This is a genomic window from Burkholderia sp. ABCPW 11, from assembly GCF_001523445.1.
Classification (GTDB): domain Bacteria; phylum Pseudomonadota; class Gammaproteobacteria; order Burkholderiales; family Burkholderiaceae; genus Burkholderia.
In genome coordinates this window covers 1-56,178 of sequence record NZ_LOVM01000059.1, presented here as the reverse complement: position 1 = coordinate 56,178, position 56,178 = coordinate 1, and the positions used below count along the sequence as shown (strand labels likewise).

Annotated in this window: 58 protein-coding genes (1 of these 58 only partly in view); 34 read left to right on the top strand and 24 right to left on the bottom strand. The window is 64.8% G+C overall.

The features are described 5' to 3' along the window. The 3 genes in view from WS61_RS22520 to WS61_RS22510 are tightly spaced (at most 24 nt apart) and all read left to right on the top strand, a layout consistent with a single transcriptional unit that may run on beyond the window. Window positions 1–111: the 3' portion of a glycosyltransferase gene (locus tag WS61_RS22520; protein ID WP_059503587.1), read on the top strand. It extends 1,044 nt beyond the left edge of the window; 111 of the gene's 1,155 nt are visible here — the last part of the coding sequence; the start codon falls outside the window, past its left edge; its stop codon occupies window positions 109–111. Next, window positions 108–668, top strand: a complete 561-nt coding sequence (locus WS61_RS22515; RefSeq protein WP_059503585.1) for a hypothetical protein — start codon at window positions 108–110, stop codon at window positions 666–668. The genes WS61_RS22520 and WS61_RS22515 overlap by 4 nt, the downstream gene beginning before the upstream one ends. A gap of 24 nt (window positions 669–692) precedes the next feature. Then, the gene (locus tag WS61_RS22510) at window positions 693–1,433 is read left to right on the top strand and encodes a polysaccharide deacetylase family protein (protein WP_059503583.1); all 741 of its coding nucleotides are present in this window, start codon (window positions 693–695) and stop codon (window positions 1,431–1,433) included. Window positions 1,434–1,553: 120 nt separating this feature from the next. Here the strand turns inward: WS61_RS22510 and WS61_RS22505 are convergent, their stop codons facing one another. From WS61_RS22505 to WS61_RS22475, 7 genes are all read right to left on the bottom strand, one after another. Further along, on the bottom strand, window positions 1,554–2,801 hold the full coding sequence (locus WS61_RS22505) for a DUF3443 domain-containing protein (protein WP_095211808.1): 1,248 nt from the start codon (window positions 2,799–2,801) through the stop codon (window positions 1,554–1,556). Between the two features lie 5 nt (window positions 2,802–2,806). Next, entirely contained in the window at window positions 2,807–3,298 is a 492-nt protein-coding gene (locus WS61_RS22500; protein WP_059503581.1) for a DUF2844 domain-containing protein, read from the bottom strand. A 403-nt stretch (window positions 3,299–3,701) separates the two neighbouring features. After that, window positions 3,702–4,427: an OmpW family protein gene (locus tag WS61_RS22495; RefSeq protein WP_059503579.1), complete on the bottom strand. Its 726-nt coding sequence runs from the start codon at window positions 4,425–4,427 to the stop codon at window positions 3,702–3,704. A gap of 215 nt (window positions 4,428–4,642) precedes the next feature. Continuing rightward, window positions 4,643–6,604 carry an acyl-CoA synthetase gene (locus WS61_RS22490; RefSeq protein ID WP_059503577.1) on the bottom strand — a complete coding sequence of 654 codons (1,962 nt, stop codon included), beginning with the start codon at window positions 6,602–6,604 and terminating at the stop codon, window positions 4,643–4,645. After that, window positions 6,601–7,557, bottom strand: a complete 957-nt coding sequence (locus WS61_RS22485; RefSeq protein WP_059503575.1) for a fumarylacetoacetate hydrolase family protein — start codon at window positions 7,555–7,557, stop codon at window positions 6,601–6,603. The genes WS61_RS22490 and WS61_RS22485 overlap by 4 nt, the downstream gene beginning before the upstream one ends. A 36-nt stretch (window positions 7,558–7,593) precedes the next feature. Then, entirely contained in the window at window positions 7,594–8,664 is a 1,071-nt protein-coding gene (locus WS61_RS22480; RefSeq protein WP_059503573.1) for a VOC family protein, read from the bottom strand. A gap of 7 nt (window positions 8,665–8,671) precedes the next feature. Continuing rightward, entirely contained in the window at window positions 8,672–10,366 is a 1,695-nt protein-coding gene (locus WS61_RS22475; RefSeq protein WP_059503571.1) for a bifunctional 3-(3-hydroxy-phenyl)propionate/3-hydroxycinnamic acid hydroxylase, read from the bottom strand. Between the two features lie 118 nt (window positions 10,367–10,484). On the opposite strand from WS61_RS22475, the gene WS61_RS22470 reads away from it, so the two are divergent. From WS61_RS22470 to WS61_RS22460, 3 genes are all read left to right on the top strand, one after another. Beyond that, window positions 10,485–11,267, top strand: a complete 783-nt coding sequence (locus tag WS61_RS22470; RefSeq protein ID WP_095211807.1) for a TetR/AcrR family transcriptional regulator — start codon at window positions 10,485–10,487, stop codon at window positions 11,265–11,267. A 173-nt stretch (window positions 11,268–11,440) separates the two neighbouring features. Continuing rightward, a complete protein-coding gene (locus WS61_RS22465) occupies window positions 11,441–12,058 on the top strand; it encodes a LysE family translocator (protein WP_059503569.1) in 618 nt (205 codons plus the stop codon). Between the two features lie 110 nt (window positions 12,059–12,168). Then, entirely contained in the window at window positions 12,169–12,417 is a 249-nt protein-coding gene (locus WS61_RS22460; RefSeq protein ID WP_059503567.1) for a hypothetical protein, read from the top strand. 131 nt (window positions 12,418–12,548) lie between these two features. Here WS61_RS22460 and WS61_RS22455 read toward each other — a convergent pair whose 3' ends face one another. The 7 genes from WS61_RS22455 to pobA all read right to left on the bottom strand — a co-directional run bounded on the left by WS61_RS22455 (window position 12,549) and on the right by pobA (window position 19,514). Beyond that, window positions 12,549–13,907, bottom strand: coding sequence for an MFS transporter (locus tag WS61_RS22455; RefSeq protein ID WP_059503565.1), 1,359 nt, complete (start codon window positions 13,905–13,907; stop codon window positions 12,549–12,551). A gap of 194 nt (window positions 13,908–14,101) precedes the next feature. Next, window positions 14,102–14,488 carry a 4-carboxymuconolactone decarboxylase gene (pcaC, locus tag WS61_RS22450; protein ID WP_006480129.1) on the bottom strand — a complete coding sequence of 129 codons (387 nt, stop codon included), beginning with the start codon at window positions 14,486–14,488 and terminating at the stop codon, window positions 14,102–14,104. A 10-nt stretch (window positions 14,489–14,498) separates the two neighbouring features. After that, entirely contained in the window at window positions 14,499–15,284 is a 786-nt protein-coding gene (pcaD, locus tag WS61_RS22445; protein WP_059503563.1) for a 3-oxoadipate enol-lactonase, read from the bottom strand. Continuing rightward, window positions 15,284–16,657 (bottom strand): 3-carboxy-cis,cis-muconate cycloisomerase, encoded by a 1,374-nt coding sequence (locus tag WS61_RS22440; RefSeq protein WP_059503561.1) that lies wholly within the window; start codon window positions 16,655–16,657, stop codon window positions 15,284–15,286. The genes pcaD and WS61_RS22440 overlap by 1 nt, the downstream gene beginning before the upstream one ends. A gap of 88 nt (window positions 16,658–16,745) precedes the next feature. Further along, the gene (locus WS61_RS22435) at window positions 16,746–17,402 is read right to left on the bottom strand and encodes a CoA transferase subunit B (RefSeq protein WP_059503560.1); all 657 of its coding nucleotides are present in this window, start codon (window positions 17,400–17,402) and stop codon (window positions 16,746–16,748) included. 20 nt (window positions 17,403–17,422) lie between these two features. Beyond that, entirely contained in the window at window positions 17,423–18,139 is a 717-nt protein-coding gene (locus WS61_RS22430) for a 3-oxoacid CoA-transferase subunit A (RefSeq protein WP_034205770.1), read from the bottom strand. Between the two features lie 142 nt (window positions 18,140–18,281). Next, a complete protein-coding gene (gene pobA / locus WS61_RS22425) occupies window positions 18,282–19,514 on the bottom strand; it encodes a 4-hydroxybenzoate 3-monooxygenase (RefSeq protein ID WP_059503558.1) in 1,233 nt (410 codons plus the stop codon). Between the two features lie 163 nt (window positions 19,515–19,677). On the opposite strand from pobA, the gene WS61_RS22420 reads away from it, so the two are divergent. The 3 genes from WS61_RS22420 (at window position 19,678) to WS61_RS22410 (ending at window position 22,138) form a co-directional block, all read left to right on the top strand. Beyond that, entirely contained in the window at window positions 19,678–20,604 is a 927-nt protein-coding gene (locus tag WS61_RS22420; RefSeq protein WP_034205772.1) for a LysR family transcriptional regulator, read from the top strand. Window positions 20,605–20,699: 95 nt separating this feature from the next. Then, window positions 20,700–21,335: a GTP cyclohydrolase I FolE gene (folE, locus tag WS61_RS22415; RefSeq protein ID WP_059503556.1), complete on the top strand. Its 636-nt coding sequence runs from the start codon at window positions 20,700–20,702 to the stop codon at window positions 21,333–21,335. Continuing rightward, on the top strand, window positions 21,335–22,138 hold the full coding sequence (locus WS61_RS22410) for an SDR family oxidoreductase (RefSeq protein WP_034205774.1): 804 nt from the start codon (window positions 21,335–21,337) through the stop codon (window positions 22,136–22,138). The genes folE and WS61_RS22410 overlap by 1 nt, the downstream gene beginning before the upstream one ends. A 46-nt stretch (window positions 22,139–22,184) precedes the next feature. Here the strand turns inward: WS61_RS22410 and epsC are convergent, their stop codons facing one another. After that, on the bottom strand, window positions 22,185–23,105 hold the full coding sequence (gene epsC / locus WS61_RS22405; RefSeq protein WP_006482285.1) for a serine O-acetyltransferase EpsC: 921 nt from the start codon (window positions 23,103–23,105) through the stop codon (window positions 22,185–22,187). Window positions 23,106–23,241: 136 nt separating this feature from the next. Beyond that, window positions 23,242–23,475 carry a hypothetical protein gene (locus WS61_RS22400; RefSeq protein WP_006480138.1) on the bottom strand — a complete coding sequence of 78 codons (234 nt, stop codon included), beginning with the start codon at window positions 23,473–23,475 and terminating at the stop codon, window positions 23,242–23,244. Between the two features lie 278 nt (window positions 23,476–23,753). On the opposite strand from WS61_RS22400, the gene WS61_RS22395 reads away from it, so the two are divergent. From WS61_RS22395 to fnr, 3 genes are all read left to right on the top strand, one after another. After that, window positions 23,754–24,161 (top strand): DUF3005 domain-containing protein, encoded by a 408-nt coding sequence (locus WS61_RS22395; RefSeq protein ID WP_059503554.1) that lies wholly within the window; start codon window positions 23,754–23,756, stop codon window positions 24,159–24,161. Window positions 24,162–24,671: 510 nt separating this feature from the next. Then, entirely contained in the window at window positions 24,672–25,139 is a 468-nt protein-coding gene (locus tag WS61_RS22390) for a universal stress protein (protein WP_059503552.1), read from the top strand. A 103-nt stretch (window positions 25,140–25,242) separates the two neighbouring features. After that, window positions 25,243–25,989, top strand: coding sequence for a fumarate/nitrate reduction transcriptional regulator Fnr (fnr, locus tag WS61_RS22385; RefSeq protein WP_059503550.1), 747 nt, complete (start codon window positions 25,243–25,245; stop codon window positions 25,987–25,989). A gap of 46 nt (window positions 25,990–26,035) precedes the next feature. Here the strand turns inward: fnr and WS61_RS22380 are convergent, their stop codons facing one another. Next, on the bottom strand, window positions 26,036–26,929 hold the full coding sequence (locus tag WS61_RS22380) for a LysR family transcriptional regulator ArgP (RefSeq protein WP_059503548.1): 894 nt from the start codon (window positions 26,927–26,929) through the stop codon (window positions 26,036–26,038). Between the two features lie 111 nt (window positions 26,930–27,040). On the opposite strand from WS61_RS22380, the gene WS61_RS22375 reads away from it, so the two are divergent. Continuing rightward, window positions 27,041–27,661 carry a LysE/ArgO family amino acid transporter gene (locus WS61_RS22375; RefSeq protein WP_059503546.1) on the top strand — a complete coding sequence of 207 codons (621 nt, stop codon included), beginning with the start codon at window positions 27,041–27,043 and terminating at the stop codon, window positions 27,659–27,661. 106 nt (window positions 27,662–27,767) lie between these two features. On the opposite strand, the gene WS61_RS22370 is transcribed toward WS61_RS22375, so the two are convergent. Further along, window positions 27,768–28,751 carry a DUF3304 domain-containing protein gene (locus tag WS61_RS22370; RefSeq protein WP_257127329.1) on the bottom strand — a complete coding sequence of 328 codons (984 nt, stop codon included), beginning with the start codon at window positions 28,749–28,751 and terminating at the stop codon, window positions 27,768–27,770. Between the two features lie 325 nt (window positions 28,752–29,076). Between WS61_RS22370 and WS61_RS22360 the strand changes: the two genes are divergently transcribed. Further along, complete coding sequence (locus tag WS61_RS22360) at window positions 29,077–30,024, top strand: aldo/keto reductase (RefSeq protein ID WP_059503544.1); 948 nt, start codon at window positions 29,077–29,079, stop codon at window positions 30,022–30,024. 138 nt (window positions 30,025–30,162) lie between these two features. Here the strand turns inward: WS61_RS22360 and WS61_RS22355 are convergent, their stop codons facing one another. Beyond that, window positions 30,163–31,143 carry a helix-turn-helix domain-containing protein gene (locus tag WS61_RS22355; protein ID WP_059503543.1) on the bottom strand — a complete coding sequence of 327 codons (981 nt, stop codon included), beginning with the start codon at window positions 31,141–31,143 and terminating at the stop codon, window positions 30,163–30,165. Window positions 31,144–31,320: 177 nt separating this feature from the next. On the opposite strand from WS61_RS22355, the gene WS61_RS22350 reads away from it, so the two are divergent. From WS61_RS22350 to WS61_RS22330, 5 genes are all read left to right on the top strand, one after another. Next, window positions 31,321–31,854 (top strand): 2,4'-dihydroxyacetophenone dioxygenase family protein, encoded by a 534-nt coding sequence (locus WS61_RS22350; protein WP_059503541.1) that lies wholly within the window; start codon window positions 31,321–31,323, stop codon window positions 31,852–31,854. Window positions 31,855–31,872: 18 nt separating this feature from the next. Further along, complete coding sequence (locus WS61_RS22345; protein ID WP_059503538.1) at window positions 31,873–33,177, top strand: MFS transporter; 1,305 nt, start codon at window positions 31,873–31,875, stop codon at window positions 33,175–33,177. Between the two features lies 1 nt (window position 33,178). Further along, window positions 33,179–34,300, top strand: coding sequence for a 2,3-butanediol dehydrogenase (locus WS61_RS22340; protein ID WP_059503536.1), 1,122 nt, complete (start codon window positions 33,179–33,181; stop codon window positions 34,298–34,300). Next, a complete protein-coding gene (locus WS61_RS22335) occupies window positions 34,278–35,000 on the top strand; it encodes an SDR family NAD(P)-dependent oxidoreductase (protein ID WP_059503534.1) in 723 nt (240 codons plus the stop codon). The genes WS61_RS22340 and WS61_RS22335 overlap by 23 nt, the downstream gene beginning before the upstream one ends. A gap of 169 nt (window positions 35,001–35,169) precedes the next feature. Further along, on the top strand, window positions 35,170–36,261 hold the full coding sequence (locus WS61_RS22330; RefSeq protein ID WP_059503532.1) for a porin: 1,092 nt from the start codon (window positions 35,170–35,172) through the stop codon (window positions 36,259–36,261). A gap of 158 nt (window positions 36,262–36,419) precedes the next feature. On the opposite strand, the gene WS61_RS22325 is transcribed toward WS61_RS22330, so the two are convergent. Then, a complete protein-coding gene (locus WS61_RS22325; RefSeq protein WP_059503530.1) occupies window positions 36,420–37,550 on the bottom strand; it encodes an alpha/beta fold hydrolase in 1,131 nt (376 codons plus the stop codon). Window positions 37,551–37,805: 255 nt separating this feature from the next. Between WS61_RS22325 and WS61_RS22320 the strand changes: the two genes are divergently transcribed. The 3 genes from WS61_RS22320 (at window position 37,806) to WS61_RS22310 (ending at window position 40,044) form a co-directional block, all read left to right on the top strand. Further along, entirely contained in the window at window positions 37,806–38,387 is a 582-nt protein-coding gene (locus tag WS61_RS22320; protein WP_059503528.1) for a TetR/AcrR family transcriptional regulator, read from the top strand. Between the two features lie 137 nt (window positions 38,388–38,524). Further along, complete coding sequence (locus WS61_RS22315) at window positions 38,525–39,046, top strand: DUF2867 domain-containing protein (protein ID WP_059503837.1); 522 nt, start codon at window positions 38,525–38,527, stop codon at window positions 39,044–39,046. Between the two features lie 173 nt (window positions 39,047–39,219). Then, entirely contained in the window at window positions 39,220–40,044 is an 825-nt protein-coding gene (locus WS61_RS22310; protein WP_157692769.1) for a hypothetical protein, read from the top strand. Between the two features lie 67 nt (window positions 40,045–40,111). On the opposite strand, the gene WS61_RS22305 is transcribed toward WS61_RS22310, so the two are convergent. The 3 genes from WS61_RS22305 to WS61_RS22295 all read right to left on the bottom strand — a co-directional run bounded on the left by WS61_RS22305 (window position 40,112) and on the right by WS61_RS22295 (window position 42,574). Continuing rightward, window positions 40,112–40,486 (bottom strand): hypothetical protein, encoded by a 375-nt coding sequence (locus WS61_RS22305; protein ID WP_059793197.1) that lies wholly within the window; start codon window positions 40,484–40,486, stop codon window positions 40,112–40,114. 88 nt (window positions 40,487–40,574) lie between these two features. After that, the gene (locus WS61_RS22300) at window positions 40,575–41,600 is read right to left on the bottom strand and encodes an alpha/beta fold hydrolase (protein ID WP_059503522.1); all 1,026 of its coding nucleotides are present in this window, start codon (window positions 41,598–41,600) and stop codon (window positions 40,575–40,577) included. A gap of 62 nt (window positions 41,601–41,662) precedes the next feature. Next, complete coding sequence (locus WS61_RS22295) at window positions 41,663–42,574, bottom strand: DMT family transporter (RefSeq protein WP_059503520.1); 912 nt, start codon at window positions 42,572–42,574, stop codon at window positions 41,663–41,665. A gap of 258 nt (window positions 42,575–42,832) precedes the next feature. Between WS61_RS22295 and WS61_RS22290 the strand changes: the two genes are divergently transcribed. Further along, complete coding sequence (locus WS61_RS22290) at window positions 42,833–43,789, top strand: LysR substrate-binding domain-containing protein (protein ID WP_059503835.1); 957 nt, start codon at window positions 42,833–42,835, stop codon at window positions 43,787–43,789. Window positions 43,790–44,177: 388 nt separating this feature from the next. Beyond that, window positions 44,178–44,573, top strand: coding sequence for a hypothetical protein (locus WS61_RS22285; RefSeq protein WP_059503833.1), 396 nt, complete (start codon window positions 44,178–44,180; stop codon window positions 44,571–44,573). A gap of 162 nt (window positions 44,574–44,735) precedes the next feature. Here WS61_RS22285 and WS61_RS22280 read toward each other — a convergent pair whose 3' ends face one another. After that, on the bottom strand, window positions 44,736–45,698 hold the full coding sequence (locus tag WS61_RS22280) for a GlxA family transcriptional regulator (RefSeq protein ID WP_059503518.1): 963 nt from the start codon (window positions 45,696–45,698) through the stop codon (window positions 44,736–44,738). Window positions 45,699–45,801: 103 nt separating this feature from the next. Between WS61_RS22280 and WS61_RS22275 the strand changes: the two genes are divergently transcribed. The 10 genes from WS61_RS22275 (at window position 45,802) to WS61_RS22230 (ending at window position 55,642) form a co-directional block, all read left to right on the top strand. Next, window positions 45,802–46,275 carry a hypothetical protein gene (locus tag WS61_RS22275; protein ID WP_059503516.1) on the top strand — a complete coding sequence of 158 codons (474 nt, stop codon included), beginning with the start codon at window positions 45,802–45,804 and terminating at the stop codon, window positions 46,273–46,275. 48 nt (window positions 46,276–46,323) lie between these two features. Beyond that, window positions 46,324–47,175, top strand: a complete 852-nt coding sequence (locus WS61_RS22270) for an alpha/beta fold hydrolase (RefSeq protein ID WP_059503514.1) — start codon at window positions 46,324–46,326, stop codon at window positions 47,173–47,175. Window positions 47,176–47,292: 117 nt separating this feature from the next. Then, window positions 47,293–48,012 (top strand): hypothetical protein, encoded by a 720-nt coding sequence (locus WS61_RS22265; protein ID WP_059503512.1) that lies wholly within the window; start codon window positions 47,293–47,295, stop codon window positions 48,010–48,012. A gap of 10 nt (window positions 48,013–48,022) precedes the next feature. Next, window positions 48,023–49,069 (top strand): alcohol dehydrogenase, encoded by a 1,047-nt coding sequence (locus WS61_RS22260; RefSeq protein WP_059503510.1) that lies wholly within the window; start codon window positions 48,023–48,025, stop codon window positions 49,067–49,069. Further along, complete coding sequence (locus WS61_RS22255) at window positions 49,066–49,785, top strand: hypothetical protein (RefSeq protein ID WP_059503508.1); 720 nt, start codon at window positions 49,066–49,068, stop codon at window positions 49,783–49,785. Before WS61_RS22260 ends, WS61_RS22255 begins: the two co-directional genes overlap by 4 nt. Window positions 49,786–49,826: 41 nt before the next feature. Beyond that, complete coding sequence (locus WS61_RS22250; RefSeq protein ID WP_059503506.1) at window positions 49,827–50,681, top strand: alpha/beta fold hydrolase; 855 nt, start codon at window positions 49,827–49,829, stop codon at window positions 50,679–50,681. 36 nt (window positions 50,682–50,717) lie between these two features. Beyond that, complete coding sequence (locus WS61_RS22245; RefSeq protein ID WP_059503504.1) at window positions 50,718–51,725, top strand: zinc-binding alcohol dehydrogenase family protein; 1,008 nt, start codon at window positions 50,718–50,720, stop codon at window positions 51,723–51,725. A gap of 38 nt (window positions 51,726–51,763) precedes the next feature. Then, the gene (locus WS61_RS22240; RefSeq protein WP_059503502.1) at window positions 51,764–52,585 is read left to right on the top strand and encodes an alpha/beta fold hydrolase; all 822 of its coding nucleotides are present in this window, start codon (window positions 51,764–51,766) and stop codon (window positions 52,583–52,585) included. A 118-nt stretch (window positions 52,586–52,703) separates the two neighbouring features. Further along, window positions 52,704–54,146, top strand: coding sequence for a catalase (locus tag WS61_RS22235; RefSeq protein ID WP_059503500.1), 1,443 nt, complete (start codon window positions 52,704–52,706; stop codon window positions 54,144–54,146). A gap of 131 nt (window positions 54,147–54,277) precedes the next feature. Next, on the top strand, window positions 54,278–55,642 hold the full coding sequence (locus WS61_RS22230) for an FAD-dependent oxidoreductase (protein WP_059503498.1): 1,365 nt from the start codon (window positions 54,278–54,280) through the stop codon (window positions 55,640–55,642). The last annotated feature ends 536 nt before the right edge of the window (window positions 55,643–56,178 follow it).

Sequence of the window (56,178 nt, the reverse complement as noted above, 5' to 3'; positions counted from 1 at the left end):
GAATTCTCGTTCGACGCGTTCGTCGACGCGACCTTGTCCGTCTATCACAAATCGATTCGACACAACCCGTCCCGCTGGCTGACCGCCTTGAGATCGACGAAATGGCAATGAATATCTGGAAGAAGTACTGGGACCTGCGCACGCAGGAATGTCCGTGCGACGTGCACTTCGTCGAATGGCTGGAATCCGTGCGCCTCAAGGGCATCCGCATCTATCACTTCGGTACCGGCGGACACCACCATGTCGGCGTCGAATGCGCGCGGCCGCATCTGAACAACACCGTCTTCGGCGTGACGGCGTCGCCGAAGGAATACAAGTCGTATGTCGATCTCGTCACGCGGCAACCCGAGGTGAGCAAGACCTACCTCGCGTATTTCGGCGACATCTATACGAGCAATTCGAGCCTGCTGCCGACGTTCGACGCCGTCACGCTGTTTCATCTGTGCGAGTTCCGCGACGAAACGAACAGCCGCTACGGCGCGAAGACCGACGAAGCGGTGCTCGACCTGTTCGCACGTCATACCGCGCCCAATGGCCACTTGCTGTTCTACAAGGGCTCGTCGGCCTACCGGAAGGCCGAGCCGATCATCGCGCAGTGGGCCGCTCGTGCCGATTTCACCGAGGTCGGCGACTTCAAGACCCTGCGGATTTTCCGCAAGGCCGCGTAACCCCGCTTTCCTGCGATCCGCCTGATGCTTGCGCGCACCCCACGCTATCCGATCCTGATGTATCACCAGATCCGCCCGCTGCCGCCGCCGACCGACCGGCTGCGCAGCCTGAGCGTCGCGCCCGACGCATTCCGCCGCCAGATGACGCTGTTCAAGCGGCTCGGCTACCGCGGCCTGAGCGTGCGCGAACTGCAGCCGTACCTGCGCGGGGAGCGACGGGGCAAGGTCTTCGGCATTTCGTTCGACGACGGCTTTCTCAACGTGCTGACGCATGCGATGCCCGTGCTGGACGCGCTCGGGTTCACCGCGACCTGCTATTTCGTCGCCGGCCGGTTCGGCGGCGCGAACGACTGGGACGCGGGTGCGCCGACCGCGCGCTCGCCGCTGATGACGTGCGCGGACATGCTCGCGTGGCGCGATCACGGCCACGAAATCGGCTCGCATACGCTCGATCACGTCGCGCTGTCGCATGTGTCTGCACCTGTCTCGGCGTTTCAGTTGACCGAATCGAAGCGGCAACTCGAAATGCTGAGCGGCCAATGCGTCGAATCGTTCTGTTATCCGTACGGCGATCTCGACGCACGCGTGCGCGATCAGGTCATCGCTGCCGGTTACGACAATGCGACGACGACCCGGCGCGGATGCGCAGGCGCGGCCGACGATCCGTTTCTGTTGCCGCGGATTCCGGTGGCGGGCGGAGTCGGGGCGGTGAGGCTGTGGTTCAAGTGCATGAAGGGGCGAATAACGGGGTGCGCGCTTGAGTAGATCGACTGGACGAGCCGGTGTCACCCCGATCCAATACCCATCTCCTTCGGTGACTCAATTTCCAACCGATTGCAGATCAATGACAAGTATCTTGATGGGTTGCCGGCCCGCCTCAAGGCATCAGTATGCGACGTAAGGCGCAGAGCCGCCTTCCGCCGAACGATCCAGGCCAAAATAGATCGTTCGACCGTAAAAATATGGCAGCCCGAGATCTAGCCAAGAGGACGAGCCGAAGTGACCTGCGACGTCATTGAATGCATATGTTGAACTCCTCGAGAACAACGTATCTGCGTTAGCAACGGACAGGGAAATCATGCTCACTGTGCCGTCGAGCCCAACCAGAGTCGCGGCATAAGTGGTCGTCGTTGACGGGCAGTAGAATTGCGTGTTCCTGGCACACGTAATCTGCGCCGAGTCATCGAAGAAATTCGCATTTGATCCAGTATCGAAGAACGCGGTGACCTTTCTGGAAAGGAACGCTCCCGGCACATCACCCGTCGTCGTTGACATCAGCTTCGTGGTGGCGCCGAATGCATTGTTGCCTTGAGTGCCGATGCCAAAAATCAACGAGCCCGTCACGCTTTCCCGACCGTCTTCCGAAATCTGCGGCATTTGTACAATCACGCCGTTGTTGTCTGCGGCGAACTGACCGACAGGATTGCTGATCTGTTGCGATAGCGGCACGGTGACTTGTACGCAGCTCGAGTTTCCGTCCGCGCACGAGTAGTAGTTGCTCAACGACGCGACCTTCACACAGGGTGCACCACAATCGTAGGGCGCCGGACCAATTCCAAGAATGCCGTTTGCACCAAGAGCCGTGGCCGAGTTCGCAGCTTCATTCCCGTTTGTACACGAACTTGGCACGTTGTCCGTGGCAAGATCGCCGATGATCTGCACCGGCAAGGAACTCGCACGTTCATCGCCAATGGAAAGGTCAATCGTTCGAACCGTGCCCCACGTATAACTCGAAACGAACTTGCCGCATTCGGAAAGCGTCGATCCGTCGTTTGTAGTCGTTTTAGGCAGGCTGTCGATAACGCTTGGAATTGCATCACGTACGATCCGCAAGCCATACGATGCGGTGTCAACGAGCACATTGGACACCACCTGGCAGCGTGACGTTCCGGGCGCACAAATCTTGATGTTGACGGTCGGAATGTTGACGACGCGTGCAACGCCTCGCGCAACCGTAACGATTGCGGTATTTCCGGTGTTGCCGTCCGATGCGCCAGAACTACTGGCGCCCGTTTCGCCGGAACCTGAATCGCCGCCGCCGCACGCAACGAGGAAAGCTGCCGAGACGGTCATCAAGCTGAATATGCTGAACCACCGGACGACCGTACGAAAAATGCTCATGATCATTTTCATGGGAGTTACAGGATATCGTTGCCGGTCAGGCCGGGCGGAAGCGCGGGCGGCAACCAGGCTTGCCCGGAAAATGCCCCCATGTGCCCTCCTGTCTTGATCACGAGATTGCGCGCCGAAACAGATACCGGCGTACGCCAGCCACGAAGTGCATGCGCGGCTTCCACGCCCGCGCTGTAATCGCGAAGATAACCGCCGAGCAACGACGCGAGATCGGGAATCGTCGGCCCTTGCCACGCTATGCCGAAGACGATTCCGTCGCCCGATGTGTATTCGCGAATCACGGTTCCCGATCCGAGCGTAGTTTCACGGACGATGTAAACGGCTGGATTCGCCGTCAGGCCATCGGCCGCTCGATTCGCAGGCCGCATCACACGCACTTTCGCGGCCTGATCGGCGGCGGGCAGCGATATCGGTGCGCCGCCCAGTTCGGCATGCGCATGTGGCGTTGCCAATCCCGCGATGAGCGCAGCGGCGTAAGCATAGCTAATCGACTTCACATTTCCCTCCCGAGCAACACCCGCGTATGACGGTTCGGGACGCCTCCGCTGCGAGTGCGCTCCCTTGGAATCAAGTAACCCTCGACGCCTTGGTCGCCGCGATCGGTAACCAGGCGCCCCACAGGGGCCGGCCACAACATTTATTGACATTAAACTCAATATTGATACTTTTGTCATTTATGTCGATAGAGCGCGTGCTCGAACGTTTCCTAACGTCGGTGTCATATTCATCTTTCGGGTTAGCAATCCTCAACATTCCGATCGCACTCGACGCATGTCGCGAGCAAGGATCACGAAACGTCCGCGGTCGGGCCATGCGCCACTGAAACTCGACTGCGATCGTCACGTCGCCGTGCTGGGCGGCGACTGCAACATGCGTGCGACGTGTCCTGGCTAATGCGGTTCAGAAGCGGTATCCGACCGACAGGAACGTCACGATCGGATTGACCCGGAATTTGCTGGTGCTCGTGACCGTGCCGACGGATGACCGGGTAGTGAGCGTGGCGCGTGTCGATACCCACGAATACGCCACCGACGCATTGATCGACCAGTGAGAATCGATGTTGTAGGTCAGGCCGCCGTTGACGACGGGCGCAAAGGAATGACTGAGCGACACGGATGTCGGTCCCTCGAGCGCGGTCCCGACGGTCGGCGAGAAATAGATCTGGCCGGTGGAAACGGGATTGCTGAGCTTGATGTTGCTGAACCACGTGTAGGTGACGCCGGCGCCCAGATACGGCCTGAACCGTGAATCCGGTTGGCCGAAGTAGTAGTTGAAGATGATCGCCGGACTCCAGGCCCGCGCGGTCCCCAGCTCGCCGAAACCGCTGAGCGTACCTGCGCCGTTCAAGTGCCATGTCGGCGGAAAACCCATGACCGTCGTCGCCGCGATATGGTCGGTCAGGAAGTACGTTGCGGTCACTCCGAACGTATCGCCACTTGCGATCTCCCCACCGCTGCCGGTCATCACTTGTGACTGGCCGAGCGCATTGACGGTCAGCGGATCCGCCTCCCCCTGCGGCGCAAAATGGGACCAGCCGGCATTGACCACCCACTGACCGGCTGATTGGGCATGCGCGCCAGAGATGGCCGCGACCAGTACGACGGTTCCTGCGCTGATCCGTTTCATGTTTGTCTCCAGATTTTGGTGTTGGTGTTCAAGAATCGTGAAACCTGTCTTCATCCTCGTGCGCCAGGCATGACTTTCGGGCTGGTCCTGCGCTTATGACACACGAGGCCAAAAGCATCGGGGGCTGCTTCGTCAAGAAAAATCCCTTTCTTCCTTAACTTCGAATTCCTAATTTATTTGCTTACTTCAACCCCAAACGTTCCGAGAATCGACAATCAGTGATGTTCGGGTTCGACAGAAGTCGAAAAGGCAAACGGGAAGCGGCCCATCACCGTATTGGCCTTCGCAATCTGCGCGTGATCGCTCAGCGCCACATGCAGGGTGAGCCCGCGCGACGGGTCGTCCACCATGCTCACCCGCGCACCCTCGACGCCGGCATCCTTCAGCGCGGAGACCAGCGCGTCGAACGTCTCCCATCGTTTGAGTTCGGGCTTGAAGATCTTGCCGACCGCCGTAAGCGGCATCGCATCGACGATATGAATCCGCTTCGGTATCGCGGCGCGCTCGCCGATCAGGCTGCGTATGAAGGTGTCGAGCTCCGTCTCGGTTGCCGTTGCGCCGGCTTTCAACTGCACGTATGCGACTGGCAGCTCGCCAGCATGCACGTCGGGACGTCCGATTGCCGCAGCGATTTGCACTGCCGGGTGGCGGTGCAGCGGTTCTTCGATCGTCGCCGGATCGATATTGTGACCTCCCCGGATGATGAGCTCCTTGCGGCGGCCCGTGAGCCAGAAGTAGCCTTGGGCATCGCGTCGCGCGAGATCCCCGGTGTTGAGCCACTGCCGGCCGTCGCCGAGATCGAGCCACAGGCTCTTGTTCTGATCTTCCTGAAGATAGCCCGCGAACACGTTCGGCCCGGAAATCGTCAGCACACCGACTTCGTTCTCGACGCAATCGCGCACGTAGCGGCCGGCGTCGTCGAGTATCACCGCCTTCATCATTTGGCCGGGGATGCGCAAGCCGATCGAACCGAGACGCCGTTCGCCGCCTGGCGGATTGACGCTGCTTACGCATGCGCCCTCGGTGAGCCCGTAGCCTTCGAGGATCCGGACCCCGGTGCGATCCTGGAACAGGCGAAATACTTCCACGGGCATCGGCGCGGCACCGCAAAGTCCATATTCCAGCGAGTCGATGTTCCGGCCGTCGACGGGCACGTCGAGCAACGCCGAATACAAGGTCGGCACCGCGCTGAAGAAATTGATCCTGTGGTGCTCGACGATTTCCCAGAATCGTTTGACGACGCCGTCGCCGCGATAGCCCTGTGGCGTACCCAACACCACATGTGCGCCGCGCGAGAACGGCACCAGGCCGGTTGCCAGCACGGCATTGACATGGAACAGCGGCAGTCCGCAGAACACGGTCTTCCCCGGGCCCATCCCGGCGCCGACGACCTGCCCGACGCTCCAGGCATTGGCCACCTCGTTGCCGTGCCGGCGAATCGCGATTTTCGGCAATCCCGTCGTGCCGCCCGTACAGAAGTAAGACGATATGTCGTCGGCTTCAAAACGCCGTGGGCTCAGCAGCGAATCGCCGGATTCACGCGACATCGCACTGTCGAAGTCATGGATCTCGACGTGGCGCGGAACGGCGCCGCGCACGCCCGCGCGCCCGTGCAACCGTTTGCATTCGCGACGCTGCATCGCGCGGGCGGCAATTCGGCGCCACCCCCGCACACGCTCGGCCAGATCGATCAGGACGAGGCTTTGCAGCGATGGCACCTCGCTCAGGATGGGCTGGATCTTCGACCAGATATCCGTTCCCGGAAAAGGCGCCAGCGTCACCAGCACCTTTGCGTTTGCGGCCTTGAGCAGCGATGCGATCGCCGGCCCCTCCAGCAACGGATTGATCGCGCACACGATCCCGGCCGCTTCGCCTCCCCAGATGACGAAATGCGTTTCCGGCAAATTCGGCAACACGTAGGCGACCACCGAGTGGCGACCGATACCGAGGCGTGAAAACATGTTCGCGGCGCGGGTGATATCCCGCAGAAGCGCCGCATAGTTCCAGCGCAATGGCTTGCGATGATCGTCGGCGCGCAGGAAAAATGACAAGGCCGGCGCGGTCGGGTCGATCGCCGCACCACGGCCGATCATCTCGTAAGTGCTGGCCGGGAGGTCGGCGGGCGGCCCCTGGTTTTCGATCCGAAGCACGTCCGCTTCGGTTGCAATGGCGTTCATGCGAGCTCGTCCACGATTCGGTTGCGTTGCACACCGAGGTCGATTGCCCCGTCCCTGCTCCGGATCCGCGACTCGACCAGATCCCCGGCCTTCAGGTACTGCGGGCGCGCGGCCTGAACCTTCGCGAAGATCCGCCACTTCATGTGCTCCGGCAGCAACGCGGCAACCCGTTGCTTCGCCGGCGACGGAATGCTGAGCGCGCATCCGGACGGCGTGCCCGTTGCAAGCAAGTCACCGGCGTTCAGATCCTGAACACCCGAAAGCTCCGTGAGCGTTTCGGCCGGACCATACACGAGGTTCGCGGTCGAATCGCTCTGCCGCACTTCCCCGTTCACGGTCAGCGTCAGTGTCAGCGCGCGCAGCCGCGCGATATCGCTTGAATCCAGCAGGCACAGATACGGCCCCACGGGCCCGAACGTCCGATAGCTTTTTCCCTTGTAAAACTGCATTTGAGGAATCTGGATATCGCGTGCGGAATAGTCGTTGACGATCACGAGGCCCGCCACGTACTCGTGCAGGTTCGTGTCCGTGATGGCTTGCCGGGACGTGATATCGCGGCGAAGCACGAGCCCCAGTTCGATCTCGTAGTCCAGAAACCGCACATGTTGCGGCCGGATGACGTCGGAATCGGCGGCGACGATGCAGCTCGTCGCCTTCGTGAAGATCATGTTGAATGACTTCGCATCCGGATTCATGCCGGACTCGATCATGTGCTGGCGATAGTTGGCGCCCTGGCAAACGAACCGTTGATTGCGCGTGACCGGCGACAGCCACTCGACGTCCGATTCGCGAATCGTTTCTCCGTCGAGCGCGGCGAGGTCATCGATCCGATGTGCTCGCACGAATTCGCCGGTCGTCGGGTAGTCGCCCGGTATCGGCGTGATCCGGTGGTGCCTCACCACGCCCCATTGGGCGCGCCCCTGATGCCGGTAGTGCAAGACGTGCAATGCCATGAAGATGCCTCGAACAGGTCTGAGTGAAGATGAAGGTCACGCAAACAGCTTCGCGAGCGTGCGCAGCTTCGCAAACGTGACGTCCGGACTGGCCCGGAGGTTTCTGATCAGCGATGCGATGCTTGCGGCGGTGATCTTCGGTTTGGTGAAGCTGCGCGGCATCCGGGGGCCCCACTGCGACATCGCTTCACGGCTGACTTCGTGGATGCCCGTCGCCACGTCCGCCGTGAACATGTCCCCATCGCAATAGTGTTCGTGCTTGTCGCCCCAAGGGTCCTGCCAATAGTCGAAGACCTGGCTGCCGAGAATGTGACGACCCATCCCCCATGCGTGCGTCCATCCTTTTTCGCTCAACACACGCTGCCCGATCCCGACGGCGTCCGCGTCCACCAGCTCGAATGCCGAGTGGCTGTAAAGCGCTGCGAATCCCTGTGCCAATGCCAGCGTATGGTGATCCGTGGGGGTCGCCCCGCGATCGAGCCGCAAGAACGCGACGGCGGGCGATCCATCCGGCAACACCTGAACGTCGCTCGGGATGAAACCGAAGTGAGACGTGTACCACGCGCAAGTCGCCTGGAAATCGGCGAGTTCGAGCACGACATGACCGAGGCGAATCACTTCCGGCGCCGCCAGCGGCGCACGCTGGGTATCGTTCACGCGAACGATGGAATCGGGCGAGTTGAACGCTAACGCCGACCGGTGCGGCAGGGCGCCGGCCCGCGCTTGTCCCGCGACCGCGTCGACACGAAAACCCGACGGATCGACGAGCGTGACGCGATGGCCGCCTCCGGGCCACGGCGACGGCTCCACGTCCGACGCGCCCGGCACGTCGGCAAGCTTTCGCAGTGCGTCGATACCGTCAACTTCAAGCCCGAAGCCGACGAAACGATTTTTTTCAGCCTGCCGGACGACATAGCAGAACGGTGTGGCGGCCGTCCCTCGGAGAAACAGATATTCGCCGTCACGGGATACCGTTCGCAGGCCGAAATCGTTGAGAAATCGTTCGGCCCGTTCGAGATCGGGACGCTCGAACATCAAATAGGAAAGCGCCCGAGCCTTCGTCGTCGGCTGGGGACTCCGTGCGGGTTGTGCAGTCGTGAGCTTCATGGGGGCCTCAGGAAATCGGCTGGGCAATGTGATCGGACAGCGACGACAACGAGGTGCGTGCACCAAGCAATCGCAGGGATTCGAGAACCAGACGGGTCGAGTCGGCCACCGGGCCTTCGTGCAGGACCGTTTTGTCCGGCCGAATCACGGCCGCCCAGCCAAACCGCACGACACCCGGCATGAACGTACCGTCCAGGTCCTCCCATCCGTCGTCCTCGATGCGATGAAGGCGCTGCCCGCGGTGCACGACCTGCACCACGACACCGCCCGCCGCGATCAACGCGGCTCGCGCGCCGGCGTCGAGTTCGACGCCTGGATCCCGTCCGAATCCGATCAGCGCGAGACCACTACCGAACACGTCGTCGCTCAGGCGGATCGTCCCATCGTGCCTGCGCAGCCATCCCTGCGGCAGGGCTGCGCCGCGCACGAGCCGCGTGGACGAATGGCCGGGGACGAACAGACCGCTCCGGAACGCATTCTTCGGCTTGATCCCGAGTTCGTCGAAGTGATTCCGTAGCGGCGGAACGAGCCGCGTCAATCGCATCAGACCATGCGTGAACAACGCGATCCCGGCGTTTCGCGGCATCACGAGCTTGCCCATGAATTTCGCGACGCCAATCATCGCCTTGGCGTGCGGTCGTCGTTCCTGATCGTAGGAATCCAGGATTTTCGGGATTGCGTGGCCTTTGACGACCCACGCCAGTTTCCAGCCGAGATTCGCGGCATCGCGCAGGCCGGCGACGAGCCCCTGGCCAACGAACGGCGGAGTGATATGGGCGGCGTCACCCGCGAGAAAAACGCGCCCTTTGCTGAACGTCGTGACGGTTCGGGCATGAAAACGGTACACGGCCTTGCGTTCGATCACCATGTCCTCGATGCCGCCCCACGGCGCGAGCAGTTCGCGGATGCGTTCGTCGGATTCCATTTCTTCTCGCGTCTCGTCGGGATGGAGCATGAACTCCCAACGCTCACGCCCCCCGGGTGCGGTCATATGAGGCGTTGGCCGCCGATGGTCACAGATGAACTCGACATGGTCGATGGGTCGGCGCACGTTTCGCGCGTCGACGATCAACCAGTCCTCCGCGAACGTCTTGCCCTTGAAATCCTGTCCGATCAGCTGGCGCACGATCGAGCTGGCGCCGTCGGCACCGACGACGTAGCGGGCGCGCACGACGTGCCGTGCGCCCGGCCCGCTGTCGAGCGTGGCGGCGACGTAATCGGCGTGCTCGTCGAGCGAGACCAGCGTCACACCGAGCGCCATTCGGGCCGTGCGGTGCGCGGCTAGTCGCGAGCGCAAGCATCGCTCCAGGTCCGGTTGATAGAACGTCACGAGCTTCGGATGGCCATCGATGCTCCCCAGCGTATTGATGCGCCCGAACTCTCCGAACCAGGGAGAGCGCATCCGGACGTACGGGATCGCCACCGTATCGAGGTCGGCTTCGTTCACCCCGATGTACTGCAGGATGCGAAGCGCGTCGTTGTCGAGCGCGATCGCACGTGGCCCCATGAAGATCTCCGCCGCCCTGTCGACGACAAGCACGCGCACGCCGTCCCGGCCAAGAAGCGCACCGATCGCCGCGCCGACGGGACCGCAGCCCACCACGAGCACGTCTACATCCGACGGCAAGTCGCGGCCGCCCGAAGAGCTCACGCCGTCGTTGCCTTCATGGACGCCCGGCTCGCACGTCAGGTTTGTCTCCACCACCGTTCCATCTCCAGTTCTTGAGACTGGCCACTGCCGGCCGCCTTTATGACATTGAAATCATAATTGATGATTTTGTCAATTTTGACGTTCGAACGTATACTCAAACACCGAATCCATGCGCACGCCGATGCCCAACACTTCTTCCCGTCGCACCAGAACACCGTCGCCGGCCGTCTTCTCGAACGGGCAAGCGCCGTCGAGCCCTGAGGTTCGCGAGCCTCGAGGCGCGCGCCGAAAGCGCGAGACGCGGGCGCGCCTGCTGGATGCCGCCTTTGTACTCATGGCGCAAAAGGGGATGGAAGGCGTCGCGATCAATGAAATTACGGAAGCCGCGGACGTGGGGTTCGGGTCGTTCTACAACCACTTCGAATCGAAAGAAGCGATTCATGCCGCGGTTTTGGAAATCGTGTTCGAGGAGTTCGCGGATACCCTGGACCGCATCGCAGGCAACCTCACCGACCCCGCCGAGATCATTTCTGTATCGCTGCGCCATACGTTGCTGCGAGCCAGAAGTGAGCCGGTTTGGGGACAATTTCTCCTCCGCGAAGGGTTGTCCATGCGAGCGCTCAGCCGCGGCCTCGGACCCAGGTTGTTGAGGGATATTCAGAAAGGCATCCTCGCGGGGAGATTCTCGGCAAGTGACCCGCTGATGAGCGTGATCACGGTCGGGGGCGCGGTACTGACCGCCATTGCGATCGAGCTCCGATTCGATGCGGACGAGAAGCCGGTTACCGACATGTTGAACATGATCGGGTACAGTCAGAACGGCTTTGCCGAGCGCGCAGCTTCATCCCTGTTGCAGACCTTGGGTGTGCCGCAAACTGAAGCGATAGAGATTGCGAATCGCCCATTGCCGCCCGCTGGGACATCTGGGCCCAACGAATCGCAAGAACGTTAGCGGCCTATCGTTCGCCTGTGATAGGCCGGGTACCCGCGTAGCACTGACGGTCGCCGTCACGCATTCGCACGTCCCCGTACCGGCATTCGTCAAGCCAACTGTACCGGTACTGTACAGAAAACCGTCGCTAAACTGATCTCCATCCCAGCCTCGAACCGAATGGAGAATCCGCGATGGAATTCCTCACCCTCAGCGCGTTGCCCGCCGGCATGCTGTTCGCGCTCGTCACGACGATCACGCCCGGCCCCAACAACACAATGCTGCTCGCGTCCGGCGTCAACTTCGGTTTCCGCCGCACGATGCCGCACCTGTTCGGCATCAGCATCGGCGTCGCGATCCTGATGCTCTGCGTCGGCTTCGGCCTCGGCGAAGTGTTCAAGCGCCTGCCGCTGCTGTATACGATCCTCGAAGCCGCGAGCGTCGCGTACCTGTTGTACCTCGCCTGGCGGATCGGCACGTCCGGCGAAGTGAAGGCGCACGGCGCCAAGCCGCGGCCGATGACGTTCATCGAAGCCGCCGCGTTCCAGTGGGTCAACCCGAAGGCGTGGATGATGGTGCTGACCGCCGCGACGACGATCCGCCTGTCCGCCGACTACGGAATGAACGCCGCGTGGATGTCCGTCGTGTTCATCCTGATCGGCTTCCCGTGCATCTGCCTGTGGGCCGCGTTCGGCCTCGGCCTGCGGCGCTTCCTGTCGAATCCCCGCGCGCTGCGCATCTTCAACGTGACGATGGCCGTGCTGCTGATCCTGTCGCTCTACCCGCTTGTCGCGCACCTGCTGCCGCACTGAGCGCTCGCAAGCCCGCCCGTTGAGCTTCGCGTGATGCAGGCGTACCCTTTCGGTACGGGCGCGTGCAACCGCTTCGGCGGTTGCACCGCCGCTCTGCATGGAGATTGCCGATGAAGCCAATGCTGAAAGCGGGCGAGCACATCGAAGGAATGCACTGGGTCGCCGAGTATCACCCGCTCACGCACGATATCCGCGTGCTGCGCGAGAACATCGAAGTCGGCACGTACTGCGCGCCGCCGACACTGTTCGGCGACGAGGAAGGGATGGGCGCCGCGAACCACGACGATCATCGCGGCCGGGAAGCCGCGTTGCGCGCGTACCTGCGCAACTTCGTCAAGGAGCATGACGCGGAGGAGTAACGGTGCGACGGCCGAAATGTCGACGGGCCGCGAACGCGGCCCGGTCTGTCGTCGCGCGCCGGTCGGTCTGCGTGCGACCGGCCTGAATCGATCATGCTCGGGGCCGGTGCATCGCCCGGCCCGAACGCCGCTCAATGCCCGAGCGACTCGATCTTGTCTGCCGGCTGCGCAACGCCATGCGGCCGCGCCATCTGCTTGATCAGCAGCGCGACGCACGCGAGCACGCCCGCGACGGCGATCGTCGCGAACACCCCTGCGAACGAGAAGTGCCGGCGCGTCAGTTCGGCGACGAGGAACGACCCGGCGATCCCGCCGAACCGGCCGACGCCGAGCATCCACGCGACACCCGTGCCGCGCCCTTCGGTCGGATAGAACGCGGCGGCGAGCGCCGGCATCGACGACTGCGCGGTGTTCATCAGCACGCCGGCCACGAACACGACCAGCACCAGCAGCCCGACGTTGCCGGCCGCCTGCCCGATCGCATATACGCTCACCGCCGTCAGCGCGTAGCACACGGCGATCACGCGATTCGCGTTGAAGCGGTCCATCAGCACGCCGCACAGCACGGCGCCCACCCCGCCGAGCGGGAACAGCGCCGAGATCAGCGTCGCGCTCTTCGGCGCCAGGCCCGCATCCTTCAGCAAGATCGGCATCCAGTTGATCGACGCGTAGAAGATCACGAGCCCCATGAAGTAGGCGAGCCACAGCATCACCGAGCCGACGATGTACGAGCGCGACAGCACGACGCCGAGGCCCTTGCCGCCGGTCTGCGGCGCGGCTTCGGTCAACGCGAACGAAGCGGCGTTCAGCGCGTCCCGCGAGATGCGCGCGAGCGTCGCGCGGATCTTGTCGATGCCGTGGCCGTTCGCGACCATGAAGCGCACCGATTCCGGCATCTTCAGCAGCAACAGCACGCCGAGCAGCAGCGGCGTCACGCCGCCGAGCACCAGCACGCTGCGCCAGCCGAAATGCGGAATCATCCATGCGGCGAGGAAACCGCCGAACGCGGCGCCGAGCGGGAAGCCGCAGAACATCAGGTTGATCACGGTCGCGCGGCGCTTGTCCGGGCAGAATTCGCCCATCATCGTGACCGCGTTCGGCATCGCGGCGCCGAGCCCGACGCCGGTGACGAAACGCAGGATCGTCAGGTGTCCGATCGTGTTCGAGAACGCGGACATCAGGCACGCGGCGCCGAACAGGAACACCGAGCCGAGCAGCAGCGAACGGCGGCCGAGCCGGTCGGACAGCGGGCCGGACACGAGCGCGCCGCACGCGAGGCCGAACAGCGCGGCGCTGAGCACGGGCGCGAGGTCGGGCTTGGTGAGGTTCCATTCGCCGAGCAGCGACGGCGCGATGAAGCCAATCGCGGCCGTATCGAAGCCGTCGAGCAGCACGATCACGAAACACATGAGGAACACGAGCCATTGAAAGCCGCCGAACGGCTGCTCGTTGATGAAGGTCTGGACATCGACCGCGGGTGCGCGATTCATCGCTAGTCTCCTTTTGTCGGCCGAAACGCGCGCGTCAGCGCCTTCCGGTCCCATGCAACGTTGATATATGCAAGAAGCGCGGCCTCATGGCCGCGCCTTTCCTTCGTTCACGCACCGATTCGCTGCCGGTGCGTTCTTCATCGACGACGGCCCGCCAACCTCGGCGGGCCGCCCCATCGGATCACCGCCGGCCTTTAACCGGCTGCATCTTGCTCCTTGAAGATCTTGTCCGCGAGATGGAACGCGGAATTCGCGGCCGGCACGCCGCAATAGATCGCGGTCTGCAGCAGCACTTCCTTGATCTCGTCGCGCGTCACGCCGTTGTTGCGCGCGGCGCGCAGGTGCAGCGCCAGCTCCTCGCCGCGGTTCAGCGCCACCATCATCGCGATGGTCAGCAGGCTGCGCGTATGGCGCGGCAGCCCGTCGCGGGTCCAGATCTCGCCCCATGCATAGCGTGTGATCAGGTTCTGGAATTCGTCGGTCACCTCGGTGCGGTTCTCGATCGAACGGTCGACGTGCGCGTCGCCGAGCACCGCGCGACGCACCTTCATCCCTGCTTCATAACGTTCCTGGTCATCCATCGCCGGCACCTCACGCAATCAGGAAATCGAGCAGCGCGCGGTTGAAGCCGCCGGTGCATTCGATGTTCGAAATGTGCGCGGCGTCGAATTCGACGTGCAGCGCACCGGGAATCGCGGCGGCAAGCGCGCGGCCCTGGTCGGGCGGCGTCGACATGTCCTTCGCGCCGGTCACGACGAGCACGGGCAACGCGATGCCCTTCACTTCCTCGCGCAGATCGGCCGCGTTCAGCGCGTCGCAGTTGGCCGCGTAGCCGTCCTTGTCGGTATGCACGAAGGTGTCGCGGATCGCATCGAACAGGCGCGGCTCGCGTTCGACGAATGCGTCGGTGAACCAGCGCGGCAGCACGGCGTCGGCGAGCGCGGCCATGCCTTCGGCGCGTGCCTTCTGCGCACGCGGCGCCCACACTTCCGGCGAGCCGATCTTCGCGGCGGTATTCGACAGCACCGCGCGCACGATGCGCGACGGGTAGCGTGCGGCGAGCGCGGCGCCGGTCAGGCCGCCCATCGAAATGCCGCAGAAATGCGCGCACTCGATGCCGACGTGGTCGAGCAGGCCGATCACGTCGCCCGCCAGTTGCTCGATCGTGTACGAGCCGGCCGGCGCGTCGGAGTGGCCGTGGCCGCGGGTGTCGTAGCGCAGGATGTTGAAGTGCTGGGCAAGCGGGCGGATCTGCGGCGCCCACATCTGCAGGTCGGCGCCGAGCGAATTCGAGAAGACGAGCCACGGCGCGTCGTCGCGTGCGGCACGGTCGATCCGGTAATGCAGTTTCACGCCGTTGACAGTGGCGAAAGGCATCAATGTTCTCCTGGTTGTTTCGCACCCGCATGCAGCGCGAGCACGGCATCGACATAGGCCTGCGCCTCGCCGACGTAATGTGCGGGATCGAGCAGCCGCGCGAGCGCGTCGCGCGACAGGTGGGCCGACACGGTCGCATCGGCGGCGAGCACGTCGAACAGCGTCGCCCCGGTGCGCACGGCTTCCTTCGACGCGTGCTCGACGACGTGGTGCGCATCGAGCCGGCCGATGCGGTCGCCGAGCGCGAGCATCACGGCTTCGCCGAGGATCAGCCCGTGCGTGAGATCGAGGTTCGCGGCGAGGCGCTCCGTATTCACGTCGAGGCCCGCGACGATCTGCGCGATCTGCGCAAGCGCGCCGCCCGTCAGGCGCGCGAGATCGGGCAGCGCATCCCATTCGGCCTGCCAGCCGCCGAGCGCGCGCTCGTGCTCCTGCACCATCCCCGCGAACACGGTCGCGACGAGGTTCGGCGCGCGCACCGCGGCCGTCAGCACGGCTGCGCAGCCGACCGGGTTGCGCTTGTGCGGCATCGTCGACGAACCGCCCTTGCCGGCGGCGGCCGGTTCGCCGAGCTCGCCGACTTCGGTCTGCATCTGCAGCGACACGTCGCGCGCGATCTTGCCGAGCGTACCGATCAGCATCCCGAAGCACGACGCGGCTTCCGCGATGCGGTCGCGCTGCGTATGCCACGGCACGGCCGGCAACGCGAGCTTCAGGTCGGCCGCGAGCGCGGCGCTCACGCCGGCCGCGTGTTCGCGCAGGCTCGCGAGCGTGCCGGCGGCGCCGCCGAACTGCAGCACGAGCGCACGTTCGCGCAACTCGGCAAAACGCGCGCGATGGCGCAGCAGCGCATCGAGCCATTGGGCGAACTTCAGCCCGAGCGTAATGGGCAGCGCCTGCTGCAGCCACGTGCGGCCGATCATCGGCGTCGCACGATGGGCGCGCGCGAGCGCCGCGAGCGACGCACAGGCTTCGTCGAGCATCGGTTCGAGCGCGTCGAGCGTGTCGCGCAACTGCAGCACGGTCGCGGTATCGATGATGTCCTGGCTCGTCGCGCCCCAGTGGACGAACTTCGCGGCCTCGGGGTCGTCGGCCTTCACTTGCGCGGTGAGTTGCTTGACGAGCGGAATCGCGAGATTGCCGCCGAGCGCCGCACCGTGCGCGAGCGCCTCGGCGTCGAGCCGGCCGGCGTCGCACGCGCGTTCGATCGGCGCGACCGCGGCGGCGGGAATCACCTGCTGCGCGGCGAGCGCGCGGGCGAGCGCGGCCTCGACGTCGAGCATTCGCTGGATCGTCGCGCGGGGCGACCAGATCCGGTTGAGCGGCTCGTTGCCGCAGATCAGGGAGGTCAGGCGGGCGCTGTCTTCGAGCATGGCGTCGGAATGGGGAAACGGCGTGCGCCTATTGTCTACCCAAGCGCGCCGGCGTGCGCTCGAATGCGCGCACCGGCATGCTTGCCGTTCAGGCGGCGGCCTTCTGAGTCGCGTCGATCAGCGGCACGCCGGTCAGCTTCTGCAACTCGTCGAACGACAGGTCGGTGAAGATCTCGCTCACCGCGAGGCCGTCGGCCGTCACGTCGAGCACCGCGAGATCCGTATAGATGCGGCTCACGCATTGCACGCCGGTGACCGGGTACGAGCACTGCGCGACGATCTTGCTTTCGCCCTGCTTCGTCAGGTGCTCCATCATCACGAACACCTGCTTCGCGCCGATCGCGAGGTCCATCGCGCCGCCGACGGCCGGAATCGCATCGGGCGCGCCCGTATGCCAGTTCGCGAGATCGCCGCCAGCCGACACCTGGAACGCGCCGAGCACGCAGTAGTCGAGGTGGCCGCCGCGCATCATCGCGAACGAATCCGAGTGGTGGAAATAGGCGCCGCCGGTGAGCAGCGTCACGTGCTGCTTGCCGGCGTTGATCAGCTCGTCGTCTTCCTCGCCGGGCGCGGGCGCCGGGCCCATGCCGAGCAGGCCGTTCTCGCTGTGCAGGAAGATTTCCTTGGCCGGATCGAGGTGGTTCGCCACCAGCGTCGGCACGCCGATGCCGAGATTCACGTACGCGCCTTCGGGGATGTCCTGGGCGACGCGCTTGGCCATTTCATCGCGGGTCAGTCGTTTCATGTCGGTTTTCCTCAAGGCGATCAGGCGGCTTGCGATGCAGCGTGTTCGGCGGCCAGTTCGGCCGCGTGCGCGGCCTGCGGCACCTCGACGACACGCTGGACGAAAATGCCCGGCGTCACGATGTGTTCCGGGTTCAGCGCGCCGAGCGGCACGACTTCCGACACCTGGACGATCGCGACCTTCGCGGCGCTGGCCATGATCGGCCCGAAGTTGCGCGCGGTCTTGCGGTACACGAGATTGCCCCAGCGATCGCCCTTGTACGCCTTCACGAGCGCGAAATCGGCGTGGATCGGCGTCTCGAACACATACGGCTTGCCGTCGATCACGCGCGTTTCCTTGCCTTCCGCGAGCTTGGTGCCGTAGCCCGTCGGCGTGAAGAAACCGCCGATGCCGGCGCCCGCCGCACGGATGCGCTCCGCGAGGTTGCCCTGCGGCACGAGTTCCAGCTCGATCTCGCCCGCGCGGTACAGCGCGTCGAACACCTGCGAATCGCTCTGGCGCGGGAACGAACAGATGATCTTGCGCACCTTTTTCGCCTTCAGGAGCGCCGCGAGACCCGTCTCGCCATTGCCCGCGTTGTTGTTGACGATCGTCAGGTCGCGCGCGCCCTGTTCGATCAGCGCGTCGATCAGCTCGGACGGCATGCCGGCCGTGCCGAAGCCGCCGATCATGATCGTCGCGCCATCGTGGACGTCGGCAACCGCCGACTGAAGCGATTCGAAAATCTTGTTGACCATGTCTCTTCCTGATGCGAACCCGCGGCTCGTGCGCGGCCTGTCGAGGGGACACGCGCGTGCCGCGTGCCGCGCCGGAGGCCTGTGTCGACCCCGGCTTTTGTTCGCTATTCGAACCTAGATTCGATTAGCGAACGATGGCCGATCATAGAGGCGCGCACAGCGCGTTGTCAAGGCGGGTTGCCTCGGGGGCCGTCGCGTCGTCGAACGGCAGGCCGACGTAGTTTTCGGCGAGCGATTGCGCGGCCGCCCGCGAACGCGTCACGTATTTCAGCTCGGCAAACTTCAGGCGATTGACGAACGGCGAATCGTCCGGCGACGTATGCAGCATGTTCGTCATGAAGTACGAAAAGTGCTCGGCGCGCCATACGCGTTCGAGACAGGTCGCCGAATACGCGTCGAGCGGCGTCGTGTCGCCCGTCCGGTAGCGTGCGCCGAGCGCGCGAGACAGCGCGCGAACGTCGGCCACCGCGAGGTTCATGCCCTTCGCGCCGGTCGGCGGCACGATGTGCGCGGCGTCGCCGGCGAGGAACAGGCGCCCGTGCTGCATCGTCTCCGACACGAAGCTGCGCATCGGCGTCACGCTCTTCTGCGTGATCCGGCCCTCGGTCGGCGTCCAGCCGGTGTCGTTCGAGAAGCGCGTGTGCAGTTCGTCCCAAATCCGCGCGTCGGACCACTGGGCGAGGTCTTCATCCGGCTTGCACTGCAGGTACAGACGTGTGACCGTGGGCGAGCGCATCGAGAACAGCGCGAAGCCGTTGTCGTGGTGCGCGTACACGAGCTCGTCGAGCGACGGCGCCGCGTCGGCGAGGATGCCGAGCCACGCGAACGGGTAGACGCGCTCGAACGTCTTCAGCCGCTCGGCCGGAATCGTCTGGCGCGCGATGCCGTGGAAGCCGTCGCAGCCGGCGATGTAATCGCAGTCGATGCGGTCGGCCCGGCCGTCCGCGTGCTTGAACGTGACGAACGGACGCTCGCTTTCGACGTCGTGCAGCGCGACGTCACTGACTTCGAAGTGCATTTGATGACCGTGCTCGACGCCGGCCGCGATCAGGTCGCGTACGACTTCGTGCTGGCTGTAGACGGTGATCGCGCGCCCGCCGGTCAGCCCGGACAGGTCGATGCGATGGCGCTGGCCGTCGAACAGCAGCTCGATGCCGTGATGTTCGAGCCCTTCGCGGCGCATCCGCTCGCCGAGGCCGGCTTCGTTCAGCGTGTCCACCGTGCCCTGCTCCAGCACGCCGGCGCGGATGCGGTTCTCGCAGTATTCGCGCGAACGCGCTTCGACGAGGATGGAATCGACGCCTTGCAGGCGCAGCAGATGGGAAAGCAGAAGGCCGGACGGGCCGGCGCCGATGATGGCGACCTGGGTGCGCATGTTTGTCTCCTGACGGCCGCGATCGGCGCTTGCGCGCACGCTTCGGGCCTATGCGAAATTGAACATCGGTTCGAGTAGTGAACACATTTCAGCGCTTTCCCGACTATGCGGCAACGCGATTGCCGAGATAAGTTGTATACGTTTCTGCGATACTGGTCCGACGATGGATGCGCTCGATCTGAACCTGATTCCCTATCTCGTCGCCCTCGACGACACGCGCAACGTGAGCCGCGCGGGCGACCTGCTCGGCGTGAGCCAGCCGCGCGTGAGCACGGCGCTCGGCCGGCTGCGCGAGTACTTCGGCGATCCGCTGTTCGTGCGCACGTCGCGCGGGATGGAGCCGACGCCGCGCGCGCTCGCGCTGCTGCCGGCCGCCCGCGACGCGCTCGCGCAGATCGAGCGCGGCCTCGTCGCGCCGCACGATTTCGATCCGGCCGCGAGCACGCATACGTTTTCGATCGCGCTGTCGGACGTCGGCGAGATCGTGTTCCTGCCGAAGCTGCTGCAGGCGTTCGCGACGCTTGCGCCGCGCGCGAACCTGCGTTCGGTCTCGCTCGCGCACGACGAAGTCGGCCGCGGCCTCGAAGCCGGGTCGATCGATCTCGCGGTCGGCTACTTCCCCGATCTCGACGGCAATAATTTCTTCCAGCAGCGGTTGTTCACGCACCGGTTCGTCTGCCTGATGCGGCGCGGCCATCCGTTCGAGCAGGCGCCGCCGTTCACGGTCGAGCAGTTCCTCGCGTGCGGGCATGCGGTGGTGCGCGCCGAAGGGCGCAGCCAGGAAGTGCTCGAGAAATATCTGGCGAAGCAGCGCATGCAGCGCCGCGCGGTGCTCGAAACGCCGCACTTCATGAGCCTGCCGTTCATCCTGAGCCGCACCGACCTGATCGCGACGGTGCCGCACGCGATCGGCTATGCGTATGCGGCCGAGCACGCGTTCATCGTGCCCGTCGAGCCGCCGCTCGCGCTGCCGCGCTTCGACCTGAAGCAGCACTGGCATCGCAAGTATCACAACGACCCGCGCACCGCGTGGCTGCGCGGCGTCGTCGCGTCGCTGTTCAACGACGAGCAGGACGAATGGCCGAAGTGAAGAAGCGGGCGCGGCGGCCGCACGCACGACCGGCGAAAGCATGAAACAATGGCCGGATATCGGCCGCCGCAGGCGGCCTTCGATGGAGCCACTACATGGGTAAGGGAAAGAAATCCGCGCCGCCCGAGGCGGTCGCCTCCCGGCCGAGCCGCGAAGAAGCGGAAAACGCCGTCCGCGTGCTGTTGCGCTGGGCCGGCGACGATCCCGCGCGCGAAGGCCTGCTCGACACGCCCGCACGCGTCGTGCGCGCATACGAGGAGTTCTTCGCCGGCTATGCGCTGGACCCGCGCGACATCCTCGCGCGCACGTTCAGCGAAGTCGACGGCTACGACGAAATGATCGTGCTGAAGGACATCCGCTTCGAGAGCTATTGCGAGCACCACATGGTGCCGATCATCGGCCGCGCGCACGTCGCGTATCTGCCGAACCATCGCGTCGTCGGCATCTCGAAGCTCGCGCGCCTCGTCGACGCATTCGCGAAGCGCCTGCAGATCCAGGAAAAGATGACCGTGCAGATCGCCGACACGCTGTTCGACGTGCTGCAGCCGAAGGGCGTCGGCGTGATCCTCGAAGCCGCGCATCAGTGCATCTCGACGCGCGGCGTGCACAAGCCGGGCGTCGAGATGGTCACGTCGCGCATGCTCGGCACGTTCCGCACCGATCCGTCGACGCGTCGCGAATTCCTGTCGATCGTCGCGAATCCTTCCTCGGTCAACCTCACGAATACCTGATGGAGCAGACGAAGCAAACGGCGCACGCGCCCGTCGTGCTCGTGACCGGCGCCGCGCGCCGGGCCGGGCGCGCGTTCGCCGAGTATTTCGCCGCGCACGGCTATCGCACCGCGGTGCACTACGACCGTTCGGCCGATGCCGCACAGGCCGCCGCCCGCGCGCTTGCCGAACGCGGGCACGATTCCGCGGCGCTGCAGGCCGACCTGTCCGATGCCGCGCAGATCGCCGCGCTGATCGATCGGGTCTATGCGCGCTTCGGGCGCCTCGACGTGCTGGTCAACAACGCGTCGGTGTTCTGGCAGGACCATTTCCCGAGCTTCGATCTCGCCGCGTTCGACCAGGCATGGGCCGTCAACTGCCGCGCGCCGATCCTGCTCACGCGTGCGTTCTACGAGCGGGCCCGCGCGGCCGGCACGCAGGGTGTCGTCGTGAACGTGGTCGACCAGAAGATCAAGGAAAACTTCCATCGCGACCATTTCAGTTACACGGTCGCGAAGGCCGCGCTCGGCAACCTGACGCAGATGCTCGCGCTGTCGTCCGCGCCAGTGCTGCGCGTGAATGCGGTGTTCCCGGGGCTGATGCTGCCGAGCGACGACCAGACGCAGGCCGACTTCGAACACGCGAGCCGCGCATCGACGCCGCTCGCGCGCATCGCGGGCCCCGACGACGTCGCGAGCGCGATCCTGCTGCTGACGGGCAATGCGTACAACGGCGTGGATTTCGTCGTCGACGCGGGCCAGAACCTGATCCGCGTGGACCAGGACGTGCTGTACAAGCACCGCTCGCCGGACGGCAAGCACTGACGCACGCGCGGCGCCCGCTCGAACGAGCGCGCCGCCGCCCGCCGCGTTACGGCTTCTCGGCGCTGCCGCCTTCGCGGACCTTGCCCTGCGCGACGCTCGTGCCGGGCGGCACGCTGTGCGTGAGCCACACGTTGCCGCCGATCACGGAGCCGCGCCCGATCGTCACGCGGCCGAGAATCGTCGCGCCCGCATAGATCACCACGTCGTCCTCGACGATCGGGTGCCGCGCATTGCCCTTCACCAGCGCGCCATCGCCATCGGCGGGGAAACTCTTCGCGCCGAGCGTGACGGCCTGATACACGCGCACGCGCTCGCCGATGATCGCCGTTTCGCCGATCACGACACCGGTGCCGTGGTCGATGAAGAAGCTCGGGCCGATCTGCGCGCCGGGGTGAATGTCGATGCCGGTCGCCGAGTGGGCGATTTCATTGATGAATCGCGCGAGCAACGGCACACCGAGCTGGTGCAGCGCGTGCGCGAGCCGATGGTGCATCATCGCGAGCACGCCGGGGTAGCACAGCAGAATCTCGGTGATGTGCTGCGCGGCCGGGTCGCCTGCGTACGCGGCCTGGATGTCGCTGACGAGCAGCGCGCGGATCGCCGGCAACTGCCGGCCGAACTCGCGCGCGATCTCGAACGCGCGTTCGTCGAGCTCGGCGAACGGCGTATCGACATGCTCCGGCAGGAACGGCAGCGCGCGGCGGATCTGCTCGGACAGGATCCGCAGCGTGCTTTCGAGCGTGTGGCCGACGTAGTAGTCGACGCTTTCGTCGGTCAGGTCGGGCGCGCCGTAGTGCGTCGGAAACATCGACGCGCGCAGGCCGGTCACGATCTTGCAGATCGCATCGCGCGACGGCAGCTCGCGGATGCCGCGCGGATGGCGCGTGCGATGGAGTTCCTCGCGCGACTCGCGCAAGCCGGCGACGATTTCTTCGAGGCCCCACTGACGGGCGGGTGATGTCGACATAGGCCAATGCGGGCAGCCGCGCTCGGGTGCACGGCCGCTAATAAAGTGACGGGTTCCGCAAGATTACCGCGTTTTTTGTCCGGGAGCGGCACCCCGGGGATCGGCCGGATGGCCGACGCGCATCGGCGCGACGGCGTCACATCGAGATGCTGCTCGCGTCGATCCACCGTACGGCCCAGTCGCGTGCGTGCGCGATCGCGTCGCCTTCGTCGTTGAACTGGAGCTCGATCGGAAAAAACCGGTTCGCGACGAGCTCCCCGTCGCTCGATCGGGAGATCACGACGTAGGGCTTGAACGAACCGTCACTGGCGCGTGCGGGCGCGCAATTCAACAGATAACCGCGGTGCGTGAAGGCAGTAGTCGCTTGCATGAGTCCGCCACCTCTAGTCCCTTGCTTTGTTGTTCGCTACCCGTCTTTAAGGGTGCTGCGGCGCCCCGGCGCGGGCAGAGGCGGCGAGACTTCATCCCCTGTCGCCGCTTCGCAGGAAAAGAATCATACTCTGTAGAAAACGCGTCTTCTAGCTGAAATAAATCATGACAAATCAGTGCGCGTCGCGCGACCGCGGCGATCGCCCGCGCGCCTTTTCCCGTCGTGCCCGGAACGGGATTTGCTTTGATCCGGAGCGTGTCGCCGCCAGGAGAGCCGCGATGGAATCATCCGCTCGAACAGCGCGTGCGCATCCGCGCAGCATCGAACTCGACAACGACGACACGCACGACAGCACGGTCGACACCGACGGCAAGAACCGCGAAGCATCGCGCCTCGCCGGAGCCGGGCCGATCTCGCCCGACCAGGTCACGCGCAGCAACGCGTCGCTCGTCAATGCGATGCCGGAAGCCGGCGACGGCTTCGCCGGTTTCGACAGTCGCCCCGACGGCAATCATCCGGCGTTCGCCTTGCGCGCCGGCTACAGGGTGATCGAGAAAGGCTTCGACGCGCCGCCCGCGGGCGACGCGCCGTTCGGTCCCGTTCACCGGATGCACGGCAGCGCGTACTGGCCCGGCCACGGCCGCCGGCCGGAGCGCGTCATCGAGTTGACGGCCGTACCGGAATAGCCGGCGCGGCGTTTGAAGCGACCGTTCGTTTCGGAACCGCCATCGATCGATGACGGTGAATCGGCGCGTGCGATTCGACCGCGCGCCGATACGCGCTCGTACGGCGCCGGCGCGAACGATGCCGCGCATGGACATCGGCATTCGGCGTCATGCATGTCGCGCATCGCATCGACGCACACGCATTGACCGAAGTCATGGCTCGCCCCGGCGCGATTGCGATTGAATGGCGATGCGTGCGACGCATCGGCACGGTTGCCGTGCCGGGTCGATGCGTGCGCATGCGTTTTCGCCGGCGATGCGGCTAGACATACGACACGCGTCGCGCGGTGCAGCATGCATCGCACGCATGGCCATGCGCGACAGCAACAGGAACGGCGAGGCCGCACGGCACGGCGGGCATCTCGCTGCACGTTCGTGCGCGTTGGTTTACTCTGCCTCGCAGCATTGCGCATTGCCCGGCCCGATCGGCCATCCGGCCGACTTCGTTTCAACCCGCCACTCGGAGACACTATGTACAAGCGTATTCTGGTTGCCGTCGACGGCAGCGACACGTCCCGCCATGCGTTCGATGCCGCGCTGGCGCTCGCGAAAGCGCACGGCGCGGATCTGCAGCCGTTCTACGTCGTCGAGAACGCCGCGATCTACTACAACGTGCCTGGCTACGATCCGTCGGTGCTGCGCGATCAGCTCGTCGCGCAAGGCAACGCGCTCGCGCAGGATTTCGCGAAGCTGATGCAGGCCGCCGGCGTGAAAGGCGAAACGCGGCTGAACGAAGCGACGTCGCTCAACGACGTATCGTCGCTGATCCTCGACGGCGCGAAAGCGTTCGGTGCCGATCTGCTCGTGCTCGGCACGCACGGCCGCCGCGGCTTCCGCCGCCTCGTGCTCGGCAGCATCGCCGAACAATGCGTGCGCCACGCGACGCTGCCCGTATTGCTGATTCCGGCGGCCGCCAACGCGGACGAGCCGGCCGCCTGAGCGGCGTTCGGCGGGCGTGGCCGGTCGCGACGTTTTGTCACCCGACAGCGGCAACTTGCGGTGGGACAATGATTTCGTCGATTCAACGCCGGAGTAAACGATCATGCTGACGCCCGTCGCCACCCGCCCCGCCGCCACGCCCCATGCCGGTAGCTGGGCTCCCCGCCAGGCCCCGCACTGCTCGTCGTGCGCGATGCGGCACCTGTGCATGCCGCAGGGCCTGGCGCCCGAAGCGCTCAGCCGCCTCGAGTCGGTCATCTGCGCGGCACGCCCGGTCAAGCGCGGCGAAGCGCTGTTTCGCGAAGGCGACGCATTCGACAACCTGTACGCGGTGCGCTCGGGGTCGCTGAAAACCGTCGCGACGCGTCACGACGGCCGCGAACAGGTCACGGGCCTGCACCTCGCCGGCGAAGCGCTCGGCCTCGACGGCATCTGCGACGACACGCATCCGCGCACCGCGGTCGCGCTGGAGGACAGCTCGGTCTGCGTGATTCCGTACAGCGCGCTCAAGGCGCTGTGCTCGGAAGCCGGCTCGATGCAGTTGCGCATGCACAAGCTGATGAGCGAACAGATCGTGCGCGAAACGTCGCAGACGATGCTGCTCGGTTCGCTGAACGCCGAAGAGCGCGTCGCCGCTTTCCTGCTCGACGTTTCGTCGCGCTACCTGAAGCGCGGCTACTCGCCGTCGGAATTCAACCTGCGGATGACGCGTGAAGACATCGGCAGCTATCTCGGCATGACGCTCGAAACGGTCAGCCGCACGCTGTCGAAATTCCAGAAGCGCGGCCTGATCGAAATGCAGGGCCGCCACGTGCAGATCGTCGACTTCGACGGCCTGAAGCACCTCTGACACCGCACGGCGCGCGCCTCGCGCGCCGCCCGCATCGCGTCGTCGGTCAATCGAGAAACAGCGCGGCACGCGCCTTCAGCGCCGCGCTGAAATCGTCGAGCCAGCCGATCGACAGACGCCAGCTCTGCCAGTACAGATCGATGTCGATGGTTCGCCCGCGCGACATGTCGATCAACTCACCCGCCGCCAGCTGGCGATCGACCATCCGGTCCGGGCACATCCCCCATCCCAATCCCGTTTCGCATGCGCGCAAATAACCCGCGACGTGCGGTATCCAGTGCTGCGGCGGATCGAGATCCGCACGCGTCACGCGCCGGATGAAGCGCGCCTGCAACCCGTCCTTCGGATTGAACATCACGCACGGCGCGCGGCGCAGCGCATCGCGCGTGATCCCCGCGTCGAAATAACGCGCGTAAAACGCCGGCGCGCACACCGCGCGATAGCGGATTCGCCCGAGCCGCTCCGACCGGCATCCCTGGATCGGCTCCGCCTGCGCGGTCACGGCCCCCTGCACGCTGCCGTCGCGGATGCGCGAGGCCGTGTAATCCTGATCGTCGATCACGAGGTCGAGCAGCGTCTCGCGTTCCGTGCAGAACGGCCCGACCGCGTCGATGAACCACGTCGCGACGCTGTCGTCGTTGACGGCCACGCGCAACGTCGGCCACGCGCTCGCGATCTGGCCCGGTAGCGCCGGCATCCGGCCGCTCAGTTCGGCTTCCAGCAACTGCACGCGCTCGGTATGCCGGCACAGCAGCGCACCCGACGTGGTCGCGACGCACGGCTGCCCGCGCTTGACCAGCACGCTGCCGACCCGCTCCTCCAGCAGCTTCACGCGCTGCGACACCGCCGACGGCGTGACATTCAGCTCCTTGGCCGCCCGCTCGAACGAGCCGTGGCGGATCACGGCCGCGAGCGCGTCGAGCAACGCGTAGTCGAGCATTAGATTTCCTTAATCTGCATTAGGTGAATTAGCTTCTCTTATTTCCGTGCTGCTCGCAGACTAGCGCTACCCGATTCATTCGTCTACTGCTTCCACGGCTGTCCACTCATCATGAACTGGCTCGCTTTTTCCCACGGCGCCGCACTGTGCGCGTCGCTCATCGTCACCATCGGCGCGCAGAATGCGTTCGTGCTGCGCCAGGGCATCATGCGCTCGCACGTCGGCAAGATCGTGCTGCTGTGCGCGCTGTCCGACATGATCCTGATCGGCGCGGGCGTCGGCGGCGCATCGGTGCTCGTCGAACGCTATCCGACCTTCATCCATGCGGTGCTGTACGTCGGCCTCGCGTATCTCGCATGGTTCGGCATCAACGCGCTGCGCCGGGCGTTCAAGCCGGGCCACGACACGCTCGACGTGCGCGGCGACGCGGTCGCACCGCCGCCGCAGAGCGCGCTCGCGATCGTGCTGATGACGCTCGCGTTCACGTGGCTCAACCCGCACGTATATCTCGACACGTTCCTGCTGATCGGCACGGCCGGCGCGCGCGAGCCGGAAGGCGGGCGGCTCGCGTTCGCGATCGGCGCGATGACGGCCAGCGTCGTGTGGTTCGTCGGGCTCGGCTATGGCGCGCGATTGCTGGCGCCGTGGTTCCGCAAGGCGGTCGCGTGGCGCGTGCTGGATGGCGCGATCGGCAGCATGGTGCTGTTTCTCGCGGCCGTGCAGTTGCGGTAGGGAGGGGGCGTCGCGGTATCCTGCGGATCGAATCCTCGACCGGCGTGATATCGGTGATGCGTCGAATGAGGGCGGTTACGCTCCTGTTCCTGTCGGGCGTCCAGCGTCAATTCCACTGGGCCGGCTTCTTGCGCCCATAGAACGGATTGGGAATTTCCTTCAGGCAGGCGCGATCGGTCAGCTTGCGCTGCGTGTCGCGCTTCGAAAGGGTCACCTTCGGGTCCGGGCCGTCGACTCCGAAATCCATGTCGCCTTCCACCCGGCCGTCGGGGAAGAAGTGCAGCACAATGCCGCCGCTCTTGCCCTTGACGGGCGCGCGCATGATCGTGATCTCGCCTTCACACCATGCCATCCCGGGTCGGGTTTCGCGATGCGTGTATTCGTCGTAATCGGGGGACGAGGCTTCCAATGCGCGCTTGTCGACCACACGCTCCCACCACACCTTGAACTTGCGAGGCGTGGTCCATCGAAAATCCCATGCGACGCTCGGCCTTTGCCCACCGCCGCCTGTCCAGTGTGTCGCGCTCCGCGGCGTGGCACTTGCCCCATCGGCGCTTGCCGCATCGTCGAGACTGTTCTTGTCCGGCGGCAGCAGATAGACGCCGTAGATGTCGTAATCCGTATAGTTGAAAGATCCGGCGGTGATGATGTCGTAGTTCGGGTCGTTCCATTTATTCACTTCGCCGGGCGCAAGACTGTCCTTTTCGGCATCGTTCACGCTCTTGCTACACGCAGCCACGGAAAAAACCATCACGAACAGCAAGGTAATCCGGCAGCGGTTCATATTGAATTTCTTTTTCTTCCAGTCGATTTCATTCGAGTCGCGTTGCGAAGGCGCCATCACGCGGCCGCTTCCCGCATCCGCCGCCAATCCTCCGCCGGCACCCGCGCCAGCGTCTCCGGAAATGCCTCCCCCTGCGCAGCCGCGTCGAACACGGCCGCCATCGCCGGATCCTCGTCGAAGCGCACGCCGTACCGTGGTTCGCAATAGATCAGCAGCGACGCCGCTTTCGGTGCCGTGCGCCCGGCAGTGTGCCAGTTGATCGCGCACGAAGCCGTCATGCTGCGTGGCCGGCAACGACGCGAGCATCGCGGGCTTGTCGGCACGCAGCCGCTCGAGCAACGTGTACGGATAGCAGGCGGCGAGCAGATCGTCCTCTTGCGCGCTGCGTCATTTCCCGAATCCTTCACGAAAATCGGCAATAAATACAATAACTTGAGTGAGCCCGGACCGGCGCTCGAACGGCTCTCGCCGCCATGATCACGTCGCGTCGTCCGTCATACCGGCACGCGAGCGCAAAACCTGCAGGTTGGAGCGACGCCGGCGGAACCTCGCCACGCACTTCGCCGTCTCAACGCGACCGGCTTCACGTCGCGCAGTCCCACCCCGTCACCCGCAGATATCGGAGCAGAACATGGCACATCGCACCCTAGGCACCTCCAGCATCCAGGTTTCGCCGCTCGCGTTCGGCGGCAACGTCTTCGGCTGGACCGTCGACGAAAACGCATCGTTCGCGTTGCTCGACGCGCTCGCCGACACCGGCATCAATTTCATCGACACGGCCGACGTCTATTCGGCCTGGGTTCCCGGCAACCACGGCGGCGAATCGGAAACGATCATCGGCAAGTGGCTGAAGCGCTCGGGCAAGCGCGAGCAGGTCGTGATCGCGACCAAGGTCGGCCTGCTCGACGCGCGCGCGGGGCTGTCGAAAGACAACATCCTGAAGGCCGTCGACGATTCGCTGCGCCGGCTGCAGACCGACTACATCGACCTGTATTTCTCGCACCGCGATCTCGCCGACACGGCTCCGCTCGAAGAAACGCTCGGCGCATATCAGACGCTGATCGACGCGGGCAAGGTGCGCATCATCGGCGCGTCGAACTACAGCGGCGCACGCCTGCGCGAGGCCGCCGCGATCAGCGTGCGCGACGGGCTGCCCGCCTACCAGGTCATCCAGCCCGAATACAACCTGCTCGATCGCGCCGACTACGAACGCGATCTCGAGCCGGTCGTGCGCGACCTGAAGCTCGGCGTCGTCAACTACTACGCGCTCGCGAGCGGGTTCCTGTCGGGCAAGTACCGCAGCGAGGCCGACCTGAAGAAGAGCGTGCGCGGCGATCGCGTCGCCGGCTATCTGAACGAACGCGGCCTGCGCATCCTCGCCGCGCTCGACGCCGTGTCTGAGAAGCACGGCACGCAGCCGGCCGCGATCGCGCTCGCGTGGCAGATCGCACGGCCGACGATCACCGCGCCGATCGCGAGCGCGACGTCGCTCGCGCAGCTCGCCCTGCTCGGCGAAGCGATCCGCGTCACGCTCGATCAGGACGACATCCGCCGGATCGACGAAGCCAGCGCGCCCTGAAGTCCGTGGCGACGGCAGGCAGGCTGCCGTCGTCTTCGTCGAAGTCAACCGACAGCGCTTACCCCGCGGCCGCGCGGACGTCTTGACTCGCACGGCCGCTTGCGTCGACCGCGCCGCCGAACCCTCGGAAAACCGGCATCACTCCGCGGCCGCACGCACCGCATCGCGCAGCGCCATCGGCGACGCGCCGTAGCGCTCGCGGATCGCGCGGCTGAAGTGCGCCTGGCTCGAAAACCCCCAGCGAAACGCGATCTCGCCGATGCGCGTCTTGCGCAGCCGCGCATCCGTCAGCTCACGATGCGCGTGCGACAGCCGTTCCGACCAGATGTGCTGCGTGATCGACTCGCCTTCGGCCGCGAAGAGGCGGCCCAGATGCCGCAGCGACAGCCCGACCGCATCGGCGACGGCCTGCGGCGCAAGTTCCGGCTCGCCGAGATGCGTCGCGATGTACTGCTTCGCGGTCAGCAGATACGACAGCGACGCGCGCGACGCGCCCGCACCGTTCACTTCGGCGTCGATGAGCTCCGCGATCAGCGTGCGCGTGTGCTCGGCGAACCGCGCGGCGTCGCGCTCGACCGGCGTCTTCATGAATCGCTCGACGCTCGCGCGCAACGTCGCGCCGAGCATCGCGCCCGCGCCCGGCTTCGGCGCGATCCGCAGCGGCAGCGCGGCGAGTTCCGCATCGAGCCGATCGTCGAATGTCGCGATCGGGATATCGATCAGCAGTTGCCGCATCGGCGTCAGGAATCCGAACAGATACGGCACGCGCGTGTCGTAGACGACGACATCGCCGGCTTCCGCCAGCAGGCATCGATCGCGCTGGATGAAATACGCGCGCCCGCTCACGATCTGGCACGCGAACAGCGACTCCTTCGGCAACTGGCGCACCAGCGCGGGGCTGCGCTCGATCACGTGATCCTGCCCGCTGATGTCGGCAATGCCGAGGCCCGGCAGCGCGATGTCGGTCTTCTCGACGTCGAGCCCGGCCGGCGACAGCGACGAGCAGCGCAGGCCGACCAGCGTCGCCGCGTTGAACGCATCCCAGTACGCCATCCTGTCGCGCGCCGGCACGTCGGCCGTCGAGCCTCGCGTGCGGGAAAAAACGGTCGAATTCGTCACGTCGCCTCCTGCTGGCGCCTGTCGTGCGCAGCGGCACGGATTGGGGGATGGTCCGTCTGGTTTTTGGTGCGATGCAATGTCCGGCGCGGTCAAGCAATTCGTCCAGCCCAGTCAAGAGCGGCGCGCACCGGCTGGCTAAAGTCGAGCCCACGACACCCATACACCAGGAGACACACCGTGGTCGACAAAGCCGTATCCGAATTCTGGCAAAACATCCCGGCGATTGCCAATCCGTTCAAGCCCGATGCGCTGCCCGAAGCCTACATCCCGAACGCGGCCACCGATGACGAACGCTATTACGTTCCGTTCACCGAAACGGTTTCGTCGCGGCCGCTGTGGATCTCGCCGTCGCAGAACAAATGGTGCGACATCCTGATGGCGAAGGAAGCCGGGCTCGTGAACCGGCACTATCACCCGCACGAGGTGTTCGCGTACACGCTGTCGGGGAAATGGGGCTACCTCGAACACGAATGGACCGCGACGCGCGGCGATTTCGTGTACGAGACGCCGGGCGAAGGCCACACGCTCGTCGCGTTCGATCACCCCGAGCCGATGCGCGCGTTCTTCATCGTCAAGGGTCCGCTGATCTGGCTCGACGACGCCGGCAATCCCGACGGCTACTTCGACGTGCATTCGTACATCGCGATGTGCAAGACGCATTACGAGAAGGTCGGCCTCGGCGCGCAAGCGATCGAGAAGCTGTTCCGCTGACGCACGGCGAGGCTCGCGATGATTTCCCCGTCCTCCTCCCGCCCCGCATGGACGTACGAGAACAGGCTGCTGCTGATCCTGTTCATGACGTTCGGCTTCGTGTTCTTCGACCGCCTCGCGCTGTCGTTCCTGTTTCCGTTCATGTCGGCCGAGCTGCACCTGACGAACACGCAGCTCGGCATGGTGTCGTCCGCGCTGGCGCTCACGTGGGCGCTGTCGGGCGCCGCCACCGGCGCATGGTCCGACGCGCGCGGCACGCGCAAGCCACTGCTGATCGCGGCCGTGCTCGGCTTTTCCGTGTGCTCGGCGCTGTCGGGCCTCGTCGGCGGCTTCGCGAGCCTGATCGCGTTTCGCGCGCTGATGGGCATCGCCGAAGGCCCCGTGCTGCCGTTGTCGCAATCGCTGATGGTCGAGAGTTCGACGCCGACTCGCCGCGGGCTGAACATGGGCCTGCTGCAAGGCTCGGCCGCCGGCCTGCTCGGCGCGATGATTGGCCCGCCAGTCGTGATCGGCATCGCCACCGCATACGGCTGGCGCGAGGCGTTCTACGTGTCGTGCATTCCGGGCTTCCTGATCGCGTTCTGCATCTGGCGCTGGGTGCGCGAAGTACCGCCGGGCGGCGTGCGCAACGCGCAGGCGGATATCGCCGCGGCACCGGCCGCCGGCGGCGCGGCGGTCAGCCGCTGGGCGCTGCTGAAGGAACGCAACATCCTGCTGTGCGTGCTGATCAGTTGCTTCTTCCTCACGTGGTTCGTCGTGATCATCTCGTTCGCGCCGGTGTTCCTCGTGGAAAGCCGCCGTCTGTCGCCGTCCGACATGGGCGTCGTGATGACCTGCCTCGGCGCCGCGTGGGTGTTCTGGGGCTTCGCGGTGCCGGCAATCTCCGACCGGATCGGCCGCAAGCCGACGATGATCGTGTTCGCGCTGATCGCGGCCGTGTGCCCGGTCGCGCTGATCCACGTCGGCTCGGTCTGGGTGCTCGGCGCGCTCGTGTTCGTCACGTACACGGGCCTCGGCTGCTTCACGCTGTTCATGGCGACGATCCCGGCCGAAACGGTGCCGCCGCACGCAATTGCGAGCGCGCTCGGGTTGATCATGGGCGCCGGCGAGCTGATCGGCGGCTTCGTCGCGCCCACCGTCGCCGGCTTCGCGGCGGACAGGTACGGCCTGCAGTTCGCGATGTGGACGTCGTCCGCCGGCGCGATCCTCGCGTGCGTGCTGTCGTTCGGCCTCGTCGAAACCGCGCCGGCCGTGCTGCGCAAGCGCGCGCTCGCAGGCGCCGCCGCCGGCCGCCTCGATGCGCAGAACCTCGGAGGACGCTGACATGCGCGCACTTCAATGGCATGGCCCGCGCGACGTCCGTCTCGTGGAAATCGACACGCCGCGCGTCGGCCCCGGCGACGTGCGCATCGCGGTCGCGTATTGCGGCATCTGCGGCAGCGACCTGCACGAATATGCGGACGGCCCGCACGCGATTCCGGTCGACACGCCGCATCCGCTGTCGCGCCGCACCGCGCCGCTGACGCTCGGCCACGAGTTCTGCGGCACCGTCGTCGAAATCGGCGAAGGCGTGACGACGCTGCGCACGGGCGACCGCGTCGCGGTCGAGCCCGAGTATCGCTGCAGCCAGTGCGCGTATTGCCGCTCGGGTTCGTACAACCTGTGCGTGTCGATGGGCTTTGCCGGACTGATGGGCGACGGCGGGATGGCCGACTTCGCGGTCGTGCCGGCCTACATGCTGCACCGTCTGCCCGACGGCGTGAGCCTCGAACAGGCCGCGGTGATGGAGCCGGCCGCCGTGGCGCTGCACGCGCTGCGGCGCGGCGAGCTGCGCCTCGGCGAGACCTGCGCGGTGTTCGGGCTCGGGCCGATCGGCCTGCTGCTGATCATGCTCGCGAAGCTGCAGGGCGCGACGACAATCGTCGCCGTCGACGTGTCGCCCGAACGGCTCGCGGCCGCCACCCGCTTCGGTGCAACGCATGCGTTCGATGCGCGCGGACTCGATGCGTCCGCCTTGCAGGACGCGATTCGCGCGGCCACGGGCGGGCTCGGCGTCGATACGAGTTTCGAAGCGGCCGGATTGCAGGCCACGTTCGAATCGGCGATGCGGGCACTGCGCAAGGGCGGTCGCGTCGTGATGGTCGGCCTGATGCCGCACGCGGGTTTCGACGCGTTTCGCGCAGTCAACGACGAGCTGACCTTCACCGCGAGCGTCGGCTATCGGCATGCGTACGAAGACCTCCTGCGCATCGTCGCGTCGGGCGCGCTCGACCTCACGTCGATCGTCACGCGCACCGTCTCGCTCGAGAATGCCGTCGCCGACGGCTTCGACGCACTGCTCGCCGACCGCACACAGATCAAGATCCTCGTTTCACCCGCGCAGCGGCCGGCCCGTCGCGCCTCCACCACCGGGAGTGTCGAGCATGAATCGTCAGTGGGCGTTTGACGGGCAGTCGGTCGTCGTGACGGGCGGCACATCGGGCATCGGCGCACGCACCGCGCTGCGCTTCGCCCAGGCCGGCGCATCGGTCGTCGCGCTGGGGCTCGACGCGGCCGGCCCGCATGCACCCGTGCATGCCGGCATCCGCTGCGTCGAACTCGACGTGGCCGACGGCGCCGCCCTGACGCGCACGATCGCCGCGCTGCCGCTGCTCGACGTGCTCGTCAATGGCGTCGGCATCAGCCGCCACGCGGACGAGTACCGGTTGGACCAGTTCGAGCACGTGCTGAACGTGAACCTGACGTCGGTCATGCGCGCATCCGACGCCGCGCGGCCCGCGCTGGCGGCGAACGGCGGCAGCATCGTCAATATCGCGTCGATGTACACGTACTTCGGCAGCAAGGACCGGCCCGCATACAGCGCGAGCAAGGGCGGCATCGCGCAACTCACGCGCTCGCTCGCGCAAGCGTGGGCCGATCGCGGCATCCGCGTGAACGCGGTCGCACCCGGCTGGATCGACACGCCGCTCAGCAGCGCTCTGATGGCCGACACGCAGGCGTCGCGCCGCATCCTCGAGCGCACGCCGCTCGGGCGCTGGGGCACGGCCGACGAAGTCGCGGAAGTCATCCTGTTCCTGTGCTCGCCCGCCGCGTCGTTCGTCACCGGCGCGATCGTACCGGTGGACGGCGGGTATTCGACGGTCTAGCGCGCCCGCGCGCGGCGCATCGGCGGATCGAAGCAACCTGCCGATGCACGTTGCGCGGCGCTCTTCGACTGTCGCCGAACCGGGGCGCCCGGCTCTGGTTCCTTCATATCAATCAGTAGTCCGACAAAAAATGTCCGACTCGATCGGACCATGTGAGGAGCATCTGGAGATGACGAAAAAGACCTTTCTGGCACTCGCGGCCTGCACGCTTCCGGCCGCCGCGCTCGCCCAGAGCGGCGTGACGATGTTCGGGCTGATGGATGCCGGCATCAGCTACGTCGGCAATCAAGGCGGCCACGGCGCCGCGAAATTCGACGACAACATCTTCTTTCCGAACCTGCTCGGCTTCGAAGGCAAGGAGGATCTCGGCGCGGGCACGCGTGCGATCTTCCGGCTCGTCAACCAGTATTCGCTCGGCAACGGCTCGATCATCGGCGGCGGGCTGTTCGCGCGCACGGCCTATGTCGGGTTGCAGAACGACCGATACGGCACGCTGACACTCGGCAACCAGTACGAGTTCATGGTCGATTCGCTGGCTGCCGGCGGCAACGAGATCGCGCAGGACCTCGTCGGCCTGTACGGCTTTCGCAACGGGCCGTTCGACCGGCTCGCGCTGCCGAACAACCCGACCGGCGCGTTCGATTGGGACCGCGTCGCCGGCAGCAATCGCGTCGCGAATTCGGTCAAGTACACGAGCCCGTCGCTGTCGGGCCTGACCGTCGGCGCGCTGTACGGCTTCGGCAACATCGCGGGATCGATCGGCGCGAACAACACGGTCAGCGCGGGTGCCAGCTACGACAACGGCCCGTTCGGCGCGGGCGCCGCCTATACGAACCAGAAATACGGCGCGGCCGGCGGACTGCCGCCCACCAGCGTGCGCAACTGGGGCGTGGGCGTGCACTACACGGTCGGCACGGTCACCGGGAAGGCGCTCTTCACGAGCGTGCACAACGCGCAGAATGGCGCGGGCGCGTGGTCGGCGGAAGCCGGTGCCGCGTGGCGGCCATCCCCGATATGGGTGATCGGCGCGAGCTACACGTACATGAAAGGCAACGACACGCTCGACAACGCGCACGCGCACCAGTTGCTCGCTGCCGTGCAGTACTGGCTGTCCAAGCGCACGATGGTGTACGTCGCGGGCGTGCATCAACGCGCAAGCCGCGGCAGCCACGCGCAGATCAACGGCGTGATGGACGCGAACGGTGCATCGAGCGGCGCATTGCAGTCGATCGCGCGGATCGGATTCAGTACGCGGTTCTGATCCGGCGCGGGCCGCCGGCGTTCCGGCATCCGCGCGGCAGACGACGAATGCGCGCCGCCGGTTCGGCCGCTGCATTCGTCCGTCGTCCTTCACGTTTCACTCGGCGATCGAAGGCCGCGGGGCCGGAAGCCGATGCCATGACGGCGGCCGCTCCCGAACTAATCGCCGGCACGCTCCGCCGCATCGACCTCCTTGGCGAAGGCGAACAGCAGCTCGCCGAGCCGACCCGGTTGCTCCTGCTGAATCCAGTGCCCGGCGCCGTCGATCAGCTCGATGCGACTCATTCTCGTCGTCGCCTTCGTCCTCATCAATTCGAGCGCGCCCGGTGCCGAATAAGTACCCCAATCGCTCTTTCCGCCAATAAAGAGCGATGGGACATCGATCGTCTTGCCCGAAAACAGGCGCAACTCGGCGTTCAGATCAGGATCGGAAAAGACGCGATAAGCCTGCAGGGCGCCTTGAAATCCCGTGCGGCCATACTCCGCCGTGTACACCGCGAGTTCCGGTTCGGTGAGCCATTTGCAGGCCCGGACCTCGGCGGCGGACGGCTGGAATGGCGCGACGGTCTGGGGCATCGTCTTGCCGAGATCCATGACGTAATAGGTGGGCATTCGTGCAAACTCCGTGGCGGTCCGCGCCTTCAACGGATACGGCTGGTTTCCCGGCCAGTCCGCGCTCTTGACATGGAAGAACGCACGAAGAAAGGCGTGCAGGCCTTGAGGCGGGTGCCACATGTCGTCGTTCGCCTGCCGTGTGCTCAGGTATTGCTGGTAATACTCCCGCGGCGGGTCGAGCGATGCCAGCGCGGCCGCCAACTTCTGGTTCTCGGTGTTCGGATGAGCCGACGGTGCGTCGCTTTGCGCGGTGTTGAACGGAAGGGCCGGCGGACCGGGGAACGGTGCGCTCATCAGCACGACCGACGGAAAGACGTCCGGTCGCGCCAGCGCGCAATAGGCCGCGACCGGCGAGCCGAGGTCGTGCCCGACGAGCATCGTCGTGCGCCGATATCCCAACGCCGAAACCAGTCCGAGGGCATCGCGCGTCATATTCAGGAGACCGAATGGCTCCAGCGGGGCGTCATAGTCGTTCACCCAACCGGTGGTGCGCCCGAAACCCCGCTGATCGGGCGCAACGACGTGATATCCGGCGTCAGCCAGGATCGGGAGAAGGTGTCGCCAACCGTAAGCCAGATCCGGAAAGCCGTGCAGAAGCAGCGCGAGCGGCCGGCCGGGACTTTCGTAACCGGCCTCGAGAATATGGACATCGAGGCCGTTGACCCCATGGATCATGCGTGAGCGAACCCCGCCGGGAAGCGTTCCTTCACCATATGTCGACGTGGCCAAATCAGTTCCTCCCTGAGGGGTTGCGCGGGCCGGTCGAAGTAACGCCGCAACCAGGCCGGCCGCGCCCATCGCCAACATCGCTCGTCGGGATGCCGATGGCTTGATCGAGTTACGGGACATCGGTCATCTCCGATATATGGCGATCACCATACTATGGTGATCGACATAGCGGCGTCAAGCGGAACGTGGTAGGTTGTCGGCATGACACGCAAGACTGACGCGCGCGCTCGCGCCATTGCCACGGCAGAGCGACTATTCCGCATCCAGGGCTACACTGCGACCGGCTTGACCCAGATACTCGAAGAAAGCGGCGCGCCTAAAGGGTCGTTCTACTTTCATTTCCCACGGGGCAAGGCGCAACTCGCAGAAGAAGCAATCGACAATTATGTTGCGAAGCGAATGGCTGTATTACGGGATATCTCGGCGAGTACGGCGGGCAATGCGCTGAATTTCGTTCATCGAATTTTCAGCGCGTTCGCGGCCGAAATGGTCGCCTCCGATTTCCAGTATGGATGTCTGATGCAGAATCTCGCGAATGAGCTGCCCGCGCTCGACGCCGAGCTGACCCAACGCGTGGCGCGTGGATTTGCCGAATCGACCGCGATTATTGCCGAGCATTTCAGGGGGTGCGGTTTCACTCCCGCGCGCGCATCCTCCGCCGCGGCCGCATTGGTGGCCGCCCTCGAAGGCGCACGAACGATCGCCCGCCTGGAACGCACGCCGGCTGTATTCGAAGCGCTGGCAGAGGTCAGCGTCCAAAGGTGGGCCGCTCCGGAGCGGTGATCCGGTCCGATACTCGTTGCCGGACCACCACGATCGGTTTGCTTCGGCTCGAGCAGAGCAGGTCACGCATTCTCTCGACTGCGGGCATTCGGGTCGCGCCGAGGCAGCCGGTCAACTTGAATGCATGGAGAGTGGGCATGCAGAAGCAACCGAAAAAGGCCAAGCAGGTCGGCCCGCCGGCGACCTCGAGGCTGAGCCGGTCGTACGGTACCGCCGATTTTGTCGACGCGTTTTCGGTGGAGTTGCCGGCGACGGCCTGCAACGACGCAGAGTCTCTCGCGCGATACATCTTTGCAGGACAACCCCAGTGGATCGCCATGCTGCAGGGAGTTCGCGACATGGCCGTCCGGCCCTTCGGCCTTAAAACGACGATCGACCTGAAAGCCGCGAAGGACGACCGGCTCAGTATTTTCCGCGTGTTCGAACGGCACGAAGACGAGATCATTCTGGGCGAGGACGACGCCCATCTCGATTTCCGCGTGTCGGTTCTCGTGCAGCCTGCCGCCGAGGATCGGCCCCGGCAACTGATACTCACGACGCTCGTCTTCTACAATCGTTTGCTGGGCCGCGCCTATCTCGGCGTGATCGCGCCTTTCCATCGCCTCGTCGTGCGAGCCTCGCTCGACCGGGCACAGACGCTCGGATGGCCCGACCGGTAGCGGCAAAGACGAAGCGTCGCGATCCGTTTCCAGCGGATCGTCACACGCTTGCTCGCCGCCGCCGGCAGGCACCCGTGGCCGATGCCATGTGCGTGGCCGCCATTCGCCACCGTACGAAAGCATCGGCAATACCAGCCAGGAAAAAAAGCCTTTCAGCCGAGCGCCAGGACTTCATGAACACCGTCGACCAGATGATCACCGCCAGGGACGCGCATCCGCACGGAGATGCAGGCGTTTTGGCAGATGTACGGTTGAAGCGCATCGGCGGGGCAAGATGGCGCGCGCGGCTGCTGGCGCTGTCGATCGTCGCCGGTTGCGCCCCCGTGTCAGCGAGCAGTGCGGACATGCAATTCAGCGGACCCGACATCCCGCTGGAGCAGGCGATCGAGGCCGACGATCCCGCCGCCGTCGCGATCGCGATCGCCGGCGGGGCGTCGGTCAATGCGCGCGGCGCCCGCAACGTCACGCCGCTCGAATTCGCCGTCGCCATCCATCGCAAGAAGGCCGCCGCAGCGCTGATCGCGCACCATGCCGATCCGAACCTGCGCGATGCCGACGGGGACAGCGCGGTTTCGCTCGCGGTCAATGCCTATCGGCGCGATCCGTCGCTGCTCGCGATGGTGCTCGATGGCGGCGGCAATCCCAATGCGGTGCGCCCGGATGGCGATCCGGTGATCGTACGTTTCCTCAACGATCGCAACCTCGACGCGATCACCTATCTGCACGCGCGCGGCGCTGATATCGATGCAGAGGTCGACGGACAGCCGATGGTGGTGGATGCTGCGTGGGGCGCGGACTGGGATGTCGTATGGCGGCTGATCGAGCTCGGCGCCCGTACCGATACGCCCAAGGCAGCGGCCGGCCTGGTCGAGACATTCAGGATCCCGGGCGCCACCTTGCCCGACAGCCCGGTCTATCCTTTCAAGGTGAAGGTATGGGTGCATCTGAAGGCCCAGGGCCTCGATCCCGTGCCGCCGGCGGGAATGGTGCGTCCATGACGGTCGGTGAACGGCCATCTCGGCGCGCTCCGCGTTGGCGCAGAGCACGCCGATATCGCCAGGTTCGCTACATCAAGTCGATGGCGGCAGAATCGCCCGAGGCGGCGATCACCTCGAGCTGCCATTTCGCGGAGGGCCTGGCGATGCGGCCGGAGCGGTCGAGCCCTTCCATCAGCGCCCACCAGTTCGGATCGTCCTGCCCGAACTCGACGCACGTGCCGTCGTCGAAGCGCAGCATCAGGACAACGATGTCACCCACGAAGATGTCGCGCAGTTCGGCCCGCGCGCCGACGAGCGCAGCGAAGGGCAGCCGCTTTTCCGTGCCGTTCGGGGAAACCAGCCGCACGCCGTCGGTCTCGATGTACCTGGCTGGCTCATGGCGGCGGGCGAAGCGGGTCAGTCGTGCGTTGATTCGATCAATCCAGCCCATCTTCGGATCCATGTGTCGCTGACCATATCTGACGCCGCCGTAGCGGCCGGTGCTCACCCCGACATTTTACGGTTCGCGGTCCGAGCGATGTCTCGCTGCATCAAAGGTTTTTGCTCCGAAGCCAGGCGCGGATCGCTTCGATGTGCCGGGCCTTGCATTCCAGCGGTAACCAATGCCCGGCCGGCATCGTCGTCACGGTCAGGTCCGCGCATGCCGCACGCATGGGGTCGCCCTGGCGATTTCCGGTGATGCTGCAAATCTGATCGAATTCGCCGTTGACGAACAGCACCGGCTGCGACAGACGGCCGCCATCCGGCGCGCTGCGTGCGTAAGCGAGGTTGGCCTCATCGTTCAGATACCACGCGCAGGCGGGACGGAAGCCATGCGTATCGAACGACGCTACCAGCGCTTCAAAGTCCGCCGGCGGCCACAGAGCCGGATCGGGGGGAGTCGGCGGCGCACGATGCGCGGCACCGAAACGCCCTCCATTGCGCGTGACGCCCGCATTCGGCGACACCTTGCCAATGCAGTCAGGGTCGCCCGGTCGAAAAATCGATGCCAGCGATGCTGTCCGGTCGGCATCCAGGTCGGCCACCGCCGCGTCGAAATGCGTCGTGTAGTAGCGGTAGTAGTCCCACTGGCCATCGGGATACGCGTCGACAGGATAAATCGTCCGGTCGATCAGTGGAACGACGGTGCTCAGCGCGTGTCCGTCGGGTTGATATGCCAGCGACGTCAGCACGACGCCACGGCTGCGCTCGCGCTCATGTGCGGACAACTCGGCGGCCACGACGCTACCCCAGTCGTGCCCCACCCAGATCGCGGGCTCGCCGCCGAGATGATCGTGGAGTTCGGTCATGTCCGTCACAACGGCCTCGATGGTATAGGCGTCATTGACTTCAGGCGCAAAAGAGCCGCCGTAGCCGCGCAGGTCCGGCGCGACGCAGTGCCAGCCGTCGGCGGCAAAGGCTTCCATCTGGGCGCGCCACATCAAGCTCAAGCTCGGCCAGCCGTGCAGAAAAAATATCGGCGGCCCGTCGGCCGGCCCGCTCTCGAGATAGTGCGTCGGCCGACCCGTCATGTCGAGCGTGCGCGATACCAGCGAGTGTCGAGATGTCTCCGTCATGATCCGAGGCTCCGGTTGATTTCAGCGGTTTGCCGAAGGTGAAAGGGCTGCCGTTCGCCGAGCTACTTGCGATCGATCATCAGCGCCACCCCAACCAACGCGATGCCGCCGGCAATCAGCTTCACGCGCGTCAACGGCTCGTGCAGCAAGAGCGCCGAGAGACCCAGCGCGATCACCGGCGCCGCATAGTTGAAGGTGTTGGCGAGCGTCGTCGAGACCTGGGCGTTGAGCGTCAGGAACACGGCGTAACCGATCAGCGTGCTCGCCACGACGAGAAACGCGAGTGCAGCCCATGCCGCCGGCGATACGCGCGCAAGGTGCGTCGTCGCAGCGATCCCCGACACGGCGACGATCGCGCCGAGCACCGCACCGGCCGATATCAGCTGTATCGCCAGGCCGATGACGGGGTCGCGAGGCAACGCCAGTCGCGGCGCAAGCAGCGACCCGGCTGCCCACGCGGCCGTCCCGGCAAGCGCAAGTGCGGCGCCCATCGGCCGGAAGTCGCCGCCGGTAGCAGAGGTCCAGCCCATCAGCGCAAGACCGGCAAAGCCGATGGCAACCCCGGCGACCTGACGGCCGCTCAGCGGCCGATGAAACACCGCCCATGCGAACAACGCCAGAAAGAGCGGCGAAGACGAGCCGAATATCGCGGCCACCCCTGCCGGCAGAAAATGCGTGCCCCAGATCGCGAGCGCCTGACTGGCCACCAGCATGGTGACGCCGATCAACGCCGCACCACCCGTCTCGCGGACCGACGCAGGCGAACGGCGCCAGCGAGCCAGCGCGAAAGGCAGAACGACCAGCGCCGCAAGCGAGAAGCGCAATGTCGCCACCATCAGCGGATGCAACGCGTTCCCGGCGACCTTGAAAGCCAGGAAATTGGCTCCGTTGTAGAACCATTGATAGCCGACGGTGAGGCCGACCCAGCCGCGACGTGCGCTCCAACTGGCATGGGTCGTGGTTGCGGCCGTCACGGGCTGCCCTTCTGCCTGCCGAATGCGGCGATCGTCGCGTCCTTGCTGCGGAGGCACAGGCTCCTGAAATGCTCGATATAAGGGGCTGCCATGGGACTGTTTCCGTCGATGACCTCGTATGCGATTGCTTCAATGCTAGCGAGCGCTTCGTTATCCCGATAATATGGAGTTTCTATCGCCGTTATCCATCTATTGAATAACGGCGTTACGCCTGCTTTACTGCTGCAATGGATCGAGCCGGAACTCACGGAGGCGCCAGTGGACTCCCGTCTTATCGAGTACTTCTTGCGTGTGGCCGAACTCGGCAGTATCAACAAGGCCGCCATCGACTTGCGGCTCTCCCAGCCGGCGCTGTCGCGCCACATCGCGCTGCTCGAGCATCAACTTCGCGCGAAGCTTTTTACGCGAACGCGGGGCGGCGTTCAGCCGACCGAGGCCGGCATGCTGCTGGTGGAGCGAGCAAGACCCATTCTTCGTCAGTTGACCTCCTTGGTCGAGCAGGTCGGCGACCGCGCCGCGGGCCAGTTGGCGATAGGCGTTGCGCCGTCCTGGCGCAACCTCTTCACATCGAACTTCGTGGCGCGGCTGGTCGCCGACTATCCGCGCGTGAGGCTTCGTGTTCACGAGGGCGTGAGCCACGAGCTGCGCGATGTCATGCATTCCGGCATGCTGGACCTCGCTATCGTCCCGTTCGAAGCGTCGCCGCCGCAGGGCTATGTCCATACACCACTCGTTCGTGAGCCCCTCATTCTCGTGAGCGCCAGGGACACCGGCTTGAGGCCCGACAAGGCGGTGCCGCTGTCGCGTCTCGGCGATCGCAAACTCGCGCTGGCGGGAAAACAGAACGTCATCCGCTCGACCATCGAGCACGCGATGCTCCGTCGCAACGTCGAACTCGACATCCTGTTCGAACTCGATGCGATGCATCTCTCGATGGAACTCGCCCGGCGCGGCATCGCCGACACCGTCACGCCATGTTGCGCGGTCAGCGGCAATGCGTTCTGGGAAGAGTCGATCTCGTGGAGTCCGATCCGGGGCGCCTACATCACCTGGGCGCTCTGTGAAAATACGGCGCGCTCGCATTCGCAAGCGGTGCTCGAAGGGAAACGGATGATCGTCGGGATGGTCGGCGAAATCGTCGACAGCCGAACCTGGCACGGTGCCGAGCGCCTGAACGCGAATATCGACCCGCTGTCTGTGGAAAGGAGCGGTTGAGTCCGCAAGCACGCTGCCGGCGCGTGTGAGCAGCGTCCACGGGAAGCCGTGTAGGGTCGCAAAAAAGGTGGTCTCGACGGTCCATGCAAATCAATGACTTGGTCATCTTTTCTGCGAATTTCCTCGCGTAGGAGTGGCAGAAAAGGTGGCCTTTCCCTACAAAATCCGCAGAAAAGTTGGACTCCGTTTGGACGGCGCCCCATAACCCTATAAGAATCAAAGATTTGCGCTGATTCTGGGTCACGCAATCTCATCGTTGTCACAAGGCCCAATCGGCTCCCCCTAAGCCGCATCCGTGCTTTCCTTACTCTGTCAGCTTGAGATATGCAGGCCGAAGCAGCTGCGCATGTGCTACAAATGTGCATATGGTGTGCAACCGGACACCCTCATGGAATCCGACATTACCGGCAGGTCCGGCGATTTCGCCCAATTCATGGCGTCATTGAGAGAGCCGACAAGCATCGCTCCGATCATCTCGGCAAGACGTTTCGCAGTTGCCTTGCACATCGATATGCAGACGCTCGCGCGGCTGGCCCATGTACACCGCAACACGGTGAGCCGCCTGGAGGGCTCGGAGAGCGTCCAGAAGTTCCTTCGAGAGGCGCTTCGGATCATCCGGGCGGCAACCGATATCTCAGGTGACGTGCAGAGCGCGCTCTTCTGGTATCGCAATGATCCGTTGCCAATCTTTGACTACAAGACTGCCGAACAGCTTGTATCGGAGGGACGTACAGAGGACTTGCTGCGCTATATCACATCGCTTGAAGCAGGCGCCGCCGGATAAGATTGAGAACACCCGTTGCGGGTCTGCCAAATAGCAGCTAATCACGAGCAAGCTCGTCGATCGGTCCGAGCTACTCCGGGCGCTGCCGACGACGGCAAGAGAGTTTTGCTGACATGCCGCAGGCTGTGCCCGCAAAACCTTAAGAGTGACGCGCCAATACTACTAAACGGTCTCGCCGGCAGCTTGACTGCGGCTATCTCGCCTCAGTGATTGGGGGCAGACTCCATACCCGCGTACGAACACTTCACGCAAATGGCGCCGGTCACGGAATCCGGTCTCGCGTGCGATGATCTCGAGGGAATGCCGGCTGCATTCCACCATGTTCCTCGCGACCTCCAGACGAAGTTGCTCGATCGCCTTGGCCGGAGACTGACCAGTCTCGGAGAGGAAAATGCGCCCGAACTGCCGCGTGCTGAGATGCGCGGCCTTTGCCAGATCATCGACGCGCAGCGGCTTCGACAGATTCTGACGCGCATACGCCAGCGCCATCTGGATTCTGTCCGACTTCGGTGCGAGTTCGAGCAGTTGCGACCGCTGCGGCTGTCCGCCGGAGCGCCGACGCTCCATGACGAGCACGCGCGCGACCGAGGTCGCGATATCCGGGCCGAGATCCTTCTCAACCATGCCGAGCGCGAGGTCCATCGCCGCGGTAAGTCCCGCTGACGTCCAGATGGACTCGTCGACGATAAAGATGCGATCGTCCTCGACTTGTGTGAGAGGGTAGCGTGCTTTCAACGCTTCCACATAGGCCCAATGCGTGGTGGCACGTCGCCCGTCGAGGAGGCCCGCTTCCGCCAGTGCGAAAGCGCCGGTGCATAGTCCCGCGATGCGTCGCGAGCGCGCGGAAGCATCGACGATCAATTCGAGCTCGCTGGCGGGCGTGACGTGATTGGTCGGATCGATCACGCCGCTGATCATCCACGTGTCCGCGGCAGTCCGGCTGTTCATCGCTTCGGTTACGACCGAGACACCCAGGGACGAGCGAATCGGCCCCCCGGAAACCGAATAGTTCGTCACCTGATAGACACGTTCGCGTGCTAGCACATTCGCGAACTCGAATATCGTTTGCGTGCCGATGGCCATGACCTGAAATTCGTCAGTCAGCAAATAGCCAATCCGATGCATCTTCGCCACCGTCCGTCGTGTCCGAAAAAATGATTATAAATGTCGTTGGAAAAGCACGCTGACCGCGCGGATGATAAGCATTCGATTCAACGCACTGCCGAGCATGCAAACAGCCATGTCGCCGGGTCGCGGAACCGCCGTCGTAAGCAGGGCGCTGTCGATCATAGGCGCCGCTTACGCGGAGCATCTTGCGAAAAACGGCTATGACCTTGTTCTGATCGACGAGATTCGGCCGCTTCTCAACGAGATGGCCGACGAACTGACGACGCGCTGTCGCCGGGCCGTCGAGGTAGTCGTGGTCGATGGCGGATCGGACGTCGACCTGACGGGCGTCCGAGCGAAGATCGATCAGGATGCAAGCATCGTTCTGGTCGTCAACGTCATGGACGGAAATGGCTGCCCGCTACTTTCCGGCGAGCAGGTCAACGCGTTGATCGAATTTATCGGGCCGGATTCCGCAATCACCTGCGCAGCGATCGGAAAGTTTTCGTCGCGACGGGGTGACGTGAACGTGTATGCCGCAGGCGTCCTGATTACGGCATCCGGGCAGGTAGATGATTTGCCGCGCCTCGTTTAGCGAGGAAATTTATTTACTGAATGACTGGCTCAAACAGCGGACATATATATGGCTCATGTTTCTCAAAGCACGAATGCCACGACCCGATTTGTCGAGGTCGCAGGCCGGCGTCTCGCGTATCGCACGTTCGGAAGCGGAATACCGCTGGTGCTTTGCGTGCGATTTCGCGGAACGATGGACTCGTGGGACTCCCTGTTCCTGGACAGTCTGGTCGAGCAAGGCTTCCAGGTTACGACGTTCGACTACAGCGGTCTCGGCCAGTCGAGCGGCGAGCCGACCTATAGTCCGGCGTCGCTCGCCAAGGACGCGATCGATTTGATCGCCGCGCTGGAACTCGGCAAGGTCGTGATCGGCGGATGGTCGATCGGCGGCATGGTCGCGCAGATCGTATTGGCCACCGCGCCTCGATTGATCAGCCACGCGGTGCTGATCGCGACGACGCCGCCGGGCCCGCTGGTCAAGCCGGCAGACCCGCTGTTTTACGAAATGGCGAAACGCGAAAACGACTTCGAAGACTTCGTCTCACTGTTCTTCGAACCGGCTTCGCCGGCGAGCCGCGCCGCGGCCGAAGCGTCCGCGCAGCGACTCGCGACGCCGCGCGCGGATGCCAGCCCGCCGGTACCGTACGAATGGGCAGGGAAACAGCTCGGAGACGGTCCGAAAAATCCCGCGTTTCCGGCAGATGCGGTGCTCGACGCACTGAAGTCGACACCGATTCCCGTTCTCCATATCGGCGGGGATCACGACATCGTCTTTCCGGTCGAGAACTGGTACGCGCTCAACGGCCAGTTGCCGACGATGCATCTGGTGACGTTCCCGCGTGCCGGGCACGGCCCGCAACTCGAACATCCGCGATCGACCGCTCGGCATATCGCCGCATTCGTCGGCGCGACGTCGTAGCACGCGCATACGCGATACGGTCGACCGCGGCGCGGGCGTTGCTCGCCAGCGCCGCGAAAACATGACGATGCCAGTCGCTTCGATCCGACAACCCGATATTTCGATTAGGACAATTTAATGAACGACTTGATCCAGTTGGCACTGGACGCCGCGGGTGGGCTCGACCGCTTTCTCGGTTTCCGGACAGTCTCCGCCCGCCTCCATCACACCGGCGCGTTGTGGCCGCTGAAGCAACGGGACGGTGTACTGACCGATTGCCGTGTAACGGTCGATCTTCACGAGCAGGGCGTGTCGCACGAGCCGTTCGCGCCGACCGACGCCCATTCCGTCTATACACCATCTCGCGTCGAGATCCGGCGTCCGAACGGGAGCGTCATCGAGACGCTCGAGCAGCCTCGCGCCTCGTTCGACGGGTACGAGATGGAGACACCGTGGTCGAATCCGCAACTCGCCTATTTCGCCGGCTACACGATGTGGACTTACCTGACGTCGCCGTTCCTGCTTCGACACGACGGTATCGACGCGCACGAAATCGACCCGTGGACCGTCGATGGGCTCACGTGGCGGCGGCTGCGAGTCGAATTCGCGCCGTCCATCGCGACCCACAGCGCGACCCAGACGTTCTATTTCGATGCCGACGGCCTACTGCGCCGTCACGACTATGAAGTCGACATCCAGGGGCGCAATGCCGCGGCTCGCTACATCAGCGATTACGTCGACGTGCAAGGCATCCGGGTGCCGACCCGCTTTCGCATCTACCCGCGTACGCCCGAGAACGTCGCGCTGCCCGAGCCGCTGATCGTCGGCGTCGATCTGTCCGATTTCCGCTTCGAATAACGGAGGGCACATGGAACAGCAAACGACTTACCGCGCCGCGGTCGTAACGGGCCCCGGCCGATTGAGCATTGTCGAGCGGCTGGTGCAGCGCCCGGCATATGGGCAGGTTCGCATTCGCGTCGAGGCTTGCGGCGTCTGTCATTCCGACAGCGCGACCGTCGAGCGTGCGACGCAGGACGACGCGGCTCAGCGCGTGCCTGGCCACGAAGTCGTCGGGCGGATCGACGCGATTGGCGAAGGCGTAGCCGGCTGGGAAATCGGCCAGCGCGTCGGTGTCGGCTTTCTCGGTGGCGAGGATCGCGTATGCCCGTCGTGCCGGCATGGCGACGCCGTCAACTGCGAGAATCCGGTCATCACGGGCATGACGGTCGATGGCGGCTACGCCGAAATGATGCTGGCCGAGGCCCGCGGTCTCGTCCGCGTGCCCGAGGAACTGGATGCAGCAGAGGCCGCGCCGCTACTGTGCGCCGGATTGACGACGTTCAACGCACTGCGCAACGCAGGCGCCCGCGCGGGCGATGTCGTCGCGATTCATGGAATCGGCGGGCTCGGGCATCTCGCGGTCCAGTTCGCGAACCGCATGGGCTTTCATACCGTCGCGATTGCACGCGGTGCCGACAAGCGCGCGCTTGCGCTGGAACTCGGCGCGCGCCGCTATATCGATGCGAGCGTCGAAGACGTCCCGGGCGCGCTGCGCGCGCTGGGTGGCGCCAAGGTCATCCTGGGCACTGCGCCGACCGGCAAGGGCATGTCTGACGTAGTGCCAGGGCTGTCACCGCGCGGCAAGCTCGTCGTCGTGGCGGTACCGGGCGAGCCGATCACGTTGAACGCGCTCGATCTCGTGTTCGGCGGCCGCTCCGTGGCGGGCGCGTTGACGGGCACCGTCGCGGACAACGAGGAGACGTTGTCGTTCGCGCAGCTGCAGAACGTGCGACCGCTCGTCGAAACGTTCCCGCTCGACCACGCACAACTGGCGTATGACCGGATGATGCGCGCGGAAGTCCGCTTTCGCGCGGTCCTCGTGATGAATGACGAACCCAACGGAGCCGCAGCATGAACACACTCGCTCAAACGATCATCGACGCACACGGCGGGCTGACCCAGTGGCGCAAGTTCACCCGCGTTCGCGCGAACCTGGTGCAGGACGGCGTCCTGTGGCCGTTGAAGGGGCAAGCCGGCATGCTCGACCGTACGTCCGTGACCGTCGCGACCGACCGCCAGTGGGCTTCGCACGCGCCGTTCGGAACCCTCGCCGCACGCAGCGATTTCACGGGCGGGCACGTTGCGCTGCTCGACGGTAACGAGCACATCCTGGACGCACGCGACCAGCCCCGCGCGTCGTTCGCCGGCCACGTGCTGGAAACCGGCTGGGACGCATTGCAGCTCGCGTTCTTCGCCGGCTGCGCGATGTGGACGTATCTGAACACGCCGTTTCTTCTTGCCTGGGACGGCGTCGAGTCCGAGGACGCAGGGCAATGGCATGAACGCGGCGAGACCTGGCGAAAGATCGTCGTGCGTTATCCGGCTTCGCTCGAAGTGTTCAGCAAGGTCCAGGCGATCTACGTCGGGTCCGACCATCTGGTCCGGCGCCTCGACTACGACGTCGAGATTGCCGGCAACACACCGGGCGCGCACTACGTCGATGGCTATACCACGGTTTCCGGAATTCGCATTCCGACCCGCCGGCGGATCTATCCACGCCAGCAGGACGGCACCTCGGTCGAGCAACCGCTCGTCGTGTCGATCGACCTGCACGACATCACGCTACTTTGACATCGACGAACGCGCGACGCGCGTCGAAAGGACTTGCAACCATGAATTCTACGATCCGGGCCGCCAACGCGCCGACGCAATATGTGGACGCGGCGGGCGTGCGCTACGCGTTTCGCCGGTTTGGTCGCAGCGGCCGCGTGCCGCTCCTCTGTCTGCAACACTTCACGGGCACGCTCGACAACTGGGATCCGGCGATCGTCGATGCGCTCGCAGAGGATCGCGAGGTGATCCTGTTCGACAACGCAGGCGTCGGCGCATCGGGCGGCGAAGTGCCGACGACGATCGCCGGAATGGCCGAGCATGCGATGCGTTTCATCGACGCGATCGGCCTGACGAGGCTGCATATTCTCGGGTTTTCGCTGGGCGGCTTCGTCGCGCAGGAAATCGCGCTCGCACGGCCGGCCGCCATCGGCCGCCTGATCCTTTCAGGCAGCGCGCCCGAAGGCGGAGAAGGCGCGGGCATGGACCGCCCCGAGCTCGTCGCGATCTACACGAACGGTGACATGCCGATGAACGAGAAGCTCAAGCGCCTGTTCTTCCCCGCCACGGCCGACGCTCAGGTCGCCGCCGCGGCGTTCATCGACCGCCTCGAGACGCGCGGCACCGAGCGCGACACGCCGGCGGGCGCTGCGGTGGCCACGGCACAACTGCAGGCGATGATCGCCTGGGCGAACTGGCGTGGCGACGTGCGCGGGAAACTGGCGGGCATCGCGCATCCGGTGCTCGTGACCAACGGCGACAACGACATCATGATTCCGACGAAGAACTCGCTCCTGCTCGCCGAGGGCTTGCCGAATGCGACCTTGATCGTCTATCCGAATTCCGGCCACGGCGCGCTGTTTCAGTACGCATCTGCGTACGTATCGCACGTGCGCGTGTTTCTGGATGGCGCATGAACGCCGCCACCCATCTTTCGTCATGAGGACTGCTTCATGAAAGCCATCGTTTATACCCAAGCCGGCCTGCCGATCGATGATCCGCAGTCGCTGTACGAAGCCGAACTGCCCAAGCCGGAACCGGGGCCGCGCGATCTGCTCGTGCGGATCGACGCCATCGCGGTCAATCCCGTCGACCTGAAACTGCGTCAGGGCGTGCAGCCGGGCGAGCCTCGGATTCTCGGGTGGGACGCGGCGGGCACGGTAGAGGCGGTCGGCGGCAGCGTCGAACTGTTCGCGCCGGGCGACCGGGTCTGGTATGCGGGCGACATCACGCGGCCGGGCAACTATGCGGAATACGGCCTCGTGGACGAGCGCATCGTGAGCCGCCGGCCGGCTACGCTATCGGCGGCCGACGCTGCTGCGCTGCCGCTGACCGCCATTACCGCGTGGGAGTTGTTGTTCGATCGCCTGCATGTCGCGGAGGGCGGCGGAGCCGGGCAAAGCCTGCTCGTGATCGGTGCTGGCGGCGGCGTCGGCTCGATCCTGATCCAGCTAGCGCGCAAGCTGACCGCGCTGACGGTCGTCGGTACGGCGTCGCGGCCGGAAACGCAGGCGTGGGTCGCCGGGCTAGGCGCGCATCACGTCATCGACCATGCAAAGCCGCTCAAGTCGCAACTGGCCGTAGCCGGTATTGAGCAGGTCGATCACGTGATCAGCCTCACCCATACCGACACGTACTACGCGCAAATCGTCGAGATCCTGAAGCCCGAAGGCCAGCTTGCGCTGATCGACGATCCGGCGACGCTCGATGCGATGCCGCTGAAGCGCAAGTCGATTTCTCTCCACTGGGAATTCATGTTTACGCGGTCGATGTATCGCACGCCTGACATGATTCGCCAGCACGCGCTGCTCGAGCGCGTCGCCACGCTGATCAACGACGGCGTGCTGAAGAGCACCGTCGGCGAACACCTCGGCAGGATCGACGCCGCCAACCTGCGCCGTGCGCACGCATTGCTCGAAGCCGGCCGCGCAAAGGGCAAGATCGTGCTGGAAGGCTTCTGAGGCCCCTCGACGCATTCCTCACTCATTCCGGGAAGACCATGAGCACCATCACCACACAAGACGGCACGCAAATTTTCTACAAGGACTGGGGCGCAGGCCGTCCGGTCGTATTCTCCCACGGCTGGCCGCTCAACGCAGATGCGTGGGACGCGCAGATGCTGTTCCTGTTGCAACACGGGTATCGCGTGATCGCACACGACCGCCGCGGTCACGGACGTTCGGACCAGCCGTCGCAAGGCAACGACATGGACACTTACGCCGACGATCTCGCCGCGCTGCTGGACGCGCTGGATCTGCGTGAAGCGACGCTGGTGGGCCATTCGACGGGCGGCGGGGAAGTCGCTCACTACATCGGCAGGCACGGCACGAATCGCGTCGCGAAGGCGGTGCTGATCGGTGCCGTGCCGCCGATCATGCTGAAGACCGACGCGAATCCGGGCGGCCTGCCGCTCGACGTATTCGACGGAATCCGCAAGGGCGTCGCCGACAACCGCTCACAGTTCTACAAGGATCTCGCGATCCCGTTCTTCGGCTTCAATCGCGCCGATGCCCAGGTGTCGCAAGGCACAATCGACGCGTTCTGGGCGCAGAGCATGACCGGTGGCATTCACGGCCAATACCAGTGCATCCGCGAGTTTTCGGAAGTGGATTACACCGAAGACCTGAAGAAGATCGACGTGCCGACGCTGATCCTGCACGGCGACGACGACCAGATTGTGCCGATCGAAGACTCGGGCCGGCTGTCGGCCGGGATCGTAAAGAACGCGACGCTGAAGGTCTACGCGGGCGGATCGCACGGAATGTGCGTGGTGAATGCGGATCAGGTCAACGCCGACCTGCTCGCTTTCCTGCAGTCGTAACACGCGGCGTTTGGCCGGCGCGCGACGACGTCGACGGCGCTCTGCCAGGTACGCCGCTCCCGCGGCGTAGGCCAGCTTTTCCTACCTTCTCCTTCGACCTGCGCGTCGACATCGGATCATGAATTCCAACCTTCTCACGAATGCCGCCGGCTCGCCCGTCGCGGACAACCAGAACTCGATGACCGCCGGTTCGCGCGGCCCCATGATGCTCCAGGACGTATGGCTGCTTGAAAAGCTCGCCCACTTCGACCGTGAGGTGATCCCGGAGCGCCGCGTGCACGCAAAGGGCTCCGGCGCGTTCGGCACCCTCACGGTGACGCGCGACATCACGCAATACACGAAGGCGAAGGTGTTTTCGCGAGTCGGCACCGAGACACCGCTGCTCATCCGTTTCTCCACGGTGGCCGGCGAACGCGGCGCCGCCGATGCCGAGCGCGACGTGCGCGGCTTCTCGATCAAGTTCTACACCGAAGACGGGAACTGGGACGTCGTCGGCAACAACACGCCGGTCTTCTTCATTCGCGATCCGCTCAAGTTTCCCGATTTCATCCACACACAGAAACGCGACCCGCACACGAACCTGCGCAGCAACATCGCCGCGTGGGATTTCTGGTCGCGCCACCCCGAGTCACTGCATCAGGTCACCATCCTGATGAGCGATCGCGGCATTCCGAAGAACTACCGGCAAATGCATGGCTTCGGCTCGCATACCTATTCGCTCGTCAACGAGAACGACGAACGTTTCTGGGTGAAGTTCCATTTCAAGTCGCTCAATGGTGTCGAGCACTATACGAACGACGAAGCTGCTCAGGTCGTCGCGCACGACCGTGAGAGCGCACAGCGCGACCTCATCGAGAACATCGATCATGGCAATTTCCCGCGCTGGGCGTTCCGTATCCAGGTGATGCCCGAGGCCGATGCGGCTAAGGTGCCGTACAACCCGTTCGACATCACGAAGGTGTGGCCGCATGCGGACTACCCGCTGATCGACGTCGGCGTGATCGAGCTGAACCGCAATCCACAAAACTACTTCGCCGACGTGGAGCAGGCCGCGTTCACGCCGGCGAACGTGGTGCCCGGCATCGGCTTCTCGCCCGACCGGCTGTTGCAGGGCCGCCTCTTTTCGTACGGCGACACGCAGCGTTACCGGCTGGGCGTGAATCACCATCAGATTCCGGTGAACGCGCCGAAGTGCCCGGTCCATTCGTTTCATCGCGACGGCGCGATGCGCGTTGACGGCAATTTGGGCAGCACGGTGAACTACGAGCCGAACAGCTTCGGCGAATTCGCGCAGGACCGCAACGCGCCCGAGCCGCCGCTCGCGTCTGGCGCGGTGGACCGCTACGACCATCGCGAGGACGACGATTACTACAGCCAGCCGGCCGCGCTCTTCCGCCTGTTCGATGCCGGGCAGCGTGCGCGGCTGTTCGACAACATCGCCCGGCATATCGCCGGCGTTCCCGTGGAAATCGTCCAGCGCCAGCTCGACCACTTCCATCGTGTGGACCCGGCCTACGGGGCAGGCGTTCGCGACGCAATCGAGAAACTCGGCTCGCGCTGATGCGGCGAGGCAACTCCGTGCCGGCAGAAGTCCGTGCTTCGCCGGCACGGGACACCGGAAACTGCGTGCGGGCGATCTGCCGATTCGATCGCGCACGCTCCAGCGTTCATTGAAACGAAAAGGATCTCGAAATGGCAGAAACCAAACGATACGACTATCTGTTTCTCGGTGGCGGAAAAGGCGGCAAATCGCTCGCGATGGATATGGCACGCCAAGGTAAACGGGTTGCGGTAATCGAGCGCGGCATGATTGGGGGATCCTGCATCAACGTCGCCTGTATCCCGAGCAAGGCGCTTATTCATGCGGCGCGCTCGATGCAGGTGTGGCGGGAAGCTTCGAAGCAATCGGAGTTGTCGGCGAATATGGAGCGCGTGTCCGAAAGCGTTAGGTCCGTGGTGGGCGGCATGATCGAGATCAATCGCCGCGCGTTCGAGCAGTCGGGCCTCGACCTCGTCATCGGCGCCGGCCGCTTTGTCGGACCGCGTACGATCGTGGCGCGGTCCGACGACGGGGCCGAAACCGTCTACAAAGGCGAAAACGTCTACATCAACACCGGCACCGTGGCGGCCATGCCCGATATCACCGGGCTGCGCGATGCGTATCCGCTCACCCATGTCGAAGCATTGCGCCTCGACGTGCTACCCGAACACCTCGTGGTGCTGGGCGGCGGCTACATCGGCCTCGAGATGGCCCAGGCGTTTCGTCGTCTTGGCAGCCGGGTCACCCTGCTCAGCGATACGCCGCGCGTCGCGATGCGCGAGGACGAGGATGTCAGCGTGGTGATCCAGCAGACGCTTCTCGAGGACGGCATCGAGCTTAGGCTCGGCACGAAGATTGTTGCGGTCCACGGCAGAAGCGGTGCGAGCGTCACGGTTGATTTCGCCGACGGAAGCTCCGTGACCGGTACGCACCTGCTTGTGGCCGCCGGGCGCAAGCCTCAGACGGATGCGATCGGGCTGGATCTCGCGGGCGTCGAGACAGATGCACGAGGCTTAATCAAGGTCGACCACCGGCTTGCAACCACAGCCGAGCGCACCTGGGCAATCGGCGAGGTCGCCGGCACGCCGATGTTCACGCACGCGTCGTTCGACGACTACCGCGTTCTCAAGGCGGGTATCGAAGGCCGTCCGGCGAGTACCGAAAAGCGCATCATCCCCTATGCGCTGTTTATCGATCCGGAACTGGGCCGCGTCGGCTTGAACGAATCAGAAGCAGATGCCCTGAAGATCGACGTCCGTGTGGCGAAGCTGCCGATGACGTCGGTGCCGCGCGCGCGTACCGACGGAAAAACTCGGGGTTTCATGAAGGCGCTGGTCGAGCCAGATACCGGCAGGATCCTCGGATTCACGATGCTGGGTACCGGCGCTGGTGACGTGACGACAGCCGTGCAAATGGCGATGCTCGGCGGACTGCCTTATATGGCCGTTCGCGATGCAATCATCGCGCATCCCCTCATTTCCGAGGGGCTGAATTTGCTCTTCGCAACTTTACCGTAACACCCAATTCTGCATAGGCCCACCTACCAGTCGCTCAAGTTGCGTTGCCGCAGGCGGAAAAAGCGCGTTTGCCTTCCGTGGCCTCGTTCACATGAGCAGCGTTTGACCGCTCGTCGGCGAAATTTGAGCAGATTTCGCCGGTCGTGCCTGACAAGGGCCAGCGCTGAGCCCTAAGCTAAGACCTACGCTCGGCGCTTTCTACTACGTTCATCGCGTCGATACGAAGGCCACGACGAGTGTTCGCGCTTTGTCGATTCGATATGCAGAGCTTGGTTGGGTGATCTCGCCCAAGCATGTTCAGAACCTGAACTGAAAGTTGAGCGGCGGCAATAGTAGTGCGGCACGAAATAGTGCGGACAGTTTCACAAGATCCTTCGGCTTGTAGCGCAAGTCGTATGCCCTCGCTGCGAAAGGGCAGATTGAACCGCACCGGGAATCGTGGAGGCTGGTTGGTTTAAGTGCGGTGGACTAGACTAAATCTGACAGTGGTTGGTTTTTCATGCTGGCGCGCATTGGCGCGAAGGGTGTAGCCCGTA

Bases quoted from the DNA above. Each gene is read 5' to 3' on its own strand.
- WS61_RS22515 (WP_059503585.1), top strand. From the start codon at position 108: ATGAATATCTGGAAGAAGTACTGGGACCTGCGCACGCAGGAATGTCCG.
- WS61_RS22510 (WP_059503583.1), top strand. From the start codon at position 693: ATGCTTGCGCGCACCCCACGCTATCCGATCCTGATGTATCACCAGATC.
- WS61_RS22505 (WP_095211808.1), bottom strand. From the start codon at position 2,801: ATGAAAATGATCATGAGCATTTTTCGTACGGTCGTCCGGTGGTTCAGC.
- WS61_RS22495 (WP_059503579.1), bottom strand. From the start codon at position 4,427: ATGAAACGGATCAGCGCAGGAACCGTCGTACTGGTCGCGGCCATCTCT.
- WS61_RS22490 (WP_059503577.1), bottom strand. From the start codon at position 6,604: ATGAACGCCATTGCAACCGAAGCGGACGTGCTTCGGATCGAAAACCAG.
- WS61_RS22485 (WP_059503575.1), bottom strand. From the start codon at position 7,557: ATGGCATTGCACGTCTTGCACTACCGGCATCAGGGGCGCGCCCAATGG.
- WS61_RS22480 (WP_059503573.1), bottom strand. From the start codon at position 8,664: ATGAAGCTCACGACTGCACAACCCGCACGGAGTCCCCAGCCGACGACG.
- WS61_RS22470 (WP_095211807.1), top strand. From the start codon at position 10,485: ATGCGCACGCCGATGCCCAACACTTCTTCCCGTCGCACCAGAACACCG.
- WS61_RS22465 (WP_059503569.1), top strand. From the start codon at position 11,441: ATGGAATTCCTCACCCTCAGCGCGTTGCCCGCCGGCATGCTGTTCGCG.
- WS61_RS22460 (WP_059503567.1), top strand. From the start codon at position 12,169: ATGAAGCCAATGCTGAAAGCGGGCGAGCACATCGAAGGAATGCACTGG.
- WS61_RS22455 (WP_059503565.1), bottom strand. From the start codon at position 13,907: ATGAATCGCGCACCCGCGGTCGATGTCCAGACCTTCATCAACGAGCAG.
- pcaC (WP_006480129.1), bottom strand. From the start codon at position 14,488: ATGGATGACCAGGAACGTTATGAAGCAGGGATGAAGGTGCGTCGCGCG.
- pcaD (WP_059503563.1), bottom strand. From the start codon at position 15,284: ATGCCTTTCGCCACTGTCAACGGCGTGAAACTGCATTACCGGATCGAC.
- WS61_RS22440 (WP_059503561.1), bottom strand. From the start codon at position 16,657: ATGCTCGAAGACAGCGCCCGCCTGACCTCCCTGATCTGCGGCAACGAG.
- WS61_RS22435 (WP_059503560.1), bottom strand. From the start codon at position 17,402: ATGAAACGACTGACCCGCGATGAAATGGCCAAGCGCGTCGCCCAGGAC.
- WS61_RS22430 (WP_034205770.1), bottom strand. From the start codon at position 18,139: ATGGTCAACAAGATTTTCGAATCGCTTCAGTCGGCGGTTGCCGACGTC.
- pobA (WP_059503558.1), bottom strand. From the start codon at position 19,514: ATGCGCACCCAGGTCGCCATCATCGGCGCCGGCCCGTCCGGCCTTCTG.
- WS61_RS22420 (WP_034205772.1), top strand. From the start codon at position 19,678: ATGGATGCGCTCGATCTGAACCTGATTCCCTATCTCGTCGCCCTCGAC.
- folE (WP_059503556.1), top strand. From the start codon at position 20,700: ATGGGTAAGGGAAAGAAATCCGCGCCGCCCGAGGCGGTCGCCTCCCGG.
- WS61_RS22410 (WP_034205774.1), top strand. From the start codon at position 21,335: ATGGAGCAGACGAAGCAAACGGCGCACGCGCCCGTCGTGCTCGTGACC.
- epsC (WP_006482285.1), bottom strand. From the start codon at position 23,105: ATGTCGACATCACCCGCCCGTCAGTGGGGCCTCGAAGAAATCGTCGCC.
- WS61_RS22400 (WP_006480138.1), bottom strand. From the start codon at position 23,475: ATGCAAGCGACTACTGCCTTCACGCACCGCGGTTATCTGTTGAATTGC.
- WS61_RS22395 (WP_059503554.1), top strand. From the start codon at position 23,754: ATGGAATCATCCGCTCGAACAGCGCGTGCGCATCCGCGCAGCATCGAA.
- WS61_RS22390 (WP_059503552.1), top strand. From the start codon at position 24,672: ATGTACAAGCGTATTCTGGTTGCCGTCGACGGCAGCGACACGTCCCGC.
- fnr (WP_059503550.1), top strand. From the start codon at position 25,243: ATGCTGACGCCCGTCGCCACCCGCCCCGCCGCCACGCCCCATGCCGGT.
- WS61_RS22380 (WP_059503548.1), bottom strand. From the start codon at position 26,929: ATGCTCGACTACGCGTTGCTCGACGCGCTCGCGGCCGTGATCCGCCAC.
- WS61_RS22375 (WP_059503546.1), top strand. From the start codon at position 27,041: ATGAACTGGCTCGCTTTTTCCCACGGCGCCGCACTGTGCGCGTCGCTC.
- WS61_RS22370 (WP_257127329.1), bottom strand. From the start codon at position 28,751: ATGCTCGCGTCGTTGCCGGCCACGCAGCATGACGGCTTCGTGCGCGAT.
- WS61_RS22360 (WP_059503544.1), top strand. From the start codon at position 29,077: ATGGCACATCGCACCCTAGGCACCTCCAGCATCCAGGTTTCGCCGCTC.
- WS61_RS22345 (WP_059503538.1), top strand. From the start codon at position 31,873: ATGATTTCCCCGTCCTCCTCCCGCCCCGCATGGACGTACGAGAACAGG.
- WS61_RS22340 (WP_059503536.1), top strand. From the start codon at position 33,179: ATGCGCGCACTTCAATGGCATGGCCCGCGCGACGTCCGTCTCGTGGAA.
- WS61_RS22335 (WP_059503534.1), top strand. From the start codon at position 34,278: ATGAATCGTCAGTGGGCGTTTGACGGGCAGTCGGTCGTCGTGACGGGC.
- WS61_RS22330 (WP_059503532.1), top strand. From the start codon at position 35,170: ATGACGAAAAAGACCTTTCTGGCACTCGCGGCCTGCACGCTTCCGGCC.
- WS61_RS22325 (WP_059503530.1), bottom strand. From the start codon at position 37,550: ATGATCCATGGGGTCAACGGCCTCGATGTCCATATTCTCGAGGCCGGT.
- WS61_RS22320 (WP_059503528.1), top strand. From the start codon at position 37,806: ATGACACGCAAGACTGACGCGCGCGCTCGCGCCATTGCCACGGCAGAG.
- WS61_RS22315 (WP_059503837.1), top strand. From the start codon at position 38,525: ATGCAGAAGCAACCGAAAAAGGCCAAGCAGGTCGGCCCGCCGGCGACC.
- WS61_RS22310 (WP_157692769.1), top strand. From the start codon at position 39,220: ATGAACACCGTCGACCAGATGATCACCGCCAGGGACGCGCATCCGCAC.
- WS61_RS22305 (WP_059793197.1), bottom strand. From the start codon at position 40,486: ATGGATCCGAAGATGGGCTGGATTGATCGAATCAACGCACGACTGACC.
- WS61_RS22300 (WP_059503522.1), bottom strand. From the start codon at position 41,600: ATGACGGAGACATCTCGACACTCGCTGGTATCGCGCACGCTCGACATG.
- WS61_RS22285 (WP_059503833.1), top strand. From the start codon at position 44,178: ATGGAATCCGACATTACCGGCAGGTCCGGCGATTTCGCCCAATTCATG.
- WS61_RS22280 (WP_059503518.1), bottom strand. From the start codon at position 45,698: ATGCATCGGATTGGCTATTTGCTGACTGACGAATTTCAGGTCATGGCC.
- WS61_RS22275 (WP_059503516.1), top strand. From the start codon at position 45,802: ATGCAAACAGCCATGTCGCCGGGTCGCGGAACCGCCGTCGTAAGCAGG.
- WS61_RS22270 (WP_059503514.1), top strand. From the start codon at position 46,324: ATGGCTCATGTTTCTCAAAGCACGAATGCCACGACCCGATTTGTCGAG.
- WS61_RS22265 (WP_059503512.1), top strand. From the start codon at position 47,293: ATGAACGACTTGATCCAGTTGGCACTGGACGCCGCGGGTGGGCTCGAC.
- WS61_RS22260 (WP_059503510.1), top strand. From the start codon at position 48,023: ATGGAACAGCAAACGACTTACCGCGCCGCGGTCGTAACGGGCCCCGGC.
- WS61_RS22255 (WP_059503508.1), top strand. From the start codon at position 49,066: ATGAACACACTCGCTCAAACGATCATCGACGCACACGGCGGGCTGACC.
- WS61_RS22250 (WP_059503506.1), top strand. From the start codon at position 49,827: ATGAATTCTACGATCCGGGCCGCCAACGCGCCGACGCAATATGTGGAC.
- WS61_RS22245 (WP_059503504.1), top strand. From the start codon at position 50,718: ATGAAAGCCATCGTTTATACCCAAGCCGGCCTGCCGATCGATGATCCG.
- WS61_RS22240 (WP_059503502.1), top strand. From the start codon at position 51,764: ATGAGCACCATCACCACACAAGACGGCACGCAAATTTTCTACAAGGAC.
- WS61_RS22235 (WP_059503500.1), top strand. From the start codon at position 52,704: ATGAATTCCAACCTTCTCACGAATGCCGCCGGCTCGCCCGTCGCGGAC.
- WS61_RS22230 (WP_059503498.1), top strand. From the start codon at position 54,278: ATGGCAGAAACCAAACGATACGACTATCTGTTTCTCGGTGGCGGAAAA.